This window comes from Devosia indica (assembly GCF_003056405.1).
GTDB classification, from domain to species: Bacteria; Pseudomonadota; Alphaproteobacteria; order Rhizobiales; family Devosiaceae; genus Devosia; species Devosia indica.
The window spans coordinates 222853-279186 of sequence record NZ_PYVZ01000004.1; the positions used below are offsets into that span (position 1 = coordinate 222853).

The window sequence follows — 56334 nt, forward strand, 5'->3', positions numbered from 1 at the left end:
CGCTGACCGCGGCGGCGACGGCGCCCATTTTTGCCTATGTATTCAATGGTGAGCGGTTGGCACTGGTGGTGACCGGGTTGGCGCTGCTGTTGTTCTTCCAGCACCGGGAGAATATCGCCAGGCTGCTCAAAGGCACCGAGCCCACCATCGGCGGCGACAAGAAGGTGCGCTGATGCAGGCCGGGCGGATGACCAGAGAGTTGACGCCCGCCCAACGTATCGCCTGGCTGCGGTTGATCCGCACCGAAAATGTCGGGCCGGTGACCTTCCGGCAGTTACTCAACCGGTTCGGCTCCGCGGAGGCGGCGCTGGAGGCCCTTCCCGATATCAGCGCCAAGGCAGGACGGCCGATGCAGGCGATCAGTCCTGCGCGGGCCGAAGACGAGATTGCGGGACTCGACCGCTATGGTGCCCGCCTTGTGGCTCAGGGCGAGCCGGGATATCCGGAACATTTGCTGCAGATCTCAGGCGCCCCGCCATTGTTGACCCTTGCCGGGGGCGAGCGGCTCGATTGGCACCGCACGGTGGGCATTGTCGGGGCGCGGAACGCGTCAAGTGCAGGGGTGAAAATGACCCGCAAGCTGGCGGGCGATCTCGGTGCGAGCGGCTATTGCGTTGTTTCCGGTCTGGCGCGGGGGATCGATACCGCCGCGCATCGGGCCAGTCTTGAAACCGGCACCATTGCCGTGCTCGCAGGGGGCTTTGATCGCATCTATCCCGAGGAGAACATTCCGCTTGCGCACGACATTCTCGACAATGGCGGAGCCTTGCTGACAGAAATGCCGCTGGGCTGGGAGCCACGATCGCGTGACTTCCCGAGACGTAACCGTCTGGTTTCGGGGTTATCGCTTGGCGTGGTGGTGGTCGAGGCGGCCAAGCGCTCGGGCTCGCTGATTACCGCCCGGCTGGCCCTCGAACAGAATCGCGATGTCTTTGCGGTGCCCGGTTCGCCGCTGGACCCTCGGGCCGAGGGTGGTAACCTACTGATCCAGCAGGGCGCGCGACTTGTCACCAGCGCAGCAGACATCATCGAGGTGGTGAGCAGTGCCGACCCGGCCCGCCACGCCCTGTTCGAGCCGGAATGGCGACCGGACGAAGCCACCGAGCAGAGTGAGCCGGCGCCGGATGACCGGAGCAAACTACTGCAGGCGCTGAGCACGACGCCGGTGGACGTCGACGAGCTGATTGCCCAGACCGGTATCGCGCCGCAGGCCATGCAGATCCTGCTGCTCGAACTCGATATTGGTGGACAGATCGAGTGGTCCAGCGGGCAATTGGTGGCGCTGCGCTACAGCTAGAGAAAGATGGGTTCTTCGTGCAGCGAAATGCCGAAGCGGGACTGAACGGTTTGCTTGATGTGGCTGGCAAGGGCGGCAATGTCTGCCTGCTGTGCGCCGCCATGATTGACGAGAACCAGCGCGTGGCGCTCGGAGATGCCCGCCGGGCCCAGGCGGTATCCCTTGAGACCGGATTTCTCGATCAGCCAGCCGGCCGAGAGTTTTGCCTTACCATCAGGCTGCGGATAGCAGGGTGCGGATGGAAATTCACTTAGGACCGGGTCGGCTTCAGTCGCCGTGACAATCGGGTTCTGGAAGAAGGAACCGGCATTGGGCGTTTCTCGCCAATCGGGGAGCTTGCTGGTGCGTAGTGCGATAACGCGATCCATCACCGCTCGAGGGCCGATTTCCGCCGAACCGGCAAGATCAGACAGGCCGGCGAACCCCAGATTGGGTGTCCAGGTCGCGGGTAGCGTGAAGCGGACGGCAAGAACGACGTATCGGTTCGGATGATGTTTGAACATGCTGTCGCGATAGCCGAAAGCGCACTCGCCCTTGCCAAATGTCAACGTGGCACCAGAAGCCCGGTCATAGGCGGTCAGTGAGTGGAAGATATCGGCCAGTTCGGCCCCATAGGCGCCAATATTCTGCACCGGTGCGGCACCGACCGTGCCTGGAATAAGCGCCAGGTTCTCCAGGCCACCCAGGCCCTGGTCCACCGTCCAGCTCACGAAATCGTGCCAGGTTTCGCCTGCGGCGGCTTCGATCAGGGTATCTTCGCTGGTCTGATCGATGATCGATCGGCCACGCAGCGTAAGCATGGCCGTGATTCCATCGAATTCGGGCGCCAGCACGACATTGCTGCCACCGCCAAGGATGCGCACTGGCAGGTTTCGCGCGGCGGCATGGTCGAAGAGGGCCGGCAATAGATCGTGCTGATCAATCTTCACCCCGAAGCGCGAGCGGGCCCGCAGCGCCAGGGTGTTGTGGGCGGTCAGGTCAAAGTCGGGAATCAGGGCGGCAGCGATGTCGGTCATTGGCCGCATAGACATCACTTTTGCTGTCCCTCAAGCAAGAGAGAATGCAGCCCCGGCATGGATGCGCGGGGCCGTATTGAGTGGATCAGCGGCCACCTTCGATCTTGCGGTGGCGCTGATTGACACCTCCGACACCGTAAGGGTAGTCGGCCATGTCAGGCTTGCTGGCGGCGTTCAGTCGATCCACTTCCTCTGCCGTCAGGACCAGGTCTGCGGCACCCAGATTGTCGTTAAGCTGCTGCTCGGTGCGGACACCCAGGATCACCGAGGTCACCGCAGGCTGTGCGGCCGTCCAGGCCAGGGCAACCTGCGCCATACTAACACCGCGGGCCTTGGCGATATCTTCGACGGCCCCGATGATCTCCCAGGTGCGCGATTGCGCATTGCGGGCCTCATAGGCCTCCATGCCCCGCTTGGGGTTTTCACCCAGCCGGCTGACGCCCGTTGGCATCTGGTCGCGCTTGTACTTGCCCGAGAGCCAGCCGCCGCCGAGGGGCGACCAGGGTAGCAGCCCCATATTGGCGTCCCGGCAGGCCGGGACAATTTCGTGCTCGATGTCGCGAACGAGCAGATTGTATTGCGGCTGGAGGGTCACGGGTGGCGCAAGGCCCTGCAGTTTGGCGATCCAGACGGCCTTGGTGAGCTGCCAGCCAAGGAAGTTCGAAAAGCCGTAATAGGCGATCTTGCCCGCGCTGGTGGCGTCGTCGAGAAAGCGCAGGGTCTCCTCGATCGGCGTCAGGGCGTCCCAGGCGTGCATCTGGTAGAGGTCGATCTGCTCGACCCCGAGCCGACGCAGCGAGGCTTCAAGGGCCTCGGACAGGTGCTTGCGCGACAGCCCGATATGGTTGGGGCCATCGCCCATGGGGAAGCGGCCCTTGGTCGCGATGACCAGGTCCCGGAGTTTTTTCGTCTTGAGCCAGCGCCCAACGATTTCCTCCGAGGTGCCGGCCGAATAGACATCGGCAGTATCGAGGAAATTGCCGCCGGCCTCGACATAGCGGTCCATCAGCGCATGGGCCGTGGCTTCGTCGGATTCAGCGCCAAAGGTCATGGTGCCGAGGCAAAGATGAGAGACGACGGCCCCACTATTTCCAAGCTTGCGATAGTCCATTGTCTGCTCCTCCTTGTACGATGTCGGCACAGCACCCTCGCCGGCGGAAGCCTTGGCGGTTCTTGGCAGTGCTGATGGTGTGGTGCTGAGCGCAGAACGCGCCCAGACAAGTGTGCATGCGTATGCGGAGGAGGGCAAGCCCTTGCGGGCACTGAGGTCCTTTTTGCCCGTCCGGGGTCAGCCGGCCAGTTTGCGCATGAGTGCTTCGAGCGGGCCGGCCGTAAAGTGCCGCGACCAGAGCCATGAGAAGACTGTTGCGATCAACATGAACGCCAGGGTCGCCAGCAGCGCAGATTCGATCGTGCCCGCCCCCAACAGGCCCATGGCCTCGAGCGTACCCATGCCGAGGAGAATATGGGCAATGTAGAGAGTCAGTGTCTGCCGGCCTGCCGGAAGCAGGACGCTGAACGACTTGCTCAGCAATCGGCTTTCGAATGCGAGCAGGCAGAGGCCGATGACAGCCATGGCGGTGCCGCAGCCGCCCATGACGAAAAACGGTCCGGGGGGAACAGGTTTCAGGCCGCTCAATGGTCCGAGAAATGTGCTGGTCAGTTGTGAGAAACCGACAGAGGCAGCAAGCAGAGCCAGACCGCAAAATACCAGTGCGGCCTGGGTGCGCCGTTCCCGAAGTGGAAGTTTTGCGATGGCCATGCCGCAGGCGAAGAAGGCGAACCAAGGCACGACCGGGTGCCAGCCATTGAACATCAGATTGCGCAGGAATCCCGGCACGGTCCAGAGATCGGTATAGGCAAGACTGGTCCAGTCCCAGCCCGTGTCATAGTCAAAAAGAACTGTAAGCCCGATAAATTCCAGCGGCAGCGCTATGACTATGACTGGCAGCCAAAACAGCGGGAGCCGCAGAACCACAGCGCCGAGCAGAAAGTAGGCCGCGTAGAAATGCAGGATGTCGGCCTCGAAAATCAACAGGTTGATCAGGCCCAGGATGAAGAGGAAAGTGGCGCGCTTCAATATCGCGGCGGTCGGGTGTTGCCGACCTGCGAAGGCAAGGGTGAACCCGAGCCCCGCGAGTACCACAAAGGTTGCGGCGGCGCGGCCCTCAAGTAGCCCGACGAGTTGGTTGAGCAGGGATGGACCTTCTTCTACGCCAAGGGCCAGGCGAAAATTGACTGCGACCATGCCGGCCAGCGCGAGATAGCGTGCCAGATCGAGACCGTGCAAACGCGCCGATGGACTGGACAAGGATGATTGAACCACGGGTCGACCTCCATTATGCTAGAATCAGAACGAACGTTCGTTCAGTTTTCTTGTAGCAGTGTTTGGCGATCGGGCAAGAGGCGGAAGATGAGAAAAGGAACGGCCGAACGGCGGCTACAGATTTTGGAAGCAGCGGTCCACTGCTTCATCAAGCAAGGCTACCACCAGACAGGCATGCGCGATGTTGCGGCCCAGGCTCGGGTCAGCTTGGGAAATGTTTACAATCACTTTGCCGGCAAGGAAGAGATCCTGGCCACTATCGCCGGCCTCGAGGCTGAAGAGCTGGCGGTGTTTGTCAGCCAGTTGCGCGGTGAAGGCGACCCCACTCTACGGTTGGAGCGCTTTGTTGCAGACTACGCTGCCTATTCCGGCCAAGCGGACAATGCGTTGCTGAGCCTCGAGATTGTTGCCGCTGCTGCTCGGGAACCGAAGATGGCGGCGCTGTTCCTGGGCAATCGGCAGAAGCTGGTGGAAGCGCTGGCAGCCCTGGTGGGAGAGTTCAGGCAAAGCGCCGATGGTCTTGCGGCGCAGGAAGAGGTGGCCCGTCTGCTGCTTGACACCATGGAGGGGCAGGCGATCCGCATGGTCATCGAGGGTAGAAAGCCAAACGAGACGGAGATGTCGACACTGCAGCATTTCGCCCTGGCCGCGGTCAGTGGGGCTGCCATCACCGACTAGCCTTCTCAGCGTGCCCGTTGACACCGGCATCCGCCTTCACCATGTTGCGCGCTCTTTGAGTTGGCAGTTGCGGAAAGCTATTCCATGAAGGTCGTCGTCGTTGAAAGTCCGGCTAAAGCCAAGACAATCAACAAATATTTGGGCAAGGACTACGAGGTCCTGGCCAGCTTCGGCCATATCCGTGACCTGCCGGCGAAGGACGGTTCGGTGCGACCGGACGAGGATTTTGCCATGTCGTGGGTCGTTGACACGGCGGCAAAGAAGCGCATCGCCGACATCGCCTCGGCGCTCAAGGGAGCCGACGGGCTGATCCTAGCGACTGACCCGGATCGCGAAGGCGAGGCCATTTCCTGGCACATTCTGGACGTCCTGCGCGCCAAAAAGGCGCTCAAGAAGGACACGCCGGTGCAGCGTGTGGTGTTCAACGCGATCACCAAGGACGCCGTTACCGCCGCGATGGCCGCGCCCCGTGACATCGATATGCCTCTGGTTGACGCCTATTTGGCGCGCCGTGCCCTCGATTACCTGGTTGGTTTCACGCTGTCGCCGATCCTCTGGCGCAAGCTGCCGGGGTCGCGTTCGGCCGGGCGCGTGCAGTCGGTTGCGTTGCGGCTGGTTTCGGACCGCGAGCGAGAGATCGAGAAGTTCAAGGCGGATGAATATTGGTCAGTCGAGGCGCATCTGGCACAGGGTGGCAAGAATTTCCTGGCGCGGCTGTTCGCGGTTGACGGCAAAAAGACCGACAAGCTCGACGTCAAGACAGGCGACGATGCCGCCGCGCTCAAGACGCTGATCGAGGCCGGCCAGTTCAATGTGGCCAATGTCGAGAAGAAGCCGACCAAGCGCAATCCCTATGCACCGTTCACCACCTCGAGCCTGCAGCAGGACGCGTCTTCGCGGCTCGGCCTGTCGCCGAACCGGACAATGCAGATTGCCCAGCGCCTCTACGAGGACGGGCTGATCACCTATATGCGTACCGATGCGGTGCAGATGGCGCCCGAGGGCATTGCCATGGCGCGCTCGGTGATCGGAAAGTACTTCGGGCCGGAATATTTGCCTGAAAAGGCCCGCATCTATCAGTCCAAGGCCAAGAATGCGCAGGAAGCGCACGAAGCCATCCGCCCCACAGACATGTTCAAGCGGCCCGAGAGCCTTAATCTCGACGCCGATCAGGCCAAGCTCTACGGCTTGATCTGGAAGCGTACGCTTGCCAGCCAGATGGCGTCGGCGGAAATCGACCGCACCTCGGTGGATATCGCCGTCAATGTGCCGGGCCGGGCCGTGACTCTGCGTGCGACCGGTTCTGTCGTCAAATTCCCAGGCTTTCTGACCCTTTACGGGGTGGAGGCCAAGACCGACAATGACAGCGACGGTGATGAGGAAGGCCGCGAATTGCCGCCCCTGGCGGTCGGCGACAAGCCTGAACTGAAAAAGGTCGAAATCGAGCAGCATTTCACCCAGCCGCCAGCGCGTTACACCGAAGCGAGCCTGATTAAAAAGATGGAGGAGCTGGGCATTGGCCGGCCCTCTACCTATGCGGCGACCCTGACCACGCTCAAGGATCGCGACTACGTCAAGCTCGAGGGCAAGGCGCTGCACCCCGAGGATCGCGGACGCATCGTGACTTCGTTCCTTGAAAGCTTCTTTTCCCGCTACGTCGAGTACGATTTTACGGCTCATCTTGAGGAACAGCTCGATCAGGTCTCAGCCGGCGAGCTCGACTACAAGGTGTTGCTGCGTGATTTCTGGAAGGACTTCACGGTTGCGACCGAGGAGATCAAGGATCTGCGCGTGTCCGAAGTGCTGGACGCGCTCAATGACATGCTGGCGGATCACATCTTCCCGGCCAAGGACGATGGTTCGGACCCGCGCAAATGTCCCACTTGCGGTACTGGCACGTTGTCACTGAAGCTTGGCAAGTTCGGCGCCTTTATTGGCTGCTCAAACTACCCGGACTGCAAGCACACCATGCAGCTTTCGGACGCGGCCACCGGCCAGTCTTCCGAGGCGGTTGCTGGCGACGGTGTGCTGGGTACAGACCCGGAAAGCGGCGAGGAAGTGTTCCTCAAGTCCGGCCGTTTTGGTCCCTATGTGCAATTGGGTGATGGCAAGGAGCCCAAGCGTTCCTCACTGCCCAAGGGGTGGGATGCTGCCAGTATGACGCTGGAGAAGGCGCTGCAATTGCTTGCCCTGCCGCGCGAGGTTGGTCTGCATCCTGAGACGGGTCTGCCCATTTCGGCGGGCCTTGGTCGTTATGGACCGTTCCTGCTGCATGATGGCAAGTATGCCAATCTTCCAGATGTGGAAGAGGTGTTTACCGTTGGACTCAATCGCGCCGTCGACCTGATCGCCCAGAAGGCGGCCAGTGGCGGACGCGGCGGGCGCGGCGCGGCTGTTGCAGCTATCCAGACCTTCGAGCATGATGGTGGGCCGATCACTGTGCGGGCAGGTCGCTATGGGCCCTATGTCAATCAGGGCAAGATCAACGCGACACTGCCCAAGGACCTCAAGCCTGAAGACGTCACGGTGGAGCAGGCCATCGCATTGATTGCTGCGCGTGCCGAGGCGACTGGCGGCAAGAAGCGAACGCCTGCCAAGAAGGCGGCCGCCAAGAAGCCAGCGGCGAAAAAGGCCCCGGCCAAGAAATCCGCGGCAAAGAAGCCTGCCGCAAAGAAGATCGCGAAGTCTGAAGACGTACCGTTCTGAGGGCTCAACAGCCTGGCAGTGTCGCTCTCGCTCGCCCGGGGGTGACGCTGCAGGTGCTCAGCCAATGGTGCGCTTGAGCACACCCAGCCAGTTCTCCAGGGCGATCTTGCGGACCAGCTTCTCGCCATAGCCTTTATCGAGCAAGGCCTGGAGCAGCTTGGGGACGCCGGTGACGTCGCCGATTTCGGCGGGCATCATAGCGCCATCAAAGTCGCTCCCCAGTGCAACCCCGTCTTCGCCCAAGGCCTCGACCAGGGCATCGACGTGGCGAACCATGAGGTCGATGGGCGTGTCCTGCAGGAAGCGCCCATCGGGCCGCAAGAAGCCGGTGGCGAAATTGAGGCCCACGAGCCCGCCGCTCTCGCGGATCGCGGCAAGCTGCCAATCGGTCAGATTGCGTGTGCATGGACAGATGGCGTGGACATTGGAGTGCGTAGCCACGAGCGGCTTGGTTGAGATGGCCGCGACATCGCGAAAACCGGCGGCGTTGAGGTGACTGAGGTCAATGAGGACGCCACGCTGATCGCACAGGCGCACCAGCTCCTTGCCCGCATCGCTCAGTCCAGGACCGATATCGGGATCGGCATTGTGGCGGAATGGGACGCCGGTGCCAAAGGCATTGGCGCGGCTCCAGGTGATGCCGATGGACCGCAGACCTGCGCCATGGAGGACCTCAAAGGCGCGGAAATTGGTGTCGATGGCCTCGGCGCCTTCGATGTGGAAGATGGCTGCCAGCTTGCCCTGCGCCATTGCGGCGCGCAGATCGGCGACCGTGCGGCAGACTTTCAGCGCGCCGGCGCGCTCGAGCTGGAAGAGCAATGCGGCCATGCCGAAGGTGGATTGCTGGGCGTCGGCGAGGTCGAGTTGCGGGGGCAATTCGCCCTTGGCGTAGTCCGGCGCGGCGGCAATCTGGGCGATATGGGCCTTGAGTGGCGGGGGAAACATGGCGAAGAAGCCGCCGGCCATGCCGGCTGCCTGGGCGCGGGGCAGGTCGATATGCCCCTCCTGGACCCCCTGGATGAACATGTCCAGCTTGTCGGTGCGGGCATGATCGAACAGGCGCAGCAGGGTATCGTTGTGACCGTCAAAAAAGGGAATGGTCACGCTGCGCCCTCATGCACGAACACGCTCTCGCCCCCGACCATGGTGCGCATGATCTTGCCCTGCATGCGGGCATCCTCGAAGCTGGTATTGCGCGAGCGCGAGCGGAAGCTTTTCTCGGTGACCTGCCAGGGGTAGTCGAGATCGATCAGGATCAGATCGGCCGGGAGACCCCGAGCAATGCGTCCGGCGTCGAGACCAAGGATTTCAGCAGGACGGCAGGTCATGGCGCGCAAAATGGTCATCAGCTCGACATCACCGGAGTGGACCAGCCGCAGAGCAGCAGACAGCAAGGTCTCGAGCCCGATTGCACCATTGGAGGCTTCGGCGAAGGGCTGGCGCTTGACTTCGGTGTCCTGGGGGTCGTGGTCCGAGTGGATGGTGTCGATGGTGCCGTTGCGCAACGCCTCGATCATGGCCTGCCGGTCATCCTCGCTGCGCAGGGGCGGGGTCAGCTTGAAATAGGTGCGGTAGCGGCCGATGTCGTTCTCGTTCAGGCACAGATGATTGATCGAGATACCAGCGGTAACCTTGTCGTTGCGGGTCTTGGCAGTCTGGAGCAGCTCGGCCGATCCGGCGGTTGAAATCTGGGCCGCGTGATAGCGTACCCCTGTCAATGCAGCCAGTTGCAGGTCACGCGAGAGCGGGATTGTCTCGGCTTCGCGCGGGATGCCCCTTAACCCCAGGACCGTAGCGAACAGGCCCTCATTCATAACGCCATCACCCACCAGTTCGGCGTCGGCGAGATGATGCACGAAGGGCATGTCGAAATTAGCGGCGTAGCCCATGGCGCTGCGGAGCAGTGAGGACGACTGGATGGACTGGGCGCCATCGGTCAGGCAGACCGCCCCGGCATCCTTGAGCAGGCCGAACTCGGTTATTTCCTTGCCCAGGAGCCCTTTGGTGATGGCTGCGGCGGGCAGGATGCGCGCCGGTGATTGGGCCTGGGCGCGGCGGATGAGAAAGTCGACCAAGGCGCCGTCATCCACGGCGGGCGTGGTATCGGGCATCATCACGAAACTTGTGACACCCCCGGCGACCGCTGCAGCGCCGGCAGAGGCGAGGGTTTCGCGATATTCCTTGCCGGGTTCCCCGACATAGACGCGCATGTCGATCAGGCCGGGGGCCAGCACCAGCCCACCGGCGTCCAGTACCTCGGCGCCATCGGGCACGCCAACGGGTCCGCCGGTGGCGAGGTCGCTGATGCGGCCGTCTTCGATCAGCACCGCCCCGAGCTGGTCAGCCCCCGAGGCCGGATCGACGATACGGGCATTGTCGATGATGAGGGGGCGCGTCATGGTTGGTTCCTCGCCGGCAGCAGGGCATCGAGCACGGCCATGCGGACCGCAACGCCCATTTCGACCTGATCGGTGATTACCGCCCGCGCGCTGTCGGCAATGGCCGGATCGATCTCGACCCCGCGGTTCATCGGCCCGGGATGCATGACGATGGCGTCAGGCTTGGCGAATGCCAGCTTGGCTTCGTCCAGTCCATAGAAGCGGTAGTATTCGCGCACCGAGGGGATCATCTTGCCATTGGCCCGCTCATGCTGCAGGCGCAGCATCATCACCACGTCGACGCCTTTGAGACCCTCTTCCATGTCTGTGAAGACTTCGGTTGCCAGGTGTTCGATGCCGGCTGGAAGCAAGGTGCGCGGGGCGATGACGCGGGTGCGGACATGCAGGGCGCCGAGCAGGAGCAGGTTCGAGCGGGCGACGCGCGAATTGGCGATGTCTCCGCAAATGGCCACGGTCAGGCCCGCAAGCGTTCCCTTGTGGTTACGGATAGTAAGGGCGTCGAGCAGGGCCTGTGTGGGGTGTTCGTGTGCGCCGTCGCCTGCGTTGACCACCGAACAGCCGACCTTCTGGCTGAGCAGCTCCACGGCGCCGGCGGCCGAATGGCGCACCACCAGCACGTCTGGGCGCATGGCATTGAGCGTGGCGGCCGTGTCGATCAGCGTTTCGCCCTTGGAGACCGATGAGGTCTTAACCGACATGTTGACCACCAGAGCGCCGAGGCGCTTGCCGGCAATCTCGAAGGAGGACTGCGTCCGCGTCGAGGGCTCGAAGAAGAGATTGATCTGGGTTTTTCCCGCAAGGGTCGGGAGCGATTTGCGCTCCTGGCGGGAAATGTCGATCATCCGTTCGGACCGGTCGAGCAGATCGACGATTTCGTGCTGTTTCAGATCAGCAATGGAAATCAGATGGCGCTGCTGGAACGGGGGGAAGTCGCCAGAAGACCGGCTGGCGGCGGGGCTGTGCTGCGGCATGTCGCATCCCTTGCGATTTGCTGCGGTCTAGCCGAGGGGGCAGGGTGGGGCAACCCCACCCATGCCGTTTCGCGCAATTATCCTGCTTTCGACCTCTTGAGCCGCCAATAGGCGAACACAAACAAGAGCCCAATCACCAGCTCGCTTGCCGTGACTGCGATCAGGGCATGTGCCGGTGGACCGTCTGTCATCATGGCCACGAGCCTTGAAAGCCCGAACCCCATGTAGAGCAGAATGCCTGCGCCGATACCAAGATGATGATGCCGGATCTGCAGCGCGCCCAGCCCCTGTATTGCGCCCAAGGCCAGAATGACCAGCGCGGGTGCCTTGAGCTCATTGAGCAGGTTGGTCATGCCATCCACTTCGATTCCGTAGCCGGCATAAAATGCAGCGGGTGAGAATAGGATGGCCAAGGACAGGATCGTTGCGAGAGTGCCGCCAAGAATGAGCAGCACCCGGTGTGCGGTCGGCATGGTCAGGCCGCCTTCTTCCAGGCGCCGCCGGCTGCTGCCTGGCGACAAAACTCGGCAAAGTCCCGTGGTGGGCGACCTAGCGCCCGCATGACGCCATCACCAATAGATTCGTTGCGGCCGTCGAAGACTTCCTGGCACAGGGCGACCAGGAGATCAGCGACGTCCGAACCGGCCTCGGCGCTCACACCGGCATGAAAGTCTTCCGGCGAGATCGGGGCATAGCTGACATCCAGTCCTGATGCCGCGCTGATTTCGGATGCCGCATCGGCAAAGGTCATCAGGCGCGGCCCGGTCAGTTCATAGAGCTGGTTGTTGTGCCGATCATCGAGCAGGGCGCTGGCGGCGATTTCGGCAATGTCGTCGATATCGATGAAGGGTTCGAGGCGCATGGCGGCGGGCAAGGCGACAAGGCCCGCCATGACCCCTGGCTGCAGCATGCCTTCGGAGAAATTCTGGTTAAACCAGGACGCGCGCAACAGGGTGTAGCCCAGCCCGCTCGTGGCAAGAATGTTCTCACAGCGCTCGGCGCCGCTTTCGCCGCGGCCGGACAGCAGAACCATGCGTTTGAGACCTGCCGCCTTGGCCACCGACACCAGGGCTGTGATGTCTTCGTCGGCTCGCGGCGCAGCAAGGTCCGGGTAATAGGAGACGTAGGCAGTCTCGACGCCGCTGAAGTGCTCGGCCCAGTTGCTGCGATCCTGCCAGTCGAAGGGCAGGGGGCTGTGCCGGCCCACGGCGTTTGGCGCGTGTCCGGCCGCTGTCAGATTGGCGACGACGCGCCGCCCGACCTTGCCTGTGGCGCCGATGATGAGGATTGGATTTTGAGACATTGACGTTCTCCCGTTGCGATTGTGTGCAGAGGAGAGATTGTCGTTGGCGCCTGGACTTTCCATCACATATTAGCCAATGATATGTGCAATTCGTCCAACATGATGGTTTGGACGCACAAGGCCGAGCGAGAAGATATGCAAGAAGTCCACTTTCAGCCTCCAGATGCCAGCGACCCGCTGGGTGAAGTGCTGCATATGCTCAAGCTCAATGGTAGTCTCTATTGCCGGGCGGAGCTCTGCTCGCCTTGGGGCGTGGCGATGCCCAGAATGGACAATTCGATGTTGTTCATCGTCATCATGTCGGGCGAGGGCTGGCTGCGCATGCCCGGCCGGGAGAGCATCCTGATCCGCGAGGGGAGCATGGTGGTGCTGCCGCGTGGGCATGCGGTGGATCTGGCCAGCGGGCCAGATCAAGTTGCCAAGCCCCTGTTCGATTATCCGGCCCGCAAGGTCAGCGAACGCTATGAAATGATGGAGATCGACGGGCCTGGTCCGGTTACCCGCGCCATGACCGGTGTGGTCTCGTTCGATGATGTGGCCGCAAGGCGGCTCATTGCGTTGCTGCCCGAGCTATTGGTGGTGGACCGCTGGAATGATGTCGCCGGGGGCTGGCTGCGCAGCACTCTGGACCTGATTGCGCACGAGGCGGCGACGCTCAAACCCGGAGGCGAGGCCGTTATCACGCGGCTGGCGGATATTCTGATCATCCAGGCCATCAGAACCTGGCTGGATGGGGCAGCAGAGGCCCAGCGGGGCTGGTTGGCGGCACTGCGCGACCCAATGCTGGGACGGGCGCTTGTGGCCATGCATGGCACACCGGAGCACGACTGGACGCTGGATGGGCTGGCCCGGCTGGCGGGCATGTCGCGCTCGGGCTTTGCGGCCCGCTTTGCCGATATGGTCGGGCAGCCGGCGATGCGCTATCTGACCGACTGGCGGATGCACCGGGCCCGACTGGCCCTGTTGGAAAGCCGCGCCGCGGTCAGCCAGGTCGCGCGTAGTGCGGGCTACCAGTCAGAGGCTGCGTTTGGCCGTGCCTTCAAGCAGTTTTTCGGAGAATCGCCGGGCAGTCTGCGGCGCGCCGGTTAGCGTGGACGCAATCGATCCAGTGCGCCTTGCAGAATGTAGCTGGCTGCGAGCTTGTCGACGACCTCGGCGCGGCGGTCGCGGCGGAGATCGGCTTCGATCATCATCCGCGTGACGGCCGAGGTTGACAGCCGCTCATCCCAGAAGGCAATGGGCAGGTTGATTTTGGGCGCCAGATTGCGGGCGAAGGCGCGCGTCGATTGCACGCGCGGCCCCTCGCTGCCATCCATGTTGAGAGGGAGGCCCAGTATGACCGCGACCACCTGGTTCTGCCCGATGAGTTCGATAATGCGCTCGGCGTCCTGGGTAAACTTTGTCCGCTTGATGGTTTCGAGCGGGGTGGCCGAGTAGCGCATGCCGTCGGAAATGGCGACGCCGATGGTCTTGGTACCAAGATCAAGACCCATGATCTTGCCGCGGTCAGGAATGGCGGAGAGGGGATTGTCTTCGGTCACGTGAGGCTCGCTGGACAGGGCTGGATTGTCCTATAGGCTCCCAGGCCTCTCTTGGCGACGGAAAATGCCCGATGAAGCTCACCTGGTTTGGAAACAGTACCTTTCGCATTCATATCGGGGGGCAGATCGCGATCATCGATGCGGACAATGCACCGGATGGTGTCGAAAGCCGGGAATTGACGAGCGGCGCCGATTTGCTGATCCCCGATTTTGGCCGCGGGCTCTCCCCGATTGAACCGTCGATCTGGACCCCGCGCAAGCCGGTCCGGTTATTGGACGCGCTGGACGGAACAGAGGGTCATGTCGAAGCGCACAGCGCCGGAGAGGGCTGCATTGTTGTCGATGCCCCCGATGAGGCCCCGCTGATGCTGTTGCTCGATCGTGATGCGCCGCCGTTCGGTCGTTGGACCGAGCAAGCCGTGGTGGTCCTGCTAGGAACGCGCCTGCGGGAACGTACGGAAAGGCTGCAGGACGCGGCGCGGCCGAAGCTGGTCGCTCTGGCCGGAGAGGGCTGGGAAATCGAAGCGACCTTCGAATATCTGGTCGGGCAACGCTCCGGCATCAGTCTTATTGCGCTTGAACCGGCGCTGGCTGTGGAAGCCTGATCCGGCGCATAAGGCATTTTCATTGTCATTTGCTGCGGCGCGTTGCTAATAACGCGGCAACACGCCTTTTCTGCCGGAGTTTCTTGCATGTCTGTCGACGCCGCCACCGTCAAGCGTATCGGGCGCCTTGCGCGCATTCGTATCGAAGAAGAGGAAGTTGCAGCTTATCAGACCGAGCTGAATGCGATTCTCGGTTTCGTGGAGCAGCTGGGCGAGGTTGATGTCGCGGGTGTAGAGGCCATGACCTCGGTGACCCCGATGACCCTGCGCCGCCGGGAGGACGTGGTTTCCGATGGCAATTATCCCGAGAAGATCGTCGGCAACGCCCCGCTGACGGAAGACAATTTCTTCATGGTCCCCAAGGTGGTGGAATAGATGGCGGTCACGATCGCCATAGAGACGCCGCTGCAGGACGATGTGCGCGCGCTTGTGGCGCAGCTCAACGATCACCTGTTGCCGCTTTCGCCGCTCGAGTTCCAGTTCAAGATGACGGTCGAGCAGATGGCTGACAGCGCCACCACGCTGTTTGTCGCCCGCAATGCGGCAGGCAAGGCGGTCGGCATGGGCGCGCTCAAGGTGCATGGTCCCGAGCTGGGCGAGGTCAAGCGCATGTTCACCCTGCCCGAAGTGCGCGGGCAGCGCGTTGGCCGGCAATTGCTGGAGCGGATCGTGGACCTGGCGCGCGAGCGCAAATTGCCAGTCGTGATGCTGGAAACAGGCACCGGCGAAGGCATGGCCGAGGCACATCGGCTTTATACACGCTACGGGTTTACCCCGCGCGGTCCGTTTCTGGACTATCCCGACAGCGAATGGTCGGCCTTTTTTGAACTGAACCTGGCGGCTGCGGCGCGCGTGGCCTGATGGCCCTCGCCGAGACGAAATAGAGAGAATTGTTTTGACTGATCTCACCCGACTGAGCCTCGCCGACGCCCGCAAGGGCCTCAAGGACAAGAGCTTTACCGCGCTTGAGCTGACCGACGCCTATATCGGCGCCATTGAAGCGGCCAATCCGAGCCTGAACGCCTATGTCGCCACCACGCCCGAGCAGGCGCGCGATATGGCCAGGGCCAGTGACACCAGGCTGAGCCAGGGGCAGGGCGGGGCGCTTGAAGGCATTCCGCTTGGCATCAAGGACCTGTTTGCCACCAAGGGCGTGCACACCCAGGCAGCCAGCCACATCCTGGATGGCTTCAAGCCCGAATATGAATCCACCGTGACAGCCAATCTCTGGCGCGATGGCGCGGTGATGCTGGGCAAGCTCAATATGGACGAGTTCGCCATGGGGTCGTCCAACGAGACTTCATACTATGGTCCCGTGATCAGCCCGTTCCGCGCAGAGGGCAGCAATGCCAATCTGGTGCCGGGCGGCTCGTCCGGCGGGTCCGCCGCGGCGGTTGCGGCCTGGCTCTGCGCCGGAGCGACGGCAACAGACACAGGCGGCTCGATCCGCCAGCCGGCGGCCTTTACCGGCACTGTTGGCATAAAGCCGACCTATGGCCGGTGCTCGCGCTGGGGCACGGTGGCGTTCGCATCCTCGCTCGATCAGGCCGGCCCGATTGCCCGCACTGTTGAAGACGCTGCGATCCTGATGACCTCGATGTCGGGATTTGACGCCAAGGATTCGACCAGCGTGGACATTCCGGTTCCTGACTTCGCCGCCGCCGTTGAGCGCGGGGTAAAGGGTCTCACCATCGGTGTTCCGAAGGAGTACCGCATGGACGGTATGCCGGCGGAAATCGAAAAGCTCTGGGCGGAGGGACTGGAGTGGCTCAAGGCCGAGGGGGCGACGGTCAAGGATATTTCGCTGCCGCACACCAAATATGCCCTGCCGGCCTATTACATCGTGGCGCCTGCGGAGGCGTCCTCGAACCTGGCGCGCTATGATGGCGTTAAATACGGGCTGCGTGTATCTGGGAAAGATATCACGGACATGTATGAGCTTACCCGCGCCAAGGGGTTCGGTCGCGAGGTGAAGCGCCGCATCATGATTGGTACATACGTGCTGTCTGCCGGTTATTTTGATGCCTATTACGTCAAGGCGCAGAAGGTCCGGACGCTGATCAAAAAGGACTTTGAAGACGCGTTCAATGCTGGCGTCGACGCGATCCTGACCCCGGCGACGCCGTCGGCGGCCTTCGGCATTGGCGACGAGGCTTTGGCGAGCGATCCGGTCGCGATGTACCTGAACGACATTTTCACCGTCACGGTGAACATGGCCGGTCTTCCGGGTATTGCGGTACCGGCCGGCAAGGACGGGCAGGGGCTGCCGCTGGGCCTGCAACTGATTGGCAAGCCGTTCGACGAAGAGACGCTGTTTGCGGCAGCTCGCGTCATCGAAAAAAGCGCCGGCGGGGACTTTGCGCCCAAGCAGTGGTGGTAGCAGCTTACCTGTTACGCAAGCGGCGGTGCTTGATTGCGCCGCCGTTCCGCATTATTTGCCGCTCATGCACAAATTGAAACTGGTGGAGACGCACCCGCTAGCTGCGTCAGGGCCAACAGGAAACCAGCCAATGGCCATAGATATCTTCACTTCGCTCGACTGGTCCGAGCCACCCAAGGATATGAGCAAGCCGCTGCAGGCCCTGTGGTGGCTCAAGAAGGGCGAGTTGCGGGTGGGCCCGGAATGGGAGCGTGCGCACAATATTGTCCAGTCCATGGAAGGCGTTCAGGCCTTTGACTGGGTGCATGCGCTGATGCACTGGATCGAAGCCGATATGGGCAATGCCGATTATTGGTATCGCCGCGCCGGCAAGCGCCGGGCTACCGCGAGCGTTTCCCAGGAATGGGAACATATCGCGGCAGCGCTGAGCGAGGTGACAAGACACTGAAATGGTCATCTCTCCCCGGCGGGGAGAGATGCTAGTTAGCGATTATCCACCTGGCTGCGCACCAGTTCCAGCCCGCGCCGGGTGATCCGGTAGGGTTGGCCGGCTTGCGATCTGATCGCCTTCTTCGCCTTGAGCTTGTTGAAGATGCGCGGTGTCAAACCGCTTATCAGCCAGCCGTCGCGGTTGAAGAACTCGAATTCGATGATCTTGCCGCGTTCGTTCTTGATGGCAGCGATATGGCCGCCCTGCGCAAGTGCATGCAGCACGCGCTGTTCGTCTCGTGAAATATCCATTGGGAAGTCTGAAGCCTGGACTAGCGAGCATTCTTGCTCGCGAACAAACTTGGCCGCGCTGACCCGAAGGCCGGCGACGTCCGGTTCATTCATGCCCCGTCGCGAAAGGACGGGGTCTCAGGCAATCTCAGACTGGCTAGACATCTGGCGGTAATATTGCAGGACCGCAACCTGCGCCATATTGCAGATGCCGGACGGGTTGAAATCCAGCAGCGGGCGGTGCAAACCAGCAACACCACATGAACTTCGGGAGCCCGTCGTGACCGCTGCCAAACTGCCTGCTGAGTGCGAAACCAAGGACGATGTGCGGGCCGAGATCGATCGTATCGACCAGGCACTGCTCAATCTTTTCGCGGAGCGGCATGGCTATGTCACGCGCATGGCCGAAATCAAGACGGACCCGCATGAGGCCTTTGACCCGGCGCGCATCGAGGCCGTTATCGGCAAGGTTCGTCGCCTCAGTTTGGACCTTGATCTGGACGAAGATCAGGCCGAACTTATCTGGCGGACCCTGATCAACTGGAACATCAATTACGAGAAGGGCATCATAGCGGCACGCAAGCGCGCCAAATAGGAGGCGAAGATGACGGGCATTGTGTTGCGCAAAGCGGAAATGACGGATGCCCCACGCCTGGCCGATATCGCCTTTCGCGCCTGGGAAGACGGCATTTATCCCATTCTGACCGACAGGCCCGGCCTCAAGGATGCGGAGAGACGCCGACTTTCCTATGCCGTGGCCCAAGGCTGGCGGCACAGCATTGTTGCCGAGATCGACACAGTCGTTGTCGGCTGGTGCTCCCGCGTGCCGGGGCGTAGCTACATCCCCTACCTGTTCGTCATGCCCGAAATGCAGGGGCATGGCATAGGGTCGGTGTTGCTCCACCGCATGGAGATGATGCTCGAATTGTACGGGGCGGAGCGGGTGCATCTGGAAACGCCGGCTGACCACGTTCGGGCCGTGCGCTTTTATGAGCGGCAAGGCTATCGCATCCTGGCCCTGCGGCCTGATGGACGCGATGGGCATTCCCCCTTCATGAGCGTCCATATGGAGAAACGTTTGCAGCCCTATGACGGGGAGATCGAGGAGGATTGAGACGGACTGACCTTATTATCGGGCCGGCCTCTCCGGATCTCGCCGAATCTTTGGGAATGATAGGTTTTGCGGCCTGGGAGCAAAGCGCCTTCGGACAGGATGATGCCGGTCGCGCGGACAGGCAGAAGCTGCTCGACGAGTTTGTCTCGTTCTGCCATGACAAGCCGCAAACCATGCTTATTGCTGCCACCGGCCAGGAAATTCTCGGGTGGGGTGCGCGCGAGGAGATGGACAATATCGTCTCCGATCTCTGGGTTGCCCCCATTGCTCAGGGACAAGGGGTTGGTGCGGCCTTGCTTGACGCGCTCGAAGGCGCTATCGCCAAGCAGGGCTTTGAGTTTTCTGAGCTCGAAACCTATGCCGGCAATGCCGGGGCGGTGCGCTTTTATGAACGCTCTGGGTATGAACCCATCTGGCGTGGCATGAAGTTTTCCGCCAGCCTGAATTATGAACTGGACAAGGTCCGCTTCCGCAAGTTCTTGCGCGAAGCGGTATAGGACTGCCCGAAACATGACCCTCGTTGATACCCGCACCCCCGACAAGAAACGCCTGATTTCCGGTTCGACCGGCGACTGGGAGGTCATCATCGGCATGGAAGTGCATGCGCAGGTGACCAGTGAGAGCAAGCTGTTCTCAGGGTCGTCGACGGCTTTCGGCAATCCGCCCAATGCCAATGTCAGCTTTGTCGATGCGGCCATGCCGGGCATGCTGCCCGTGATCAACGAAGAATGCGTGCGCCAGGCGGTCCGGACCGGCCTTGGTCTGAAAGCCCAGATCAACAAGCGGTCGGTGTTTGACCGGAAGAACTATTTCTATCCCGATTTGCCGCAGGGCTATCAGATTTCCCAGTTCAAGGACCCGATCGTTGGCGAGGGCAAGGTCTTGCTCGACGTCGATGGCGAACAGATCGAAATCGGCATCGAGCGTCTGCATCTGGAGCAGGACGCGGGCAAGTCGATCCATGACCAGCACCCGAATATGAGCTTTGTCGATCTCAATCGTTCGGGCGTGGCGCTAATGGAAATCGTCTCCAAGCCCGATCTGCGCTCCTCGGAAGAGGCCAAGGCGTATCTGGGCAAGCTGCGCACTATCCTGCGTTATCTGGGCACCTGCGACGGCAATATGGAGCAGGGCTCCATGCGTGCCGACGTCAATGTCTCCGTGCGCCGGCCGGGCGGCGAATTTGGAACGCGCTGCGAAATCAAGAACGTCAACTCGATCCGCTTCGCCGGTCAGGCCATTGAGTATGAAGCGCGCCGCCAGATTGATATTCTGGAGGATGGAGGCGAGATCGACCAGGAAACCCGCCTGTTTGATCCCAAGTTGGGCGAAACCCGGTCGATGCGCTCAAAGGAAGAAGCGCATGACTATCGCTATTTCCCCGATCCTGATCTGCTGCCGCTTGAATTCGACGATGCCTTTATCAGCGACCTGGCCCAGCACCTGCCGGAACTGCCGGACGAAAAGCAGGCGCGCTTCATCTCTGATTATGGCGTGACGGCCTATGACGCCATGGTGCTGACGCTCGATCGCGAGACGGCCGACTATTATGAGGCCTGTGTGGCCCATGGCGGCAAGAAGCGTGACGGCAAGGCCGTAGCCAATATTCTCAACGCGGACGTGGCCGCCTTCGCCAACAGCCAGGGGCTGGCGATTTGGGAAACCCATCTGCAGCCGGCGCAAATTGCCGGGCTGGTGGACCTGATTGCCAGCGGCACCATCTCCTCCAAGGGCGGCAAGGATGTGTTGCAGATCCTGATTGCCGAGGAACCCGAGGGTGACCCGGCCGAGATCGTCGAGCGCCGCGGGCTCAAGCAGGTGACCGACCTGGGGGCGATCGAGAAGATCGTCGACGAGATCATCGCCGCCAATCCCGAGCAGGTCGAAAAGGTTAAGGCCAAGCCGACTATGATCGGCTGGTTCGTCGGTCAGGCGATGAAGGCTTCAGGCGGCAAGGCCAACCCGCAAGCCCTCAACGAGCTGATGAAACAGAAACTCGGCATCGAGTAAGGCTGACAAGCTGAGAACAACTGGGCCCGGTTCCGGCAATTGCCGGGGCCGGGCTTTTTGTCGCCTCTATATTTCGGGGTGCGGTGTTGGCGTCGGATCTTCCAAAGGTTGATCCGGCGGCGGAACTTCGTCTGGTTCTGGCGGCACCGGATCGGCGGGCTGGGGCTGAGGTGGCTCTGGTTGCGGCTCTATTTCCGGGATCGGCCGCGGGTCAATATCGGGTGTGGGGTCTGGCATATGCGCCTCCTGCCCGACTAACGCAGGCTGGGCAGGGCGGTTCCATGTCTGATCAGACCGGCACGCGGCGCCAGATCTGGCGAATGCGACCATCGATGAAGAGCAGGCCAAAGAAGATCACCAGCATGCCAAGGATCTGAATGGGCAGGATGGTTTCATCGAGCACCGTGACGCCGATTATCAGGGCCGATATCGGCGCGATGAAAGTTGTCGTGGCAAAATTGGTCGCGCCGACGCGGGGCAGGATGCGGTACATGATCTGGAAGGTGAAAGCGGTGGACAGCAGCCCGATGGCAATCGCCGCGCCCCAGGTTTCCCCGCGGGTGATCATGGGCATGCCTTCAGTCAAGAAAGCAACGGGAACCGCCACCACGGCAGCACCGGTCAGGGCGATTGAGGCGAAGGCGGTCGGCTCGATGTGCTTGTAGCTGCGGGTAATGTTGAGCGAGAGGCCGTAGCACAGGGTCGCGCCGAGGCAAGCGGCCACGGCCCAGAGCTGGGAAGTTCCGCCTTCCGAGAGGGCCGGGGAGACCAGAATTGCGGCACCTATGAAGCCAATGGCGACGCCAGTGAACTTGATCGGCGTGCCTTTTTCGCCCCCGATCCAGAAATGCGAGATGATCGCTGTAGCCATCGGCGTCATGGCGTTGATGATGGCGGCAACGCCGCTGGCCATTTCCGCCTGTGCCAGGGGAAAGAGCGCAAAGGGAACGGCATAGGCAATGACGCCGAGGCCACCGAGTTGCAGCCAGAGGCCGGGATGGCGCGGAACCGGCTTGCGCAGTGCAAACAGTACGGCCCAGCAACCGAGCGCACCAATGCCGACGCGGAAAGAGGTGACCCAGACCGGTCCAAGTTCGCGGATCAACACGGCATTGAAAATGAAGGAACATCCCCAGATGGCACCGAGGAAAATGATCCAGAACCAATCGCGCAAGCTCATCGTGCCTGTCCCCTTAGCAAGGCCGGCACGCTACGCCTCACGAGAACAAAGGTCGAACCGATTTTGACGATGGACGTCATCAATAACTGTGATGGGCAGCGTCAGAGCTTTGCCTGGCCACTGGCCAGCAGGCGCAGCGCCTCGGGGTAGATGCGGTGTTCTTCAACCAGAAGCCGCTCGGCCAGTGTATCAGGCGTGTCTCCAGCAAAGACCGGTATGCGCGCCTGGAGTATGGCCGGGCCTTCATCCAGCCCAGGGGTGACGAAATGAACGGTGCAGCCATGCTCGCTCACCCCATCGGCGAGGGCGCGTTCATGTGTGTGCAGGCCCTTGTACGCCGGCAACAGGGACGGGTGGATGTTGACCATCCGGCCCAGCCAGCGATTGACGAAGTCCTCCCCCAGAATACGCATGAAACCGGCGAGGCAAACATAGTCGACCTCCCAGCTCTCAAGGATCTGGGTCATGGTGTCTTCGAACATGTCCCGGCTGGGAAATTTGCTCTGTGCAAGCGATGCCGTAGCGATCCCGGCGGCAGCAGCGGTTTCCAGACCTGCGGCAGCGGCTCGATTGGACAGAACGCCGACGATCTCGGCTGGGTAGTCGGGCGCTTTGGCGGCCTCGATCAGCGCGGCCATGTTGGAGCCGCGGCCGGAGATCAGGATGGCGACGCGCTTGCGGGTCACAGCGCGAGCTTGCCCCGGAAGGTGACGGGCTCGCTGCTGCGCGCTGTGAGCTGGCCGACAACAGCAGCGATTTCGCCCGAAGCGCTCAGGCTATCGAGAAGACGGTTCGCGTCTTCGGCGGCAACGGCCACCAGCATGCCGACGCCGCAATTGAAGGTGCGCAGCATTTCGCTTTCGCTCATCCCCCCGACCTGGCTCAGCCAGCCGAAGACAGGGGGCGGGGTGATGGCGCCAAGGTCGATATCGGCGGCCAGGGCATCCGGAAGAACACGGGGGATATTATCGATGAAGCCGCCACCCGTGATATGGGCCAGCGCCTTGATGCCTATGCCGTCGCGCAATGCGGACAGCAGCGGCTTGACGTAGATGCGGGTGGGCTCAAGCAGCGCTTCGGCGAGGGTCTTGCCGGTGACGAAGGGCGCAGGAGCATCCCAGGCGAGGCCGGAGAGGTCGACAATCTTGCGCACGAGCGAATAGCCGTTCGAGTGCACGCCCGAGGATGCCATGGCCACCAGAACGTCTCCGGCGGCAAGGTCCTTGCGCGGCAGCAGGCCGTCGCGCTCGGCGGCGCCGACAGCAAAGCCTGCCAGGTCGTAATCATTGCCATGATACATGCCAGGCATTTCGGCGGTCTCGCCGCCGATCAAGGCGCAACCGGCGAGGCGGCAGCCATGGGCGATGCCTTCGACAATGGCTTTGCCCTGATCGACATCGAGCTTGCCGGTGGCCAGATAGTCGAGAAAGAACAGCGGTTCGGCACCCTGCACGACAAGGTCGTTGACGCACATGGCGACCAGATCCTGGCCGATGGTGTCGTGCTTGCCGGTATCAATAGCTATCTTGAGCTTGGTGCCAACCCCGTCATTGGCCGCCACCAGCACCGGATCGACAAAGCCGGCCGCCTTGAGATCGAACAGGCCGCCAAAGCCGCCGATCTCGCCGTCGGCTCCGGGACGCCGGGTGGAGCGGACTGCTGGCTTGATGGCTTCGACCAGTGCGTTTCCAGCATCGATGTCGACGCCAGCCTGCTTGTACGACAGGCCGTTTGATGGCAGGTTTTGTGGGTCGGACATGAGCCTTCTTGCCATGCTGGGGATTGCGGGCGCAATTGCGTGCGCGCGAACCGGATTGGTTGATCTTTTCGGTGCTGGCCGTTAGACGGCCTGATAGCTTTTCGATTACCCAGACGCAAGGGCCAGCCGGCACCATGGCACTCAGAAATCAAGTGGTCATCTGGATCGGGCTGCTGGTCGCCCTGATTGTCTCCTTGTGGATTTTCCGCGGAATCCTGTTGCCCTTTGTCGTGGGGGCGGCACTTGCCTATCTGCTGAACCCCCTGGTCAACCAGTTGCAGAAGTGGCGGTTCAATCGTGTCTGGGCGACGGTGGTGGTGCTGTTCAGCGTGCTGACAGTGGTCATAAGCCTGTTCTTCATGTTCGTGCCACTGATCGGCCAACAGATTATTGGCCTGATCCAGCGATTGCCGGGCTATGTCGGTGACCTGCAGGAGCTGGCCGTGGCCTGGGCCCCCGAGATCAATGAATGGCTTGGGCCTGAACGGGCCGCTGACCTGCAGTCCAGTCTCAACGACCTGGCGCGACAGGCTCTTGGTTTCATTGCGACCTTGCCCGCGGAATTGGTCAATATTGGCCTGACCGGCGCTGCGGTGGTCGGATTTACCGTGCTGGCGCCGGTTGTGGCGTTCTATCTGCTGCTCGATTGGGAAGGCATGGTGCGCGGGATCGACGATCTGCTGCCCAAGCAGCACAAGGGCGAAGTGAAGGGGATTCTGCGCGAAATCGACAAGTCCATGGCGGGGGTGATCCGCGGTCAGGGTAGTGTCTTGCTGCTCGATGCGGCGTTCTATGCCACTGCGTTGAGCGTGATTGGCCTGAATTACGGTCTGGCCGTTGGTTTGATCGCGGGGCTGTTCAGTTTTGTTCCCTTTGTCGGATTTGCCCTGGGCCTGGGACTCTCCGTCGGCATTGCCCTGGTACAATATGCGCCCAATTGGTGGATGATCGTGCTGGTGGCTGGGGTCTACTTCTTCTGGCAGTTCATTGAAGGCAATGTGCTCTATCCCAAGCTGGTGGGCTCCTCGATCAACATCAATCCGGTCTGGATGATGTTTGCCTTGTTGGGCCTGGGCGCCATTTTCGGATTTGTGGGGCTGTTGCTGGCCGTGCCGATGGCGGCAATCGCGTCAGTTCTGGTCCGTTACGGGGTGCGCAAATACAAGGAAAGCTCGCTCTATCTCGGTGTGAGGCGGCGTGCGCCCGGTGACGATGCTGCATCCTGATCATGGACCGCGGCAATTGCCGCTCGATCTGGGACATGAACCCTCCCATTCCGAGGACGATTTCCTGGTTGGAGCGGGCAATGCAATGGCGCATGCCCGCATCCTTGCCTGGCCGCATTGGCCTGATGGTGTGACCCTGCTGATCGGCCCGGCGGCGTCGGGCAAGTCGCATCTGGCCCGGATCTTTTGCGAACGCAGCAAGGCCGTGGTGGTGACACCTGCCACGATTGCCCAGATTGCCTCGGAGGTGGGGCAGGAAGCGCTGCTGGTCGAGGATGTCGATCGGCTAGGCTATGACGAGCACCATCTGTTTCATCTGCTCAATCAAGCAATGCGCGGCTCCAGAACGCTGCTGCTGACCGCGCGCGAAGAGGTTGCGCACTGGCCGCTGCGGACCGATGATGTGCGCTCCCGGGTTCGTCGCGCCGCTGTATTCCGGCTCGAAGTCAGTGACGACATTGAGTTGTCACAGATGTTCGTGAAATTGTTCGGGGATCGGCAAATCAAAGTCGACCCCAAGGTGATCGGCTATGTCGTGCCGCGCATGGAGCGCAGTTCCGAAGAAGCCGCTACCCTTGTCGAGCTTATGGACAAGCTGGCCCTTGCCAAAGGGTCGGCTATTACTCGCACAATAGCGTCGGAAGCCCTGGCGCTGCGTCAACAGGCGCACGGGCTGGACCGGCAACAGGATTGGGACGCTGAGACCGATGAATGAAATAAGCGAAATTCCCGAGGCCGAGGGTTCGGTGCCGGATGTCGAGGCGCTTCGCACCAGCCCGGCGCGTTTCGTCAATCGCGAGGTCAGTTGGCTCCAATTCAACATGCGGGTTCTGGAAGAGGCCGGCAACGAGGCCCATCCGCTGCTCGAGCGGCTGCGTTTCGTCTCGATCTCGGCAAACAATTTGGACGAATTCTACATGGTGCGCGTGGCAGGCCTGAAAGGGCAGATCCGTGCGGGCATGACCAAGCAGAGCGCCGATGGATTGTCCCCGGCCGAGCAGCTTGAAGAGATCGCGACGCTTACCCAGCACCTGCAACTCGAACAGCAGGATCATTGGAAAGAGCTGCGTGAAGAACTGTTTGCGCAGAATGTGGTGATCCACGAGGCCGATGATCTGACCAATGACCAGATCGCCTATCTGCAAAAACTGTTCCGCGAGGAGATTTTCCCGGTCCTCACGCCGATCGCGGTCGACCCGGCGCATCCCTTCCCGTTCATCCCCAATCTTGGCCTTGCCCTGGCCTTCGAATTGAGGCGCCCCAATAGCGATCAGCCACTCACTGCCCTGGTCCGCATTCCGAGCAATCTAGACCGGTTCATCAACCTGCCAAGCGGACTGGTTTCCGAAGGGCGATCTGAAGTTGTGACCATCGACACCTTGGTCAAGCTGTTCTTTCACAAGATGTTTCCGGGCCATGAGGTGATTGGCTCCGGCACCTTCCGGGTCATTCGCGACAGCGAAATAGAAATTGATGACGAGGCTGCCGATCTGGTGGTCGAGTTCGAGAGTGCGCTGCGCCAGCGCCGCCGTGGTCAGGTCATTCGCCTGGAGATCGAGCGTTCAATGCCGCGCGCGCTCAAGCGGCAGATCGGTGAGCAGCTTGGTGTCAAGGAAGCCGATGTGTTTGAGGTGCATGGCTTTCTGGGTCTGGCCGATGCGCGCAAGATCTGCGACGTGGATCGCCCGGACCTGAAGTTTACGCCTTATCTGGCGCGCTTTCCGGAGCGTATTCGCGATTACAACGGCGACAATTTTGCTGCCATTCGCGCCAAGGACATCCTGGTGCACCATCCGTTCGAGAGTTTCGATGTGGTCGCGCAATTCCTGATGCAGGCGGCGCGGGATCCCGACGTCGTTGCGATCAAGCAGACGCTCTACCGCACGTCGTCGGACAGTCCCATCGTCAAGGCCCTGGTTCTGGCGGCCGAGGCTGGCAAGTCGGTGACATGCCTGGTCGAGCTCAAGGCGCGGTTCGATGAAGAGGCCAATATTCGCTGGGCGCGCGACCTGGAGCGGGCAGGGGCCCAGGTGGTGTTCGGATTTGTCGAGCTCAAGACGCACGCCAAACTGAGCCAGGTTGTCCGGCGCGAAAAGGGCAAGCTGGTCAGCTACTGCCATATTGGCACGGGCAATTATCACCCAATTACGGCCAAGATTTATACGGATCTGAGCTATTTCACGATCGATCCGGCGATCACGCGCGATGTGGCACGGGTGTTCAACTTCATTACCGGCTATGCGCGGCCGACCGAGCTGGAAACCATCGCCGTTTCACCGGTCAATCTACGTCAGACGCTGATTGACAATATTGCCCATGAGATCGATTTGGCCCGCAACGGCCAGCCGGCCTCGATTCTGTTGAAGATGAACTCGCTGGTTGATCCGCAGGTGATCGACGCGCTCTACGACGCCAGCCAGGCGGGCGTGAAGGTGGACCTGATCGTGCGCGGTATTTGCTGCCTGAGGCCCGGAATCCCCGGGTTCTCGGACAATATCCGGGTCAAGTCGGTGGTCGGACGATTCCTTGAGCACAGTCGCATCTATTGCTTTGGCAATGGCGAGACCATGCCGTCACCAAGGGCCAAGGTCTATATTTCCTCGGCCGACATCATGGGACGCAATCTGGACGGCCGGGTGGAAACTCTGGTGCCAATCCTGAATGAAACGGTGCACAAGCAGATTCTGGATCGCATTCTGGTTGCCTATCTCAAGGACAACCAGCAGAGCTGGGAAGTGCTTCCCGATGGGAGCTCACATCGTATAAGGGTGGGCGAGGGCGAAGAACCCTTCAACGCCCACGACTACTTCATGACCAATCCTTCCCTGTCCGGCCGTGGCAGTGCGGGCGAGGCGGAGAGCGACGAGGATTAAATTGACTCAGTTCTGGGGCGTCGATGCCGATCCCACCGCACAAGGGCGCATCAAAGGCGCCCGGCCGGTAGCAGTCCTCGACATCGGCTCCAACTCGGTTCGCCTTGTGGTCTATGAGCGCCATGCGCGCGCGCTGACGCCGCTGTACAACGAAAAGTCCGCCTGCGCCCTTGGGCGCGGGATTGCGCAGAGCAAACGCCTTGCCGATGCCAATATGGACAAGGCCCTGGAAGCCATGAAACGCTTTGCGCTGGTGGCACGCATGATGCGGGTGGGCAAGGTCTATATCCTGGCAACGTCGGCGGTGCGCGATGCGGCCAACCGCGATTCGTTCGTCTCAGCCGTCGAAGCCATCATGGAAGCGCCGGTGCGCGTGCTCAGCGGCCAGGAAGAGGCCCACTATGCGGCCCTTGGCGTGGTGGCAGGCATCCCTGGCTTTGCCGGGGTGGTCGGCGATCTTGGCGGCGGCAGCCTTGAGCTTTCGGACATCGCCAACGGGCATGACACCAATGGCGAGAGTTTCGAGCTGGGTGTCATTCGCCTGCAGGATGATGCCGACGGATCGCCGAAGAAGGCGGCGGCCCTGGTGCAGGCCAGACTTGAAGGATCAATTCTCAAGGCGGCCCAAGATGGCGCGCAGTTCGCCGCAATTGGCGGTACGTGGCGTTCGTTGGCCAAGCTGCACCAAGCCATGTGCGATTACCCGTTGCATATGGTGCAGGACTATGTGGTTTCTGCCGATGAGATGATCCGGTTCTGCGAAGAGATCGTGGCTGCCGATGCCCTCAAGGGCTATCCGGGGGCGAGCAGTGTCAGCAGCTCACGCCGCGAATTGGTGCCGTTCGGCGCGGCAGTGCTGGCCGAGATCCTCAAGGCCGGGAAATTCAGCAGCGTCGTGTTTTCAGCGCTTGGCGTGCGCGAAGGCTATCTCTACGGCATGCTCGATCAGCGCGAGCAGGAAATCGATCCACTCATTCAGGGTGCCGAGGAGCTGTCGGTGTTGCGGTCGCGGTCTCCGGCGCACGCCAATGATCTGGTCGAGTTCACCGCCCAGTATTTCACTGCCATAGGCGCCGAAGAAACGCCTGAAGAAGCGCGCCTGCGGGTGGTGTCGTGTCTTCTTGCCGATATCGGTTGGCGATCGCATCCCGATTACCGGGGGCCGCAAAGTGTGGATGCGGTGGCCTATGGCTCGTTGACCGGGGTGGACCATCCCGGCCGCTCGTTCCTGGCCCAGACCCTGGCAATCCGGTATGATGGGCTGAAATCCAAGGCCGCACAGGTTTTGGTGCCGCTGGGGTCCGACGCCCTGACGGCGCGGGCGCGCCTGATCGGGTCGATGATGCGCGTGGCTTATCCGATGACGGCAGCGATGCCGGGCGTCTTGCCGCGCACGCGGTTCAGCCTGGATGATGACACGCTGGTCCTCAACCTGCCGGCGGACTTCGCCTTTCTTAATGGCGATCACCTGCGGAACCGGCTTCGTCAATTTGCCGAAGGGGCCGGGCATGCCAAATGGCGCGTGGATGTGGGGTAGGACGTCGGGGCGCTATTCGGCTGCCTCGGTCTGAGTTACAGCAAATTCAATGATGCCCTTGCGGGTCGCCACAAGGCCAATGCGGCCATGCTTGATGGCCAGTGCCTTTTCGCCAAACAGCTTTCGGCGCCAGCCCTTGAGCGCGGGGACATCGGCTTCATCATCGAGCACGAGCGCGTCGATTTCATCAGATGTGGCGATGATGCGGGCGGCGACGCCATGCTGCTCGGCTACGGCCTTCAGCAGCACCCGCACGAGATCGCCGATGGCGCCCTTGGGGGAGGGGCCGCGGTAACGTTCGGGCAGGCTGGGCAGGGCCGATTTGGGCATGGCATCGACCTGCTTGAGCAGGGCCATGATCTCTCCGGCTGCGGCGCTGCGGCCAAAGCCGCGCGGGACGGCGCGCAGCTTTTCGAAGGCATCGGGGGTCAGGGGCCGCTGGGTGGCCAGTTCACCCAGCACGTCATCCTTAAGAATGCGGCTGCGGGGCTGGTCGGTATCCTGGGCCTTTTGCTCGCGCCACTGCGCCAGCAGCTTGATGGCAGCAAGATCGCGCGGGCGATTGAATTTCATCTTGAGGCGGTTCCAGGCCTGTTCGGGCTGGACGACATAGGTGTCGATGCTGCGCAGGGTGGTCATTTCGTCTTCGACCCAATCCCAGCGTCTCGTCGCTTCGACCTGCTTGCGCAGTTCGCGATAGATGTCGCGCAGCCAGGTGACGTCGGCGATGGCATAAGTGCGCTGCTTCTCCGAAAGCGGGCGGGCGGACCAGTCGGTAAAGCGCGAGGACTTGTCCAGCTCTACCTTGCAGATGGACCGGACCAGGCTGTCATAGGAGGCACTATCGCCAAAGCCGCAAACGCTGGCGGCAACCTGGGTGTCGAAGATGTTGTGTGGCACGGCGCCCGTCAGCTTGACGAATATCTCCACGTCCTGCCGCGCGGCGTGGAAGACCTTGGTGACATTGGGATTGGCCAAGAGCTCGAAGAATGGCGCCAGCTTGATATCGGGCGCCAGCGGGTCGATCAGCACCGCCTCATCATCGGTGGCAACCTGGATCAGGCACAGACGGGGCCAATAGGTCGTTTCGCGCAGGAATTCCGTATCAACCGTCACAAATTCAAACTTGGAGGCGCGCTCGCAAAATTCGGCCAGCGCTTCTGTGGAAACTATCAGGTCCATACGTACTACCGTCTCAAATTCGTCACTATTCTTCCTAGCAGGTGCGCTTGGTTAGCTCCACCTTGGATTTTTCTCGCGGTAAAGAGGCGTAGCGCGAAAGGTTCTCCCGCCTTGACAAGCGGGGCGCGCCATGCGCTTTTCCCGCCCGAGATTCCGGCCTTTATTCAGCAATTCCGAGACCTGACATGACCCTTCATCGTTACCGTTCCCACACCTGTGGTGCTCTCACGGCAGACGATGCCGGCAATAATGTGCGCCTGTCCGGCTGGGTGCATCGCGTGCGCGACCATGGCGGGTTGCTGTTTATCGATCTGCGCGACCATTACGGCATCACGCAATGCGTGATCGATCCGGATTCGGCAGCATTCGGCACGGCCGAAACCGTGCGTTCGGAATGGGTGCTGCGGATTGATGGCGAGGTGAAGCGGCGCGATGCGGCGGCGGTCAATCCCAACATTCCCACCGGCACGATCGAAGTGTTCATTCGCGAGATTGAAGTGCTGTCTGCCGCCAAGGAGCTGCCGCTGCCGGTCTTCGGCGAGGCCGAGTATCCCGAAGACATCCGTCTGCGCTACCGCTTCCTCGACCTGCGCCGCGAGACATTGCATGCCAATATCGTCAAGCGCACGAAGATCATTTCGGCCATGCGCGCGGGCATGGGCGAGGCGGGCTTTACCGAATTTTCGACGCCAATCCTGACCGCCTCCTCACCGGAGGGTGCGCGCGACTTTCTGGTGCCCAGCCGCATTCATCCGGGCAAGTTCTTTGCGCTGCCGCAGGCGCCGCAGCAGTACAAGCAGCTTCTGATGGTGGCCGGCTTCGACCGCTATTTCCAGGTGGCGCCGTGTTTCCGAGACGAAGACCCGCGTGCTGACCGCCTGCCGGGCGAGTTTTACCAGCTCGACCTGGAAATGAGCTTTGTGACCCAGGAAGATATCTGGAACACGGTCGAACCGGTGATGACCGAGGTGTTCGAGAAGTTCGCCGACGGCAAGCCGGTGACCAAGGGCTGGCCGCGCATTCCCTATGCCGAGGCCATCCGGAAATATGGTTCGGACAAGCCGGATCTGCGCAACCCGATTGAAATCCAGCCCGTCACCGAGCACTTTGCCGGTTCCGGTTTCAAGGTATTTGCCAACCAGATCGAAACCGATCCCAAGGTCGAAGTCTGGGCGATTCCGGCCAAGAACAAGGCCGGTGCCGAGCCGATCGGACGGGCCTTCTGTGACCGCATGAACGCCTGGGCGCAGGGCGAAGGCCAGCCGGGGCTTGGCTATATCTTCTTCAAGGAAGGGCAGGGCTCTGGCCCCATCGCCAAGAATATCGGAGAGGAACGCACTGCCGCGCTCAAGGCGCAGCTCGGGCTAGAGGACGGCGATGCCGTCTTCTTCGTCGCGGGCCGACCGGAGAAGTTCTACAAGTTTGCCGGTGAGGCGCGGACCAAGGTTGCAACGGATCTGGACGTTGTCGACAAGGACCGGTTTGCGCTGTGCTGGATTGTCGACTTCCCCTTTTACGAGTGGGACGAGGAAGAAAAGCGCGTGGACTTTGCGCATAATCCATTCTCGATGCCGCAGGGCGGCCTTGAGGCCCTCAATAGCGAGGACCCGCTCTCGCTCACGGCGTACCAGTACGATGCGGTCTGCAACGGGTTCGAGATTGCCTCTGGGTCGATCCGTAACCAGGAGCCGGACACGATGGTCAAGGCGTTCGAGCTGACCGGGAAGTCCCGTGAAGAGGTTGAAGAGCAGTTCGGCGGTCTTTACCGGGCCTTCCAGTATGGGGCGCCGCCGCATGGCGGGGCGGCCTTCGGCATCGACCGTATTGTCATGCTTCTGTGCGGGGTGCAGAACCTGCGAGAGATCACGGCATTCCCGATGAACCAGCAGGCCGAAGACCTGCTGATGGGCGCGCCGAGTGCCGCTGAACCCAAGCAGCTTCGTGAATTGAGCCTTCGCCTTAACGTGCAAAGCTGATTGCACGCAGCGTCTGCTGACGGATTGCAGGGGTGGCCCAAGGCCGCCCCTTTTTTTTGCCTGCAACATGGTTAGCGCGAATTAACCAGCATTAATGATCCGTTAAATCCTTACTTGCTAGCTAGGTAGGCAAGATTTTCCGGGTTCGGATTCGCAGTGTGAAGTCGAAGTTCTCCCATGTCCTGATGCTATTGGGCGCCGTGCTGGCGTTTGTGCCCATTATTGCGGTGGACTACCTGCTGGATGCCTATGTCCAGTATCGGGAAAAAGCCGAGGCGCAGCGGTATGTTGAGTCCATCAGCTCACACATAAATTCAAGTGCGATGGATGGCGTGGCAGCGCTTCGCCAGGTTATTGCGGCCAGTCCTTCGCTATGTACGGCAACCTTCGTGACCAATGCGCAGGAAGCCATTGAAGGCGGCCTCAATCTCAAGCAGTTCCTCGTCGAGAACCTCGACGGTGTGCAGTATTGCGACGCCTATGGCCGCGTGGTGGACTATTCGCCACTGTCCCAGCCCTTGCCGGTGCCTGGACTCACCGAGACGATGGCGGTGGTCAAGCTGGGTGAGATGGACATGCCGGCGCTCAAGCTTTCCCAGACCTTTGGAGAAACCCGGCGGGTTTCCACATTCGTACCGCTATTGGGGCAATCGGAGAGCGCACTGAATGACACGCTGCCGGACGCGGCGATGATGCGTGTCACGCTGACCAACGGCCTTTCCATAGTCACGCTGGGCGACCCGACGGGTTTTGACCGGCGCCAGTCCAGCGCGGACTATATTAGTGCCCAGGGCTATGCGGGCCAGTTCCCGATCAAGGTAGAATATGCGCTGCCCTTCGCCATGGCGCGGTCGGGTTATGCCGATCTCGACGTGGCATTCACATTCATCGCCTGCCTTGCAAGCGCGGTATTCCTGATTCTCAATCTGAGCTATGTGCGCCGATCGCGCGTGCCCGCTTTCGATCTGGAACGCGCCATCGAGCGCAACGAGATCAAGCCCTATTATCAACCGGTCATCAATCTACGCACCGGCGAACTGGTGGGCTGCGAGGTGTTGTGCCGTTGGGAGAAGCGCAATGGGCAGGTGATACCGCCCGGCGCCTTCATCGACTATGCCGAGGTAACGGGCCTGGCCATCCCGATGACTGTCTCCCTGATGCAGCAGGTGCGGAACGATCTGGGCGATCTCTCCCGGACACTGCCGAACATGAAGATCTCGATCAATCTGTTCGAGGGCCATTTCCGCGATGTCGGCATTGTCGAGGATGTGCAGGCGATTTTCGGGCAGTCGCCCATCAGCTTCCGGCAATTGGTGTTCGAAATTACCGAGCGGCGCCCGCTGACCAATTCGATGACCACGACCAGCGTGATCTCCGGCCTGCATGCCCTGGGCGCGCGGCTGGCTATGGATGACGCAGGGACCGGGCACTCCAACCTGGCCTATCTGGCGACACTGGGCGTCGATGTCATCAAGATTGACCGCATCTTTGTGGACATGATCAAGCCGGGAACCACCCAGGTTCCGGTTCTGGATGGGCTGATCGCCATGGCCAAGGACCTTGATTGCGAGATCGTGGCCGAAGGCGTGGAAACCGAGGAACAGGCGCTCTATCTGCGATCGCGCGGGGTGCTGCATGCGCAGGGCTATATCTTTGCGCCGGCGTTGAAAGTTGGCGCGTTCAAGGAATTGGCGCTGGCACTCAATTCGGCGTCCAATCCTCAGCCGCGGCTGGAAGTGGTGGCGTCGGCGGCGGCCTGATCGTCGGAGCAGTCCCGCGTCAATCAACCCCAAGCTGTCGTATCTCTGTCAGCACAACGCTGAAGCTTCCACGTCCGCCGCATTTTTGCCGCCGACTCGACGCCTTGGGCTTTTCCAGCCTTTTCAATCCTTGTGATTGATGGCACCAACGCGGCCAATGGGCTTGCCGGGAGAGAGTTTCGTGACCACAGACATCAATGAGCAACGCAAGGCACTTCGTGATGCGGCGCTGCATTTCCATGAGTTTCCCAAGCCCGGCAAACTGGAGATCCAGCCGCTCAAACCCCTAGGCAATCAGCGCGACCTGGCGTTGGCCTATTCTCCGGGCGTGGCGGCGCCCTGCGAAGAGATCGCTCAGACGCCCGAGGCCGTGGCGCGCTACACCTCGCGGCAGAACCTGGTGGCTGTCATCTCCAATGGTACGGCGGTGCTGGGGTTGGGCAATATCGGTGCGCTTGCGTCCAAGCCGGTGATGGAAGGCAAGGCGGTTCTGTTCAAGAAGTTCGCCGGCATCGATGTGTTCGATCTCGAAATCGACGAAACTGATCCGAAAAAGTTCACCGACGCCGTCGCGCCGCTCTGGCCCACCTTTGGCGGGATCAATCTTGAAGATATCCGCGCCCCGGACTGCTTCGAGATCGAGGAGGCGCTGCGCGAGCGGATGCCAATCCCGGTTTTCCATGATGACCAGCACGGCACGGCAATCATTGTCGGCGCCGCGGTCCTGAACGGGCTGGAATTGGCTGGCAAGTCGATCGAGACCGTCAAAATCTGCACATCGGGGGCAGGGGCGGCAGCCATTGCCTGTCTCAACGTGCTGGTGGCGCTCGGCGCCAAGCATGAGAACATCTGGGTGGCCGACAAGGACGGCCTGGTCACTCACAAGCGCAACGACATCAATGACAAGTGGCGCGGACAGTTCCGACGCACCAGTGATGCGACGACGCTGGCCGAGGTGATCGAAGGGGCCGATGTGTTCCTGGGGCTTTCGGCAGCGGGGGCGCTCAAACCGGAAATGCTCGCCAAGATGGGGCCCAAACCGCTGATCCTTGCCTTGGCCAACCCCAATCCGGAAATCATGCCCGAACTGGCCAAGGAGACGCGGCCCGACGCCATGGTCTGTACGGGGCGATCTGACTATCCCAACCAGGTCAACAATGTTCTGTGCTTCCCCTTTATCTTCCGTGGCGCGCTTGATGTGCATGCGACCACGATCAATGAGGAGATGAAACTTGCTGCGGTGCGGGCGATTGCCAAGCTGGCCCGCGAGCCTGGGCTGGAGGTGTCACCCTCCGGCGCGCCGGCTGTCTATGGACCCGAACACATCATTCCCAACCCATTCGACCAGCGGCTGATCCTGCGCATTGCACCGGCGGTGGCGCGAGCGGCGATGGATTCGGGCGTCGCCAAGAAGCCGATTGAGGATTGGGACGCTTATTACGACGGCCTCAACCGCTTCGTGTTCCGCTCGGGCCTGGTGATGAAGCCGATCTTCGACCGTGCGCAGGGGCAGGGCAAGCGCATTGCCTTTGCCGATGGGGAAGACGAACGCGTCTTGCGCGCCGCGCAAGTGCTGCTCGAGGAGGGTATTGCCCGCCCGATCCTGATCGGTCGTCCGGCAGTGCTGGAGGCGCGCATCGAGCGGTTCGGTCTAAGCATCGAGCCGGGCAGGGACTTCGAGGTCATCAACCCCGAAGACGATCCGCGCTATCGCGACTATGTGAGCCTGTTCCATTCACTGGTCGGCCGCACCGGCGTGACGCCGGATACGGCCCGCACTATCGTGCGCACCAACACAACCGTCATCGGCGCCCTGGCGCTGAAGCGAGGCGAGGCAGACGCCATGTTGTGCGGGTTGCAGGGGCGTTTCATCAAGCATGTGCGGGACATCAAGTCGGTCCTGGGGATGCAGGCAGGGGTGACAGAGGCTTCGGCGCTCTCCATGCTGATCATGCCGCGCGGGGCCTTTTTCCTCACTGACACTTATGTCAACCAGAACCCCAGCGCCGACGAGATCGTCTCGATCACCTTGCAGGCCCGCGACCATCTCAAGCGCTTCAATATCGAAGCCAAGGCCGCTTTGCTCAGCTATTCGAATTTTGGATCGCGCGACGGCGACAGCGCTTACAAGATGCGCGAGGCCTATGCCAAGCTCAAGGCTATCGCGCCGGACCTGATCGTCGAGGGCGAAATGCAGGGCGACCTGGCGCTCAATGAGGGGCTGCGTGAACGCTACATCCCGGACACCATCCTCAAGGGTGAAGCCAATCTGCTGGTTTTCCCGGACCTTGATGCAGCCAATCTTTCGATGACGCTGCTCAAGGAAATGAATAATGGCCTGGCGGTCGGACCGATCCTAATGGGCATGCAGTCCCCGGCGCATATCCTGGCGCCGTCAGTGACCAGCCGCGGCATTGTCAATATGGCCGCCATCGCCGCCAATGAAGCCCTTGGAGAAACAGCATGATCCGGCACACCGTCAGCTTTACCCTCAAGCACCCGGCTGGGTCCGATGCTGAGCGTGTTTTCCTGGAGGCGGCGCTCGTGCTTGCCGCCATTCCGGGCGTGCAGCAGTTCGAGCGTCTCCGGCAGGTTAGCGCAAAGACCGACTTTGCCTTCGGCTTCTCGATGGAATTTGCGGATCAGGCCGCCTATGACGCCTATAACGCGCATCCCGATCACGTGGCGTTCGTGCGCGACCGCTGGGTGCCAGAAGTCGAGCGCTTTCAGGAACTCGACTACATTGCACTCTGAGCCGGGACAATGTTAAGTGCGGCCATCCGCAGTCGGCAGCCGAGGACAATCCATGAACCAGATAGCTGTGTTCAGCGGTAGCGCTCACCCCGAACTTGCGAACGAGATTTGTGCCGAACTTGGCGTGCCGCTCAATCCCACACAGATCAAGCGCTTCTCCAATGATTGCCTGGAAGTGCAATTGCAGGCCAATTGCCGCGAGCAGGATGTGTTCCTGGTCCAGACGCTGAGCGCACCGGTCCAGGACCATTTGACCGAGCTTTTGTTGATGCTGGACGCCGCGCGCGGCGCCTCGGCGGCGCGGATTACGGCCGTTATTCCGCATTATGCCTATGCCCGCTCGGACAAGAAGGATGCGCCGCGCATTTCCATTGGCGGCCGCCTGGTTGCCGATCTGCTCAAGACCGCCGGCGCTGACCGTGTCCTGACAATGACGCTGCATTCACCGCAGGTGCATGGCTTCTTCAGCGTGCCGGTTGATCATCTGCACGCGCTGCACGAGCTGGCGCGCCACTTTCGCCGCTATGATCTGTCGAACACCGTGGTCGTGTCGCCCGATCTGGGCAATGCCAAGACTGCTGCGGCCTTTGCCCGCTCTTTGGGACGCCCGGTTGCAGCCGGGGCGAAGGAACGCATATCGGACACGCAAGTGCGGATTTCAGCGATAATCGGGGATGTGCGGGGCCGCGACGTCATTGTTCTTGACGATGAAGTGGCCAGTGGCGGCTCCATTCTGGAACTGCTCAAGCATTTGCGCGGCAGCGGTGCACGAACTGTCCGAATTGCCTGTACGCATGGCATCTTTGCCGATGGCGCGGTGGCGCGGCTTGCTGCCGAAGCCGATGTAGCGGAAATCGTATGCACCAATACCCTGCCCAATGCGCTGCTGCAGCCGCACCAGAAACTGACGGTGTTATCAGTTGCGCCAGCCCTGGCCGAAGCGATGCGCCGGATCAACAATGGGGATTCGGTCAGTGCGCTGTTCGGCGAGGGTGGGCACGCTCAGCGCGTCGCGGCCGAATAGGAAACCGGGCATTAATCCCTTGTCAGGCATGGTTGGCCAACTTCAACTGGTCCATCCATGCCCACCCGTCTCAAACGTCCCGCATTCTGGCGCCCGCTGGCCTTGACCGTGACCCTGCTGGGGTTTCAGGGTTATCTGGGCTATTCTGCGATCTCGGGTCAGTTCGGCATCGAGAATCGGGAAGATATTCTGGCCGATATCGAAATTCTGCAGGATCGCAGCGCCGCTTTGCAGGCGGAAATTGACGCCTATCGGCACCGGGTTTCCCTGATGAATCCGCGCCATCTGGATCCCGACATCATCACCGAAAGGGCCCGCGCCATGCTGAACATGGCCCATGCCGATGATATTCTGGTGATGGTCAACCCGGAGACGGGTCAACCAATTTCTGGTCAATTTGTAGAATTAATCGATGATGAGTTAATCTCGATTATCCAAGCGGATTCAACGTTGTAAGCTGAATTGTTCGTCGCCCTGCAGGCAATGTTATTGCTTGGGCGCTTGCAGTATGATGCGCGAAGTGGCCTGATTGGCCAAAGCGGCAAGTTCCCCGACCCAAGCGGAGTGTAGAATGGCGCGCAAGGCGACGGCCACCAAGGCCAAGACGCAGCCCAATGTCCCCCAGTTCACCCAGGAACAGGAGCTCGAAGCGTTTCGCGAAATGCTGCTGATCCGGCGGTTCGAGGAAAAGGCCGGCCAGATGTATGGCATGGGTCTGATCGGCGGCTTCTGCCACCTCTATATCGGCCAGGAAGCGGTGGTCACGGGCATCACGATGGCCTCTGAAAAGGGCAAGGATGCCCAGATCACCGGTTATCGCGACCACGGCCACATGCTGGTCATGGGGCTGGACCCCAAGGGCGTGATGGCCGAATTGACCGGACGTCAGGGTGGCCTGTCGAAAGGCAAGGGCGGCTCGATGCATATGTTCTCGAATGAACACCGCTTTTATGGCGGCAATGGCATTGTCGGTGCGCAGGCGTCGCTGGGCACAGGCCTGGCCTTTGCCAGCAAGTACACGGGCGACGGCTCGGTCTCGATCACCTATTTCGGTGACGGCGCGGCGAACCAGGGCCAGGTCTATGAGAGCTTCAACATGGCCAAGCTCTGGAACCTGCCGGTCGTCTACATCATCGAGAACAACAAGTACGCCATGGGCACTTCGACCGAGCGTTCCTCGGCGACGACAGATTTCTCGATGCGTGGCGCCTCGTTCAACATTCCGGGCGAGCAGGTCGACGGCATGGATGTGCGCATGGTCTATGATGCTGCCCAGCGGGCCATCGAACATGCCCGCTCCGGCAAGGGCCCCTATATCCTTGAAATGCTGACCTATCGCTATCGCGGTCACTCCATGTCCGACCCGGCCAAGTACCGGTCCAAGGACGAGGTGACCAAGTACCGTCAGGAGCGCGATCCGATCGAACAGGTGCGGGCGCGTCTGCTCGAAGGCGGCTCGATCACCGAGGAAGAGCTCAAGAAGATCGAAACCGATATTCGCGCTGTTGTCACCGAAGCAGCAGACTTTGCGACAAATGATCCGGAGCCGGATGCGTCCGAGCTGTGGACCGACATCACCATCAAGGCCTAAGGCACGATGACCATCCTGCTTGGCGTCATTCTGCTGTTTGCGGTGCTGTCGGCGGTCATGGCCGCCGTACAGGCACTGGCAATCAGCAAGCTGGCGCCGGCCGATGCATGGCGTGGCTGGCTGTTTGGCTGGTGGCGCTTTGCCGAGGTCGAGCGCCGCGCGGGCCTAGCCGGTGAGGCGCACGCCGGCATCTATAAGCGCGCCGTGATCGCGACGATTGCCTTTGTTCTGCTTGGGCTGCTCCTGAGCGGCTGGATGGTCAATCAGCGCCCCGGTGGCGCAGCCGACATCGCATATAAGAAATTGAACGGTTGGCGGATCGACGCCGCAACCGCAAACCCCCATTCCTCTATCCGCCCGTTGGCCTCCATGCCCGGCGCGATCCTTGTGGAGAGCTGATATGCCCCAAATCCTCATGCCCGCCTTGTCGCCGACTATGGAAGAAGGCAAGCTTGCCAAATGGGTCGTCAAGGTTGGCGATCAGGTCAAATCCGGCGACGTGCTGGCCGAGATCGAAACCGACAAGGCGACCATGGAGGTCGAGTCGGTCGATGAAGGCACGGTCAGCGAGATTCTCGTCGAAGAAGGCACCGAGGGCGTCAAGGTCAACACCCCGATTGCCGTGGTGCTGGCCGAGGGCGAAAGCGCCAGCGAAGCGGCTGCTCCCGTGGCCGAAACAGCGCCTGAGCCGGCCGAAGCGCCTGTTGCTGCAGCAGAGAAGGCCGCTGAGACGGCGCCTGCTGCTGCGGCCGTGCCGGCCGCGCCCAAGTTCGAGCCGCAGGCCGATCCAGATCTGCCCGAAGGGGTGGAAATGGTCGAGATGACCGTGCGCCAGGCGCTGAACGAGGCGATGGCCGAGGAACTGCGTCGCGACAAGGACGTCTTTATCATGGGTGAGGAGGTCGCTGAATATCAGGGCGCCTACAAGATCACCCAGGGGCTGTTGCAGGAATTCGGCAAGGAGCGGGTGATCGACACCCCGATCACCGAGCATGGTTTTGCGGGTCTGGCTGTCGGCGCGGCCTTCGCCGGTTTGAAGCCTGTCGTTGAGTTCATGACCTGGAACTTTGCCATGCAGGCGATCGACCAGATCATCAACTCGGCCGCCAAGCAGCTCTATATGTCTGGCGGGCAGGTCAAGGCTCCCATGGTGTTCCGCGGCCCGAACGGCGCGGCGGCGCGCGTGGGTGCGCAGCACAGCCAGGATTATTCGGCATGGTACAGCCATGTTCCAGGCCTGACCGTCATCGCGCCCTATAGCGCGGCCGATGCCAAGGGCCTGCTCAAGGCGGCAATCCGTTCGCCCAATCCGGTGGTCTTTCTCGAGAACGAAATTCTCTACGGCTCGACCGGCCTTGTGCCGCAGGTCGAAGATTTCGTGCTGCCGATCGGCAAGGCGCGCATTGCCCGCAAGGGCGCCGATGTCACCGTGGTCTCGTTCTCGATGGGCATGCGCTATGCGACCCAGGCAACCGAGAAGCTGGTGGCCGCAGGCGTCGATGTCGAACTGATCGACCTGCGCACCCTGCGTCCACTGGACAGCGATACCGTTATCGAGTCGGTCAAGAAGACAGGGCGCCTGGTGACTGTGGAAGAAGGCTGGCCGCAGGGCGGCATCGGTGCCGAGCTGTCGGCCCGCGTCATGGAAGAGGCTTTCGACTATCTCGATGCCCCGGTGATGCGCGTGACCGGCAAGGATGTGCCCATGCCCTATGCTGCCAATCTCGAAAAGCTGGCGCTGCCGAATGTGGATGAAGTGATCGCGGCGGTGAATGCCGTGACCTATCGCTCGTAAGGAGAACCGGGATGCCAATCGATATTACCATGCCGGCGCTCTCTCCGACGATGGAAGAGGGCAAGCTTGCCAAGTGGCACGTCAAGGAAGGCGACAGCGTTTCCTCTGGTGACGTGATCGCCGAGATCGAGACCGACAAGGCCACGATGGAAGTCGAGGCCGTTGACGAAGGCAAGATCGGCAAGATCCTTGTCGAAGAAGGCACCGACAACGTGAAGGTCAATGCCGTCATCGCCGTGCTGCTGCAGGAAGGTGAGGACGCAAGCGCCATTGATGCTGCTGCCCCCGCGCCCAAGGCAGAAACGCCGAAGGCCGAGGCTCCCAAGGCCGAAGAACCCAAGGCCGAAGCTGCGGCTGCGCCGGCACCGGCGGCTAAAGCCGAGGCGCCCAAGGCAGCCCCCGCACCTGCCAAAGCCGGGGGCGAGCGCGTGTTCGCCTCTCCATTGGCAAAGCGTCTCGCCAAGGAAGCGGGCATTGAAATTGCTGCCATTTCGGGCACGGGACCCAAGGGTCGGGTGATCAAGGCCGACGTGGAAGCCGCCAAGTCCGGCAAGACACCGCTCAAGGCCGCTGCGTCTGCAACTTCTGCCGCGCCTGCTGGTGCGGCGATGGCTGGCGGGCTCAGCAAGGCCCAGGTTCTGGCGCTCTACGAGGAAGGCACCTACGAGCTGGTGCCGGCTGATGGCATGCGGAAGACCATTGCAGCGCGCCTGACCGAGTCCAAGCAGACCGTGCCGCACTTCTACCTGACGGTGGATTGCAAGATCGACGCGCTGCTGGCCGCCCGCGAGCAGATCAATGCCACTGCGCCCAAGAACAAGGACGGCAAGCCGGAATTCAAGCTTTCGGTCAATGACTTTGTCATGAAGGCCTGGGCCATAGCGCTGCAGCGCGTGCCGACGGCCAATGCCACCTGGGCCGGAGATTCGATCCTTTATCACAAGCGCAGCGACGTGGCGGTGGCCGTGGCCGTTCCGGGTGGCCTGTTCACCCCGGTGGTCAAGAGCTGCGATACCAAGAGCCTGCGCGAAATCTCCGAGGCCGTGAAGGATCTGGCGACCCGCGCGCGCAACAAGAAGCTGATGCCGCATGAATATCAGGGCGGCGCCTCTTCGGTGTCCAATCTGGGCATGTTCGGCATCAAGGACTTTGCTGCCGTCATCAACCCGCCGCATGGCACGATCCTGGCGGTCGGCGTGGGTGAAGAACGCGTCTATCCGGACAAGGGCGAGATCAAGATCGGCCAGTTCATGACCTGCACGCTGTCCTGCGATCACCGCTCGGTCGATGGCGCACTGGGTGCTGAAGTGCTGGGCGTGTTCAAGGGGCTGATCGAAAATCCGGTGATGATGCTGGCATGACCGCCAGGAAGCCAACTTCAGCGGCCCCCGAAGCAGAAACGCGGCTTTATGCTGCCGCGGTCGCTGCGACGGAAGGCTGCGAGTTGAAAGGCGCGACTATGCCCTACACGTCGATCAACGGTAATATGTACTCATTTCTCGACAAGAATGGTGTCGTTGCCATTCGGCTGGGCGAAGCCGAGCGCGTGGAACTGGGTCAGATTGGCGGTGAGCCATATGTGCACGAGAGCGGCGCGGCAATGAAAGAGTACATGTCTTTGCCGAGCAGTATCCTTGCCGATGGGAAAAGCGCGGCGGGTTGGCTCACCAGAAGTCTGGCCTTTGCAGCCACCTTGAAGCCCAAGGCAACGGCACGGAGCAAAAAGGCATGAAGACCATTCTCGCCTATGGCGATAGCCTTACATATGGCGCCGATCCAGGTGGCGGGCCACGGCATGAATATGAGGATCGCTGGCCGACCACGCTCGAACAGGGTCTTGGCGGTAAGGCCCGGGTTATCGCCGAGGGTCTTGGCGGTCGCGCGACGGCATATGACGACTGGACGGCAGCGGCGGACCGCAATGGAGCGCGCATCCTGCCCACGCTGCTTGCCAGCCATGCGCCGCTTGACCTGGTCATCATTTTTCTCGGCACCAATGACTTGAAGCCATTCGTGGCGGGTACGGCAGCCTATGCCGCTCGTGGCGCGCGGCGATTGATCGAAATGACGCGCGGCCACTTCGCCAGTGTTGGCGAGCCGGTGCCGCAGATCATTCTGGTATCGCCGCCGCATGTGGTGGAGACGACCAATGAGAACATGCTGAGCAATTTCGGCGGTCTGGGTCACCTGCTTCGCGAGTCGCAGGATTTCGCGCGGCACTATCGTCGTCATGCCGAGGAAACTGGTGTGCACTTTTTCGACGCTGCCAGTGTTGCCAAGGCCGATCCGCGTGACGGCGTGCATCTCGATCAGGCCAATACTCGTGCTATCGGCGAGGGCCTCGTGCCGCTCGTCAAACAGGTTCTGGGTCTCTGACCCTGTCTTATTCTGGAGGCCCAAATGGCTGACCAATACGATCTTCTCGTCATCGGCGCCGGTCCCGGCGGTTATGTTGCTGCCATTCGCGGCGCGCAACTGGGCATGAAGGTGGCCATCGTCGAGCGCGAGCACATGGCCGGCATCTGTTCCAACTGGGGCTGTATCCCGACCAAGGCGCTGCTGCGCTCGGCCGAAATCTACGGCCATATGGGGCACGCCAAGGATTATGGCCTGAGCGCCGAAAAGTTCGGCTTCGATCTCGACGGTATCGTCAAACGTTCGCGCGCCATTGCCGCGCAGATGAACAATGGCGTGCAGTTCCTGATGAAGAAAAACAAGATCGACATCATCTGGGGCGAAGCGACCATTACCAAGCCGGGTGAAATCAAGGTCGCGGCATCCAAGAAGCCGGTGGTGCAGCCGCAGGGCCCGGTGCCCAAGAATGCGCTGGGCGAGGGGACCTACAAGGCCAAGCACATCATAGTTGCTACTGGTGCCCGTCCGCGGGTGCTGCCCGGTATTGAGCCGGATGGCGACAAGATCTGGACCTATTTTGAGGCGCTGAAACCCGCCGAGATGCCCAAGAGCCTCGTGGTGATGGGCTCGGGTGCCATCGGGATCGAGTTCGCGTCCTTCTATCGTTCGCTGGGCGCCGAGGTGACGGTGATCGAACTGCTGCCACAAATCCTGCCGGTGGAGGACGCCGAGATTTCCGGTCTGGCCCGCAAGCGGCTGGAAAAGCGTGGTATCAAGTTCCTGACGGAAGCCAAGGTCGCCAAGGTCGAAAAGACCAAGGATGGCATTGTTGCTCATGTCGAGACCAAGGACGGCAAGACCCAGCAGGTCGCCGGTGACAAGCTGATCTCGGCGGTCGGGGTACAGTGCAATATCGAAGGGCTGGGCCTCGAAACCGTGGGCGTCAAGACTGAGCGCGGCGCCATTGTCATCGACGGTTATGGCAAGACCAATGTGGACGGCATCTGGGCTATTGGCGACGTCGCCGGGCCGCCGATGCTAGCGCACAAGGCAGAGCATGAGGCGGTCATCACGGTCGAGAAGATCGCCGGCTTGAAGGTGCATGGTCTCGACAAGAGCAAGGTTCCGGGTTGCACCTATTGCGAGCCACAGGTGGCCAGTGTGGGGCTGACCGAAGCCAAGGCCAAGGAGGCCGGACGCGAGATCAAGGTCGGGCGCTTCCCGTTTGTGGGGAACGGCAAGGCGATTGCCCTGGGGGAACCGGACGGACTGGTGAAGACTATTTTCGACGCCAAGACCGGGGAACTTCTGGGCGCCCATATGGTTGGAGCCGAGGTCACCGAGCTGATCCAGGGTTTTGTCGTTGCGATGAACCTCGAAACCACCGAGGAAGAGCTGATCCACACCATTTTCCCGCATCCGACGCTGAGCGAAACGATGAAGGAAAGCGTGCTCGACGCTTATGATCGCGCGCTGAATATCTGATCGCTGCGCGCGGCCTTCGGGCCGATGCGAACTGGAAACCAGAGGAGTTATCCACATGGTCAAGGCAATCCAGATCGGGCTGGGACACTGGGGTTTCAGTTGGTCGAAAGACGTTATCCCCAATGTTCCCACTGTCGAGATGGTGGGCTATGTGGATACCAATCCCGAGGCCACCGAGCGGGTACAGACCGAGCTGGGCATCGATCCCAAGCTGTGCTTCCATAGCCTGGAAGATGCCGCGCACCATACTGATGCGACGCTGGCGCTTTGTACTCTGCGGACCGAAGCGCACTATCCGGTCGTCAAGCGCTGTCTGGAGCTGGGCTATAACGTGCTGGTGGAGAAGCCTTTCACCACCACCATTGCCCAAGGCAAGGAACTGGTTGCGCTGGCCAAGGCACAGGGCAAGGTGCTGATGGTGAGCCAGAACTATCGCCACCAGCCGGCGCCCATCGCCGCCGCGGATCTGATCGCCGAGGGTAAGTTTGGTGCGCTCAACATGGTCTCGATTGATTTCCGGCGGCATGGGCCGAGCCAAGGCTATCGCTATTGGGACATGCCCGATCCGCTCTTGGCAGACATGTCGATCCACCATTTTGATCTGATGCGCTTTGTACTCGGCGACGAGCCAGTGCGGCTCTCATGCCGGACCTGGAACCCGCCGGGTAGTCCTTTCCGCTTTGACCCGAGCGGGGTGGCGACCATCGAATTCTCCAAGGGCACGGTTGTGTCCTATCGCGCGAGCTGGATGAATTCGGGTCCGGTGACGCCCTGGGCCGGCGAATGGGTGATGGATGGCGCCGAGGGGCAGATTGCCTGGAGCTCGCGCGACCATTTCCGCGACAAGGCGGGCCCCGATGTTCTGACCCTGTTGCCGCTCGATGGCAAGCCGGAGAAGGTCAAGCTGACGCCGGTCAAGTTCGCAGATCGCATGGGCACACTCAATGCGATGGCCAAGGTGCTCGACACCGGCGAGATGCCGCGCGGGTTCAGCTCGGGAGCGGACAATCTGGGCTCGCTCGCGCTGGTGCAGGGGACGATCCTTTCAGCGTCGCGCGGCGGGGACTGGGTCGACATCAAGGAAGTCATGGGCTAGTCGCCCACGCATGGCTGCCAATCACCCATAAGGCCGGGTTGAACCGGCTCTTCAAGGGAGCGATATAGGGGCTAATCCCCAGTCAGGACTGACATGGTCACGCTCATCGATAATTCGGCTGCAAAGCCACGCCACCCGGAAAAGGCCAATCGGCCGGACAGCGTCGTGTTGCGCAAGCCCGACTGGATCCGCGTCAAGGCGCCGGGCTCGCAAGTCTACAAGGAAACCCAGCAAATCGTGCGCGAGAACAATCTCGTGACGGTTTGCGAGGAAGCCGGCTGCCCCAATATCGGGGAATGCTGGAGCAAGAAACACGCGACCATGATGATCATGGGCGAGATCTGCACCCGCGCCTGCGCCTTCTGCAATGTGCGCACCGGCCTGCCGACTGCGCTCGACCCGAATGAGCCGGAAAACGTCGCCATCGCCGTCGAGAAGCTCGGGCTCGAGCATGTCGTGATCACCTCGGTGGATCGCGACGATCTCGCCGATGGCGGCGCACAGCATTTTGCCGATGTGATCCTGGCGATCCGCGCCCGCAACCCAAACACGACGATTGAGATCCTGACGCCGGACTTCCTGCGTAAGGATGGGGCGCTTGAGATCGTGGTGGCTGCCAAGCCGGATGTATTCAACCACAACCTGGAAACCGTGCCCTCGAAATATCTCAAGGTGCGGCCCGGCGCGCGCTATTTCCACTCGATCCGGCTGTTGCAGCGGGTCAAGGAACTGGATCCCACCATCTTCACCAAGTCCGGCATCATGGTCGGGCTGGGCGAGGAGCGAAACGAAGTCCTGCAATTGATGGACGATCTGCGCTCGGCCGATGTCGATTTCCTGACTATCGGGCAATATCTGCAGCCGACCAAGAAGCACTACCCGCTGCAGCGCTTCGTGACGCCGGATGAGTTCAAGTCCTTTGCCACTGTCGCGACCTCCAAGGGGTTCCTGCTGGTCTCGTCGAGTCCGCTGACGCGCTCGTCGCATCATGCCGGGGAAGATTTCGCGCGCCTCAAGGCGAACCGTCTGGCCAAGCTCGGGCACTAGGCATGAAGCGGTTTTTTGAGCGGCATGTGCCGCATCTGCCCGAGCGGATGTTCAATATTGTCTCGGACCTTGAGGACTATCCGCGCTTCGTGCCCAATTGCCAGGCGATGCAGGTGCGTCCCGATCCGGCGGCCGGCGGCAAGGATATCCGGCTGGCTCGCATGACCATCTCTTTCGGGCCGATCACTCAGGCCTATACCAGCCGGGTGAGCCTGGATTCAGTGGCCCGAACGATCTGTGCCAAGGCCGTGGACGGTCCGTTTGCCTATCTCGACAGCGTCTGGAGCTTCGAGCCTGAAGGGCAGGGGACGCGGGTGCGGTTCGAAATTGATTTCAAGATTTCCAATCCGCTGATCGCTGCGGTGGCCGAGCCGGCGTTTGCCGCCAAGCAGGAAGAGATCATGCGCGCCTTCTGTGACGAAGCCGACAGGCGGTTTGGTGCCTAGACAGACACCAGACCCTGCCTTTGTTGTCAGGCCAAGTCGATATGCCCAATCGACCGGCGGGCAATTTCATCCCGGCTTTCCTCGTAGCCGGCGTCAGCATAGCGCATGACGCCGAGTGCTGTGTCGTTGGTGAGTGCATGGGAGAGCCGTTCCGCTCCCGCCTCAGTGCCATCAGCAACGACAGTAACACCGGCCGAGGTCATATAGCCGGAATAGCCACCACCGCCAGAATGGACGACAACCAGGTCGGCCATTGATGAGCACAGCAGCATGGCGTCGAGGATGGGCCAGTCGGCAATGGCGTCCGAGCCATCCTTCATGCGCTCGGTCATGATGTTGGGATGCGCCATGGCCCCTGCGTCAAGATGGTCGCGGCTGAAGGTGATCGGGCCGGCAAGTTCGCCCTTCTCGACCATTTCATTGACCGCTAGCGCCAGTTCGGTGCGCTCGCCATGGCCCAGCCATGCGATACGCGATGGCAGCCCCTCAAACGGCACATGGCGCCTGGCAAGCTGGATCCAGTTGGTGACGATGCGGTTATCCGGGAACATCTGGAGCAGGCGGTCGTCGATCTTGCGAATGTCCTCGGGATCACCGGATTGCGCCATCCAGCGGAAGGGGCCGATGGCGCGGGCGAACAGCGGGCGCAGATAGGCCTCGGTGAAGATACGGATATCAAAGGCGTTTTCAACGCCGCCGTCCTTTGCATGGGTCCGAATGAGATTGCCATTGTCGAAGACTTCGGCGCCGCGCGCCTGAAAGTCGAGCATGGCGCGGACGTGATCGACGATGGAGGCCCGGCTGGCCGCCATCAGTTCGGCCGGATTGGACTTGCGCAGGCCCCGCACCTGTTCGAGCGAATAGCCCTTGGGCACATAGCCATAGACCAGGTCATGGGCCGAGGTCTGGTCGGTGACGATATCGGGTGTGATGCCGCGTCGCGCAATCTCGGGATAGATGTCGGCGGCATTGCCAACAAGGCCGATGGAGGTCGCGCGTTTTTCGCGGACGGCCGTGGCGATCATCTCGAGGGCCGTGTCGAGATCGGGGGCAATCTCTTCGAGATAACCGATTTCCTTGCGCTTGGCCGCGCGCTCGGGGTCGATATCGACGCAGAGGATGGCGGCGCCCGCCATGCGCCCGGCCAGCGGCTGGGCCCCACCCATACCGCCGAGGCCCGCGGTCAGGATGAAGCGCCCCGCCAGATCGCCATGGAAGCGGTTCTCGGCAATGCGCATGAAGATTTCATAGGTGCCCTGGATAACGCCCTGGCTGCCGATATACTGCCATGCGCCGGCGGTCAGTCCGCCCCAGCAGATCAGGCCCTTGCGCTCCAGCTCGTAAAACACCTCGGCCTTGGCCCACTGACCCACGATGTTGCAATTGGCCATGATGACCAGAGGCGCCCTGGCGTGGGTCTTGAGGAGGCCGATCGGCTTGCCCGACTGGATGATGAGCGTTTGATCCTCGTCCATGGTCTTGAGCGCATGGACGATGGCGTCGTGGCTGGCCCAGTTGCGGGCCGCCTTGCCGAGCGCGGCATAGACGACGAGATTGTCCGGGTCTTCGCCGACGCTCAGGACATTTTCAAGCAGGCGCAGCAGCGCTTCCTGGCGCCAGCCGCGGGCGCGGAGTTCGTTGCCGCCGGGTATGGGGAAGCGTGGATGGCGGGGGTTGGGGGTCGGCATTTATCAGCCCTCCCTGGACAGGGCGTAGGACGCCAGATCTATGCCCATGGTCTTTTCGACATGCGGATAGACGGATGGGTCGAGCACGCTGGATGACAGTGGAATGATGGATTTGGAGACATGCAGCACAAAGATTTGCATGCCCTCCTCAAGCTGGCCGACGCTGAGCGGCTCGCCGTCTCGCGAAAGCGTGGTGATGACGTCCGGGAAAGTGGCCTGCCGGACGCCGTCTCGGGTGTCGACGGCCATATATTCGTTCATGACATGCAGGACGGCGCCGGTTTCAAGCGTGACAGTTCCGACGTCGAAGGCCTCGTTGGTATAGGTCACCGCCTTTTTGGTGATCTTGCCTTCAACCAGGATCGCCCCGCCGGTGGTCTTGACGATGGCATCGATGATGGCGCTGCCGCCCTTGCCCTCGGCTGCGATGATGGCTTCGCCGAGCTTGAGCGCCAGGGAAATGCCGCCAAGAGCCGCGTGCTGGCGGACATAGCTGGCGCGGACAGGATTGCGGCAGGACGCTATGAAGCCACCGGACATGTCCGAGGCGGTGCGCAGGATCGGGGACACCTTGGCGGTGGCACCGCGGGTGACCAGCTCGATATAGCGGTTTTCCTCGCGATTGCCGCCCACGGCGGTCTGGATCATCGGTTCGGGCGAACCGGCCAAGCCAATCGAGCCCATATCGCCCGTGGGGTGCGCGCGGATATCGCCCACGGCATCGACCACTTTCAGGCCCAGCGCGGCCGAAGGCAGCCAGCCATTGAGCGTCGAGGACTTGCCATTCTGGCCGACCATCAGGCCGGCCAGTTTCTCGCCCAGCGCGTCCTGGAGCAGTTGCACTGCCTTGATGTAATCGACACCGCGCATTTCCCACGGTGTGGTCGAGGCCGGCGCGCCGATGGCGGCGGCTGTGGCCACCCAGTCGGTGTCGTTCAACTCCTCGACCGATACGAGTTCCGGTTTGCCGATGGAGACTGCCGCATAGCCCAGCATGCGCCCGTGATCGGCCCAGCCACCTCCGCCTGCCGCATAGACAGAGCCGCCTTTGACGGCCGCTTCCACGTCTTTGTCGGTAAGGATGCGTCCCATTATGCTGTCTCCTGCAGGTCTTTATCGAGCTGCCGCACTGCGTCGAGCAGCACGGCAGCGCCAAGCGCGATGTCCTCGGCCTTGGCGGATTCTTCAGGGGTATGGCTGCGGCCCTCGACACAAGGCACGAAGATCATCGCCGCCTTGGTGACCCGCGCCATCCAGGCGGTGTCGTGTCCGGCGCCGGAAGCCATGCGGCGATGCCGTGCGCCGATAGCGTCGCAGGCGGCATCGAGTGCGGCCAGGATGTCTTTATCGCAGGGCGTCGGCATATTGTCCGAGATAATGCGTGGCTCTGGCACGGTCACGCCGGTCTGTGCGGCAATGCCGGCAACGCCTTCACGCAATTGGGCGAGGAAATGCTCCATGTCGGCGCGGCGCTCGGCGCGCGCATCGATCAGCATGGTGACGCGCGAGGGCACCACATTGGCGGCATTGGGCTCCATGCGGAACTCGCCGACCGTGGCCGCGAAGTGGAATTCACCGGCGGCCAGGTCGGTGGCAAAGCGCTCCACCGCCAAGGCAATCCAGGCGGCTGCCGACAGGGCGTCCTTGCGACTGCCCATGGGGGTGGTGCCGGCGTGATCGGCGCGCCCCTCGACGGCTATCTCTATGCGGGAAATGCCTGCAATGGCGGTGACCACCCCGATGTCGAGGTTCTCGTTTTCGAGCACGGGACCCTGTTCAATATGCAGCTCAAGGAAAGCAGCAATATCGTTGCGCGTCGTCGTGTCTATGGCATTACCTCCGACTTCGGCGATTGCGCTGGCAAGGGTAACGCCCTCGATCTGTCGGCCCAGCCAGTCTTCGGGGCGGGTTCCGGTGATGCCGCGGCTGCCGACGCAGGAGACGCCGAAAATCGAGACCTCTTCGGCGAGGAAATCGATGATCTCCAGATCGTGGTCTAGTTCTATGTTCTTGTCCGCAAGGGCGCGGGCGACTTCAAGGGCGGCGGACACTCCGGCGATACCGTCATAGCGGCCACCATCGGGCACGGTATCGGAATGCGAGCCCAGCATGATGGTGCCGAGGCCGGGTTTGTTGCCCTTTCGGGAGCCGATGAGGTTGCCGACGGCGTCGATGTGAGTGGTGAGGCCGGCGGCCTGGAAGCGCTGCGCCAGCCAGTCGCGGCCCTTGAGAAACATGGGGGTGAAGGCGCGGCGGGTATATGGGCGGTCGGGCTCGGTGATTTTGGCCAAAGCCGAGATGTCCTCGTCGATGCGCGCGGCGCTGGTGGGCAGGTTGCGGGTCATGCGCGCGCCTCGGGACGGACGAAGCGACCTGTGCCTGGTTCGGACAAAACATCTGTTCCGTCAAAGACTTGCTGGCCACGAAGCCAGGTGCCGGCGACGGTCCAGGGCAGTTCGATGCCGTTATACGGGCTCCAGCCGACGACGTTATGGCCGCTGCGGGCGGCGTCATAGACCTGCGGGCGATCGACCAGAACGGTGATATCGGCGTCCTTGCCGGGCGCCAGCGCGCCCTTGACGTGGTCGAGGCGGAAGTGGCGGGCGGGGTTTTCCGCCATCAGTTTGGCCGCCCAGGTCAGCGGCACGCCATGGTCCAGGGCCCCCTTGATGAACAGCGGCACCATGACTTCGAGGCCGGGCACGCCGGAGGCGTTGGCGAGCATGTCCGGATTGGTCTTGCGGTCCTCGGACCAGCTGACGTGATCGGTCGAGATCAGAGTGACATTGCCGGCCGCGACATGCTGCCAAAGCTTTTCGACTTCGGCGCGCGGACGGATCGGCGGATTGATCTTGGCCTTGCCGCCGAGCCGGGCGACGTCGTTTTCCTCGTCCAGCGTCAGATAGTGAATGCAGCATTCGATGGTGGCGGCGTAGCCCTGTTCGCGATAGGTGCGGGCGATCTCGTAGCCGCGGGCGAGCGAGCAATGCACCACATGGGCGGGGCAGCCGGTCTGCGCGCCGGTCTCGTAGATCTGCAGCGAGGCCAGCAGTTCGGTCAGCGGCGGGCGGCTGAGGCCATGCGCGCGATAATCGGTGATGCCGGCCGCCTTGACCCTGGCCATGGCCGCACGGACCATTTCGTCGTCCTCGTTGTGAACGCCGGCTGTCAGGCCGGTTTTGGCGACGGCAGCAAAGCATTCTTCCAACAGGGCAGGGGGGATGCGAGGGAAGCGGATCGGATCGGTGCCGAAAGTCGAGAACTTGAAGGCGGCAACGCCGGCTTCAGCCTGTTCGGCTATGCGGGCGGCTCCCTCCTCCGGATTGATCGTGCCATAGAGGGCGAAGTCGACACGCGCCTGCGAGCTGGCATGTTCGATCTTGATGCGGACCGCGTCGGCGGAGCAAACAAGATTGCCTTCATCATAGGGCATATCGACGATGGTAGTGACGCCGCCGGCCGCCGCCGAGCGCGTGGACCAGATGAAGTCTTCCTGATCCTTCTGGCTGAGCGAGTGGGTCTGGGCATCGATGGCGCCGGGCAGGATCATGGCGTTGCCGAGATCGTGACGTTCCTTCGCGTCAGGACCTGCGCCCTCGCCGACCAAAGCGATCTTGCCATCGCGCACGGCAATATGGCCACGCGCGATGACGCGGTCCGGTAGGACGATGGTGCCGGTGAGGCTGAGGTCGAAGTCGGACATGGTCTGTAGTCTTTCCGTAATCAGGCGTTGGCGCGCGCGCCCTGGCCAGTGCGGCGGGTCAGCGCCCGCTCGATGGCCGAGAGGCCGTCGTAAATCAGCACGGCGAGCGCACCCACAATGAGCCCGCCCTGCAGCACGAAGGCGGTATTGCTGGACAGGAGCCCAGCGATGATGACTTCGCCGAGCGTGCGCGCCGCAACGGTGGACCCGATGGTGGCCGTGGCCAGCGAAATCACAGTGGAGAGACGCACGCCGGCAAGAATGACCGGCAGCGCCAGAGGCAGCTCGACGCGAACAAGGCGTTGCCCGCCGGTCATGCCCATGCCCCGCGCCGCTTCGGTCACTGTGGGCGGCAGCCCGGTGAGGCCGGTCAGGGTGTTTTCGAAGATCGGCAGGAGACCATAGAGAAACAGGGCCACAAGCGTCGGGGCAGTGCCGAAACCGAGCATGGGCACGGCCAGGGCCAGCACGGCGACGGGCGGGAAGGTCTGCCCGACATTGGCGAGGCTGCGCGACAGCGGCAGGAATTCGGCGCCGAAGGGACGCGTCACGAGGATGGCGAGGCCAACTGCGACGGTGGTGGCCAGAGCTGTCGCGATGGCAACGATCAGAAGGTGATTGAGTGTCAGGTCGAGCAGGCTGCCCTGATTGTAGATGACCGGCTGATTGTTCTTGGTCAGCGGCTCGAAGACGAAGGCAAAGCTTTCCGGGCTGACCAGGAAACCCACCAGCAAGGCCAAGACGAGGAGGCGGATGACGAGGCCAATGCTCATGACGGCCTCGCGGCGCACCTGGCCAGGTCGTTTCGGCTGATGCGACCAATCAGCTTGCCGTCCTCGATAACCGGCAAGGCTTCCCGCCCCGACCAGAGGCATTCGGCATAGGCCTCACGGAGGCTGGCGCCAGCAGAGATCGGATCGCCCGCCGCTTCGCCAGGTTCGACCAGGGAAAGCACCTTCGCCAGCGAGAGCATACGGAAGGGCCGGTCGCCTCCAATGAGCTCGGCGACGAAATCGGTCGCCGGATTGGCGATGATTTCCTGGGGGGTGGCGTATTGCAGCAATTTTCCACCATCCATGACCGCAATGCGACTGCCCAGGTGGATGGCCTCTTCCATGTCATGGGTCACCAGCACAACGGTGGTGTTGAACCGCTTCTGGATGGCGAGCAGGTCATCCTGGGCCTTGGAGCGAATGACCGGGTCGAGCGCGCCAAAAGGTTCGTCCATCAGGAGAATGTTGGGCTCGGCGGCCAAGGCGCGGGCCACGCCGACGCGCTGCTGCTGTCCGCCGGACAATTCATTGGGCATGCGATCACGGAACTGGGCCGGATCGAGCTGGAACAGTGACAGCAGCTCGTCGACCCGTTTGGTGATGCGGGACTTTTCCCAGCCGAGCAGATGGGGAACGGTGCCGATGTTCTGTCCCACTGTACGGTGGGGAAACAGGCCGTGGCCCTGAATGGCGTAGCCGATGCGGCGGCGCAGCTCATAGGCGGGAACGTCGCGCGTATCCTGCCCGTCGATCAGCACTTTGCCCGCGGTTGGCTCGACCAGCCGGTTGACCATGCGCATCAAGGTGGTCTTGCCCGACCCCGAGGTGCCGACGATGGCGCAGAGTTCGCCGGCTCCGATGGTCAGGGAGACCCTGTCGACCACCGTCGTCTCACCATAGACTTTGGTCAGCTCCTGGATTTCGATCATTGGGCACGCTCCCTGGTGCTGACCATTTCAACAAAGGCATCGAGGACCACTGCGGCGGCAAAGGCCAGGGCCACGGTGGGGACGGCGCCGAGCAGCACCAGATCCATGGCGGTCTGGCCGATGCCCTGGAACACGAAGACGCCAAAGCCGCCGCCACCGATCAGAGCAGCGATGGTGGCCAGGCCAATATTCTGGACCAGCACGATGCGGATGCCGGTGAGGATGACGGGGAAGGCCAGGGGCAGTTCTACCGAAAACAGGCGCTGCCGATTGGTCATGCCCATGCCGCGCGCCGCGTCATTGGCGGCCTCGGGCACGTTGACCAGGCCCACCACGGTGTTCGAAACGATGGGCAGCAGCGAATAGGCAAACAGAGCGACCATTGCCGGGGCAATGCCGATGCCCGAGATGCCGATGGCCGAGGCGCCCGGCACATTGGCCGCGACCCAGGCCAGCGGGGCGATCAGCAGCCCGAACAGCGCGATCGAGGGGATGGTCTGGACGATATTGAGGGTATTGAGGACGGCGGCGCGCAGTGGTTTGACGCGATAGAGCAGAATGCCCAGTGGCACGCCGGCAAGGATGGCGATAGCGACCGAGCCGAAGGCCAGAAGCAAATGGGTACGGGCCTCGGCCCAGAAGGCCGGCGCGCGATTGGCGAATTCCTTGAGGATCGACAGATCGTTCCAGGCGCCGCTCCAGAGCAGTGCTGCCATCGCCACCCCGACCAATGCGAGGATAGTGATGCGCTGCCATGGACCGAATTTGAGCCGCGTGAGGGCGTCTGTGACCAGCAGCGCGAAAGCGAAGGTCAGAAGCCAGAACCCGGCGCCGGGCGAGACCCGCGCAAAGGTGTTGTCAGGGGGCGTCAGAAACGTCGCCGACTGGCCGATCAGGACGAAGAGCGTGGCCAGCACCAGGAAGCCGACACCGAGCTTGGCGAGAGGATTGACGCGCAGCAGCATGGTCGCGACGCCGATCAGCAGGACAAGACCGAGCAGGACCGCCGAGGGAGAGCTAAGGGCGGATGGGATCAGCAGCCCCTCGCCCAGGACAATGCGATTGGCGCGGAAAACCGCAAAGGGCAGA

Annotated in this window: 55 protein-coding genes (2 of these 55 cut by a window edge); 34 read left to right on the forward strand and 21 right to left on the reverse strand. The window is 61.8% G+C overall.

Annotated features, from left to right (window positions below):
* Together plsY and dprA are read left to right on the forward strand one after the other, a co-directional pair.
* Nucleotides 1–173 carry the final stretch of a glycerol-3-phosphate 1-O-acyltransferase PlsY gene (gene plsY, locus DDE76_RS05985; protein ID WP_104894311.1) on the forward strand. Its footprint begins 436 nt before the window's first position, so 173 of the gene's 609 nt are visible here — the last part of the coding sequence; its start codon lies off the left edge, out of view; the stop codon is at nt 171–173.
* 14 nt (nt 174–187) lie between these two features.
* A complete protein-coding gene (gene dprA / locus DDE76_RS05990) occupies nt 188–1297 on the forward strand; it encodes a DNA-processing protein DprA (protein ID WP_104895032.1) in 1110 nt (369 codons plus the stop codon).
* Here dprA and murB read toward each other — a convergent pair.
* From murB to DDE76_RS06005, 3 genes are all read right to left on the reverse strand, one after another.
* Nucleotides 1294–2328 carry a UDP-N-acetylmuramate dehydrogenase gene (gene murB, locus DDE76_RS05995; RefSeq protein ID WP_198650850.1) on the reverse strand — a complete coding sequence of 345 codons (1035 nt, stop codon included), beginning with the start codon at nt 2326–2328 and terminating at the stop codon, nt 1294–1296. The genes dprA and murB overlap by 4 nt on opposite strands.
* 70 nt (nt 2329–2398) lie before the next feature.
* Nucleotides 2399–3424, reverse strand: coding sequence for an aldo/keto reductase (locus tag DDE76_RS06000; protein WP_104894312.1), 1026 nt, complete (start codon nt 3422–3424; stop codon nt 2399–2401).
* A 177-nt stretch (nt 3425–3601) separates the two neighbouring features.
* Nucleotides 3602–4639, reverse strand: a complete 1038-nt coding sequence (locus tag DDE76_RS06005; RefSeq protein WP_198650851.1) for a DUF418 domain-containing protein — start codon at nt 4637–4639, stop codon at nt 3602–3604.
* Between the two features lie 87 nt (nt 4640–4726).
* On the opposite strand from DDE76_RS06005, the gene DDE76_RS06010 reads away from it, so the two are divergent.
* Together DDE76_RS06010 and topA are read left to right on the forward strand one after the other, a co-directional pair.
* Complete coding sequence (locus DDE76_RS06010) at nt 4727–5317, forward strand: TetR/AcrR family transcriptional regulator (RefSeq protein WP_157955680.1); 591 nt, start codon at nt 4727–4729, stop codon at nt 5315–5317.
* Nucleotides 5318–5401: 84 nt separating this feature from the next.
* On the forward strand, nt 5402–8023 hold the full coding sequence (gene topA, locus DDE76_RS06015; RefSeq protein WP_104895035.1) for a type I DNA topoisomerase: 2622 nt from the start codon (nt 5402–5404) through the stop codon (nt 8021–8023).
* A gap of 57 nt (nt 8024–8080) precedes the next feature.
* On the opposite strand, the gene DDE76_RS06020 is transcribed toward topA, so the two are convergent.
* The 5 genes from DDE76_RS06020 to DDE76_RS06040 all read right to left on the reverse strand — a co-directional run bounded on the left by DDE76_RS06020 (nt 8081) and on the right by DDE76_RS06040 (nt 12696).
* Nucleotides 8081–9127 (reverse strand): dipeptidase, encoded by a 1047-nt coding sequence (locus DDE76_RS06020; RefSeq protein WP_104894314.1) that lies wholly within the window; start codon nt 9125–9127, stop codon nt 8081–8083.
* Nucleotides 9124–10422: a dihydroorotase gene (pyrC, locus tag DDE76_RS06025; protein WP_104894315.1), complete on the reverse strand. Its 1299-nt coding sequence runs from the start codon at nt 10420–10422 to the stop codon at nt 9124–9126. The genes DDE76_RS06020 and pyrC overlap by 4 nt, the downstream gene beginning before the upstream one ends.
* On the reverse strand, nt 10419–11393 hold the full coding sequence (locus tag DDE76_RS06030) for an aspartate carbamoyltransferase catalytic subunit (RefSeq protein WP_104894316.1): 975 nt from the start codon (nt 11391–11393) through the stop codon (nt 10419–10421). Before DDE76_RS06030 ends, pyrC begins: the two co-directional genes overlap by 4 nt.
* A gap of 77 nt (nt 11394–11470) precedes the next feature.
* Complete coding sequence (locus tag DDE76_RS06035) at nt 11471–11866, reverse strand: DUF4345 domain-containing protein (RefSeq protein ID WP_157955681.1); 396 nt, start codon at nt 11864–11866, stop codon at nt 11471–11473.
* A gap of 2 nt (nt 11867–11868) precedes the next feature.
* The gene (locus DDE76_RS06040; RefSeq protein WP_104894318.1) at nt 11869–12696 is read right to left on the reverse strand and encodes a Rossmann-fold NAD(P)-binding domain-containing protein; all 828 of its coding nucleotides are present in this window, start codon (nt 12694–12696) and stop codon (nt 11869–11871) included.
* A 135-nt stretch (nt 12697–12831) separates the two neighbouring features.
* Between DDE76_RS06040 and DDE76_RS06045 the strand changes: the two genes are divergently transcribed.
* Nucleotides 12832–13785, forward strand: a complete 954-nt coding sequence (locus tag DDE76_RS06045) for an AraC family transcriptional regulator (RefSeq protein ID WP_104895036.1) — start codon at nt 12832–12834, stop codon at nt 13783–13785.
* Here DDE76_RS06045 and ruvX read toward each other — a convergent pair.
* Entirely contained in the window at nt 13782–14255 is a 474-nt protein-coding gene (gene ruvX / locus DDE76_RS06050; protein WP_104894319.1) for a Holliday junction resolvase RuvX, read from the reverse strand. The genes DDE76_RS06045 and ruvX overlap by 4 nt on opposite strands.
* A gap of 53 nt (nt 14256–14308) precedes the next feature.
* On the opposite strand from ruvX, the gene DDE76_RS06055 reads away from it, so the two are divergent.
* From DDE76_RS06055 to DDE76_RS06075, 5 genes are all read left to right on the forward strand, one after another.
* Nucleotides 14309–14842 (forward strand): hypothetical protein, encoded by a 534-nt coding sequence (locus DDE76_RS06055; protein WP_104894320.1) that lies wholly within the window; start codon nt 14309–14311, stop codon nt 14840–14842.
* Between the two features lie 87 nt (nt 14843–14929).
* Nucleotides 14930–15217, forward strand: a complete 288-nt coding sequence (gene gatC, locus DDE76_RS06060; RefSeq protein ID WP_104894321.1) for an Asp-tRNA(Asn)/Glu-tRNA(Gln) amidotransferase subunit GatC — start codon at nt 14930–14932, stop codon at nt 15215–15217.
* Entirely contained in the window at nt 15218–15703 is a 486-nt protein-coding gene (locus DDE76_RS06065) for a GNAT family N-acetyltransferase (RefSeq protein ID WP_104894322.1), read from the forward strand. It abuts the gene before it with no gap.
* A gap of 34 nt (nt 15704–15737) precedes the next feature.
* Nucleotides 15738–17222 carry an Asp-tRNA(Asn)/Glu-tRNA(Gln) amidotransferase subunit GatA gene (gene gatA, locus DDE76_RS06070; protein WP_104894323.1) on the forward strand — a complete coding sequence of 495 codons (1485 nt, stop codon included), beginning with the start codon at nt 15738–15740 and terminating at the stop codon, nt 17220–17222.
* A gap of 130 nt (nt 17223–17352) precedes the next feature.
* A complete protein-coding gene (locus DDE76_RS06075; RefSeq protein ID WP_104894324.1) occupies nt 17353–17670 on the forward strand; it encodes a hypothetical protein in 318 nt (105 codons plus the stop codon).
* 35 nt (nt 17671–17705) lie between these two features.
* Here the strand turns inward: DDE76_RS06075 and DDE76_RS06080 are convergent, their stop codons facing one another.
* Complete coding sequence (locus DDE76_RS06080) at nt 17706–17963, reverse strand: YjhX family toxin (protein WP_104895037.1); 258 nt, start codon at nt 17961–17963, stop codon at nt 17706–17708.
* A gap of 259 nt (nt 17964–18222) precedes the next feature.
* Between DDE76_RS06080 and DDE76_RS06085 the strand changes: the two genes are divergently transcribed.
* From DDE76_RS06085 to gatB, 4 genes are read left to right on the forward strand one after another with little or no spacing between them, the layout of a single operon-like run.
* Nucleotides 18223–18537: a chorismate mutase gene (locus tag DDE76_RS06085; protein WP_104894325.1), complete on the forward strand. Its 315-nt coding sequence runs from the start codon at nt 18223–18225 to the stop codon at nt 18535–18537.
* 9 nt (nt 18538–18546) lie between these two features.
* Nucleotides 18547–19056: a GNAT family N-acetyltransferase gene (locus DDE76_RS06090; RefSeq protein WP_104894326.1), complete on the forward strand. Its 510-nt coding sequence runs from the start codon at nt 18547–18549 to the stop codon at nt 19054–19056.
* A 56-nt stretch (nt 19057–19112) separates the two neighbouring features.
* Nucleotides 19113–19553 carry a GNAT family N-acetyltransferase gene (locus tag DDE76_RS06095; RefSeq protein WP_104894327.1) on the forward strand — a complete coding sequence of 147 codons (441 nt, stop codon included), beginning with the start codon at nt 19113–19115 and terminating at the stop codon, nt 19551–19553.
* Between the two features lie 13 nt (nt 19554–19566).
* Nucleotides 19567–21066, forward strand: coding sequence for an Asp-tRNA(Asn)/Glu-tRNA(Gln) amidotransferase subunit GatB (gatB, locus tag DDE76_RS06100; protein ID WP_104894328.1), 1500 nt, complete (start codon nt 19567–19569; stop codon nt 21064–21066).
* 289 nt (nt 21067–21355) lie between these two features.
* Here gatB and DDE76_RS06105 read toward each other — a convergent pair whose 3' ends face one another.
* The 3 genes from DDE76_RS06105 to purM form a co-directional block, all read right to left on the reverse strand.
* Entirely contained in the window at nt 21356–22246 is an 891-nt protein-coding gene (locus tag DDE76_RS06105; RefSeq protein ID WP_104894329.1) for a DMT family transporter, read from the reverse strand.
* A gap of 101 nt (nt 22247–22347) precedes the next feature.
* On the reverse strand, nt 22348–22884 hold the full coding sequence (gene purN, locus DDE76_RS06110; protein ID WP_245891822.1) for a phosphoribosylglycinamide formyltransferase: 537 nt from the start codon (nt 22882–22884) through the stop codon (nt 22348–22350).
* Nucleotides 22885–22928: 44 nt separating this feature from the next.
* The gene (purM, locus tag DDE76_RS06115; RefSeq protein ID WP_104894331.1) at nt 22929–24005 is read right to left on the reverse strand and encodes a phosphoribosylformylglycinamidine cyclo-ligase; all 1077 of its coding nucleotides are present in this window, start codon (nt 24003–24005) and stop codon (nt 22929–22931) included.
* A 134-nt stretch (nt 24006–24139) separates the two neighbouring features.
* On the opposite strand from purM, the gene DDE76_RS06120 reads away from it, so the two are divergent.
* The 4 genes from DDE76_RS06120 to DDE76_RS06135 are packed head-to-tail and all read left to right on the forward strand — an operon-like array spanning nt 24140 to nt 29641.
* Nucleotides 24140–25231 carry an AI-2E family transporter gene (locus DDE76_RS06120; RefSeq protein WP_157955682.1) on the forward strand — a complete coding sequence of 364 codons (1092 nt, stop codon included), beginning with the start codon at nt 24140–24142 and terminating at the stop codon, nt 25229–25231.
* Nucleotides 25203–25946, forward strand: coding sequence for a P-loop NTPase family protein (locus tag DDE76_RS06125; protein ID WP_157955683.1), 744 nt, complete (start codon nt 25203–25205; stop codon nt 25944–25946). Before DDE76_RS06120 ends, DDE76_RS06125 begins: the two co-directional genes overlap by 29 nt.
* Complete coding sequence (locus DDE76_RS06130) at nt 25939–28104, forward strand: RNA degradosome polyphosphate kinase (protein ID WP_104894334.1); 2166 nt, start codon at nt 25939–25941, stop codon at nt 28102–28104. Before DDE76_RS06125 ends, DDE76_RS06130 begins: the two co-directional genes overlap by 8 nt.
* A 1-nt stretch (nt 28105) precedes the next feature.
* Complete coding sequence (locus DDE76_RS06135; RefSeq protein ID WP_157955684.1) at nt 28106–29641, forward strand: Ppx/GppA family phosphatase; 1536 nt, start codon at nt 28106–28108, stop codon at nt 29639–29641.
* Between the two features lie 12 nt (nt 29642–29653).
* Here DDE76_RS06135 and rnd read toward each other — a convergent pair whose 3' ends face one another.
* Complete coding sequence (gene rnd, locus DDE76_RS06140; RefSeq protein WP_104894336.1) at nt 29654–30823, reverse strand: ribonuclease D; 1170 nt, start codon at nt 30821–30823, stop codon at nt 29654–29656.
* 185 nt (nt 30824–31008) lie between these two features.
* On the opposite strand from rnd, the gene aspS reads away from it, so the two are divergent.
* From aspS to DDE76_RS06220, 16 genes are all read left to right on the forward strand, one after another.
* Complete coding sequence (gene aspS, locus DDE76_RS06145; protein ID WP_104894337.1) at nt 31009–32799, forward strand: aspartate--tRNA ligase; 1791 nt, start codon at nt 31009–31011, stop codon at nt 32797–32799.
* Nucleotides 32800–32957: 158 nt separating this feature from the next.
* On the forward strand, nt 32958–34559 hold the full coding sequence (locus tag DDE76_RS06150; RefSeq protein ID WP_104894338.1) for an EAL domain-containing protein: 1602 nt from the start codon (nt 32958–32960) through the stop codon (nt 34557–34559).
* 157 nt (nt 34560–34716) lie between these two features.
* Nucleotides 34717–37026, forward strand: a complete 2310-nt coding sequence (locus DDE76_RS06155; protein ID WP_157955685.1) for an NADP-dependent malic enzyme — start codon at nt 34717–34719, stop codon at nt 37024–37026.
* Entirely contained in the window at nt 37023–37313 is a 291-nt protein-coding gene (locus tag DDE76_RS06160) for a Dabb family protein (RefSeq protein WP_104894339.1), read from the forward strand. The genes DDE76_RS06155 and DDE76_RS06160 overlap by 4 nt, the downstream gene beginning before the upstream one ends.
* 52 nt (nt 37314–37365) lie before the next feature.
* Entirely contained in the window at nt 37366–38337 is a 972-nt protein-coding gene (locus DDE76_RS06165; protein WP_104894340.1) for a ribose-phosphate diphosphokinase, read from the forward strand.
* 57 nt (nt 38338–38394) lie between these two features.
* Nucleotides 38395–38793 carry an FtsB family cell division protein gene (locus DDE76_RS06170; RefSeq protein ID WP_104894341.1) on the forward strand — a complete coding sequence of 133 codons (399 nt, stop codon included), beginning with the start codon at nt 38395–38397 and terminating at the stop codon, nt 38791–38793.
* Nucleotides 38794–38908: 115 nt separating this feature from the next.
* Nucleotides 38909–39928, forward strand: a complete 1020-nt coding sequence (gene pdhA / locus DDE76_RS06175; protein ID WP_104894342.1) for a pyruvate dehydrogenase (acetyl-transferring) E1 component subunit alpha — start codon at nt 38909–38911, stop codon at nt 39926–39928.
* Nucleotides 39929–39934: 6 nt separating this feature from the next.
* On the forward strand, nt 39935–40327 hold the full coding sequence (locus DDE76_RS06180) for a hypothetical protein (protein ID WP_104894343.1): 393 nt from the start codon (nt 39935–39937) through the stop codon (nt 40325–40327).
* Between the two features lies 1 nt (nt 40328).
* A complete protein-coding gene (locus tag DDE76_RS06185; protein WP_104894344.1) occupies nt 40329–41723 on the forward strand; it encodes a pyruvate dehydrogenase complex E1 component subunit beta in 1395 nt (464 codons plus the stop codon).
* A gap of 11 nt (nt 41724–41734) precedes the next feature.
* Nucleotides 41735–43084, forward strand: coding sequence for a pyruvate dehydrogenase complex dihydrolipoamide acetyltransferase (locus DDE76_RS06190; protein WP_104894345.1), 1350 nt, complete (start codon nt 41735–41737; stop codon nt 43082–43084).
* Complete coding sequence (locus DDE76_RS06195) at nt 43081–43455, forward strand: hypothetical protein (RefSeq protein ID WP_104894346.1); 375 nt, start codon at nt 43081–43083, stop codon at nt 43453–43455. Before DDE76_RS06190 ends, DDE76_RS06195 begins: the two co-directional genes overlap by 4 nt.
* On the forward strand, nt 43452–44099 hold the full coding sequence (locus tag DDE76_RS06200) for an SGNH/GDSL hydrolase family protein (protein WP_104894347.1): 648 nt from the start codon (nt 43452–43454) through the stop codon (nt 44097–44099). Before DDE76_RS06195 ends, DDE76_RS06200 begins: the two co-directional genes overlap by 4 nt.
* Nucleotides 44100–44123: 24 nt before the next feature.
* Complete coding sequence (lpdA, locus tag DDE76_RS06205) at nt 44124–45563, forward strand: dihydrolipoyl dehydrogenase (RefSeq protein ID WP_104894348.1); 1440 nt, start codon at nt 44124–44126, stop codon at nt 45561–45563.
* Nucleotides 45564–45618: 55 nt separating this feature from the next.
* Nucleotides 45619–46659, forward strand: coding sequence for a Gfo/Idh/MocA family protein (locus DDE76_RS06210; protein ID WP_104894349.1), 1041 nt, complete (start codon nt 45619–45621; stop codon nt 46657–46659).
* A 93-nt stretch (nt 46660–46752) separates the two neighbouring features.
* Nucleotides 46753–47706 (forward strand): lipoyl synthase, encoded by a 954-nt coding sequence (gene lipA / locus DDE76_RS06215; RefSeq protein WP_104894350.1) that lies wholly within the window; start codon nt 46753–46755, stop codon nt 47704–47706.
* 2 nt (nt 47707–47708) lie between these two features.
* Nucleotides 47709–48152 (forward strand): type II toxin-antitoxin system RatA family toxin, encoded by a 444-nt coding sequence (locus tag DDE76_RS06220; RefSeq protein WP_104894351.1) that lies wholly within the window; start codon nt 47709–47711, stop codon nt 48150–48152.
* A 26-nt stretch (nt 48153–48178) separates the two neighbouring features.
* Here DDE76_RS06220 and DDE76_RS06225 read toward each other — a convergent pair whose 3' ends face one another.
* The 7 genes in view from DDE76_RS06225 to DDE76_RS06255 are tightly spaced (at most 20 nt apart) and all read right to left on the reverse strand, a layout consistent with a single transcriptional unit that may run on beyond the window.
* A complete protein-coding gene (locus DDE76_RS06225; protein ID WP_104894352.1) occupies nt 48179–49840 on the reverse strand; it encodes a thiourocanate hydratase in 1662 nt (553 codons plus the stop codon).
* Between the two features lie 3 nt (nt 49841–49843).
* Entirely contained in the window at nt 49844–50932 is a 1089-nt protein-coding gene (locus tag DDE76_RS06230; RefSeq protein WP_104894353.1) for a thiohydantoin desulfurase, read from the reverse strand.
* Complete coding sequence (locus DDE76_RS06235) at nt 50932–52185, reverse strand: Zn-dependent hydrolase (RefSeq protein ID WP_104894354.1); 1254 nt, start codon at nt 52183–52185, stop codon at nt 50932–50934. The genes DDE76_RS06230 and DDE76_RS06235 overlap by 1 nt, the downstream gene beginning before the upstream one ends.
* A complete protein-coding gene (locus DDE76_RS06240) occupies nt 52182–53543 on the reverse strand; it encodes a dihydroorotase (protein ID WP_104894355.1) in 1362 nt (453 codons plus the stop codon). The genes DDE76_RS06235 and DDE76_RS06240 overlap by 4 nt, the downstream gene beginning before the upstream one ends.
* Before the next feature lie 20 nt (nt 53544–53563).
* Complete coding sequence (locus tag DDE76_RS06245) at nt 53564–54316, reverse strand: ABC transporter permease (RefSeq protein ID WP_104895039.1); 753 nt, start codon at nt 54314–54316, stop codon at nt 53564–53566.
* Nucleotides 54313–55245, reverse strand: a complete 933-nt coding sequence (locus tag DDE76_RS06250; protein WP_104894356.1) for an ABC transporter ATP-binding protein — start codon at nt 55243–55245, stop codon at nt 54313–54315. Before DDE76_RS06250 ends, DDE76_RS06245 begins: the two co-directional genes overlap by 4 nt.
* Nucleotides 55242–56334: the 3' portion of an ABC transporter permease gene (locus tag DDE76_RS06255; RefSeq protein WP_104894357.1), read on the reverse strand. Its footprint extends 98 nt past the window's final position; the window shows 1093 of its 1191 coding nt (coding positions 99–1191); the start codon falls outside the window, past its right edge; its stop codon occupies nt 55242–55244. The genes DDE76_RS06250 and DDE76_RS06255 overlap by 4 nt, the downstream gene beginning before the upstream one ends.

What these genes read in the sequence shown, in the direction of transcription:
- DDE76_RS06170 (WP_104894341.1), top strand. Translation starts at nt 38,395, where the DNA reads ATGCCCACCCGTCTCAAACGTCCCGCATTCTGGCGCCCGCTGGCCTTG.
- pdhA (WP_104894342.1), top strand. Translation starts at nt 38,909, where the DNA reads ATGGCGCGCAAGGCGACGGCCACCAAGGCCAAGACGCAGCCCAATGTC.
- lipA (WP_104894350.1), top strand. Translation starts at nt 46,753, where the DNA reads ATGGTCACGCTCATCGATAATTCGGCTGCAAAGCCACGCCACCCGGAA.
- DDE76_RS06165 (WP_104894340.1), top strand. Translation starts at nt 37,366, where the DNA reads ATGAACCAGATAGCTGTGTTCAGCGGTAGCGCTCACCCCGAACTTGCG.
- DDE76_RS06210 (WP_104894349.1), top strand. Translation starts at nt 45,619, where the DNA reads ATGGTCAAGGCAATCCAGATCGGGCTGGGACACTGGGGTTTCAGTTGG.
- DDE76_RS06230 (WP_104894353.1), bottom strand. Translation starts at nt 50,932, where the DNA reads ATGGGACGCATCCTTACCGACAAAGACGTGGAAGCGGCCGTCAAAGGC.
- DDE76_RS06180 (WP_104894343.1), top strand. Translation starts at nt 39,935, where the DNA reads ATGACCATCCTGCTTGGCGTCATTCTGCTGTTTGCGGTGCTGTCGGCG.
- DDE76_RS06000 (WP_104894312.1), bottom strand. Translation starts at nt 3,424, where the DNA reads ATGGACTATCGCAAGCTTGGAAATAGTGGGGCCGTCGTCTCTCATCTT.
- DDE76_RS06090 (WP_104894326.1), top strand. Translation starts at nt 18,547, where the DNA reads ATGACGGGCATTGTGTTGCGCAAAGCGGAAATGACGGATGCCCCACGC.
- DDE76_RS06095 (WP_104894327.1), top strand. Translation starts at nt 19,113, where the DNA reads ATGATAGGTTTTGCGGCCTGGGAGCAAAGCGCCTTCGGACAGGATGAT.
- DDE76_RS06075 (WP_104894324.1), top strand. Translation starts at nt 17,353, where the DNA reads ATGGCCATAGATATCTTCACTTCGCTCGACTGGTCCGAGCCACCCAAG.
- DDE76_RS06045 (WP_104895036.1), top strand. Translation starts at nt 12,832, where the DNA reads ATGCAAGAAGTCCACTTTCAGCCTCCAGATGCCAGCGACCCGCTGGGT.
- aspS (WP_104894337.1), top strand. Translation starts at nt 31,009, where the DNA reads ATGACCCTTCATCGTTACCGTTCCCACACCTGTGGTGCTCTCACGGCA.
- DDE76_RS06080 (WP_104895037.1), bottom strand. Translation starts at nt 17,963, where the DNA reads ATGGATATTTCACGAGACGAACAGCGCGTGCTGCATGCACTTGCGCAG.
- DDE76_RS06235 (WP_104894354.1), bottom strand. Translation starts at nt 52,185, where the DNA reads ATGACCCGCAACCTGCCCACCAGCGCCGCGCGCATCGACGAGGACATC.
- DDE76_RS06200 (WP_104894347.1), top strand. Translation starts at nt 43,452, where the DNA reads ATGAAGACCATTCTCGCCTATGGCGATAGCCTTACATATGGCGCCGAT.
- DDE76_RS06065 (WP_104894322.1), top strand. Translation starts at nt 15,218, where the DNA reads ATGGCGGTCACGATCGCCATAGAGACGCCGCTGCAGGACGATGTGCGC.
- DDE76_RS06220 (WP_104894351.1), top strand. Translation starts at nt 47,709, where the DNA reads ATGAAGCGGTTTTTTGAGCGGCATGTGCCGCATCTGCCCGAGCGGATG.
- DDE76_RS06185 (WP_104894344.1), top strand. Translation starts at nt 40,329, where the DNA reads ATGCCCCAAATCCTCATGCCCGCCTTGTCGCCGACTATGGAAGAAGGC.
- DDE76_RS06105 (WP_104894329.1), bottom strand. Translation starts at nt 22,246, where the DNA reads ATGAGCTTGCGCGATTGGTTCTGGATCATTTTCCTCGGTGCCATCTGG.
- DDE76_RS06160 (WP_104894339.1), top strand. Translation starts at nt 37,023, where the DNA reads ATGATCCGGCACACCGTCAGCTTTACCCTCAAGCACCCGGCTGGGTCC.
- DDE76_RS06155 (WP_157955685.1), top strand. Translation starts at nt 34,717, where the DNA reads ATGGGCTTGCCGGGAGAGAGTTTCGTGACCACAGACATCAATGAGCAA.
- topA (WP_104895035.1), top strand. Translation starts at nt 5,402, where the DNA reads ATGAAGGTCGTCGTCGTTGAAAGTCCGGCTAAAGCCAAGACAATCAAC.
- DDE76_RS06010 (WP_157955680.1), top strand. Translation starts at nt 4,727, where the DNA reads ATGAGAAAAGGAACGGCCGAACGGCGGCTACAGATTTTGGAAGCAGCG.
- lpdA (WP_104894348.1), top strand. Translation starts at nt 44,124, where the DNA reads ATGGCTGACCAATACGATCTTCTCGTCATCGGCGCCGGTCCCGGCGGT.
- dprA (WP_104895032.1), top strand. Translation starts at nt 188, where the DNA reads ATGACCAGAGAGTTGACGCCCGCCCAACGTATCGCCTGGCTGCGGTTG.
- DDE76_RS06120 (WP_157955682.1), top strand. Translation starts at nt 24,140, where the DNA reads ATGGCACTCAGAAATCAAGTGGTCATCTGGATCGGGCTGCTGGTCGCC.
- DDE76_RS06040 (WP_104894318.1), bottom strand. Translation starts at nt 12,696, where the DNA reads ATGTCTCAAAATCCAATCCTCATCATCGGCGCCACAGGCAAGGTCGGG.
- DDE76_RS06190 (WP_104894345.1), top strand. Translation starts at nt 41,735, where the DNA reads ATGCCAATCGATATTACCATGCCGGCGCTCTCTCCGACGATGGAAGAG.
- pyrC (WP_104894315.1), bottom strand. Translation starts at nt 10,422, where the DNA reads ATGACGCGCCCCCTCATCATCGACAATGCCCGTATCGTCGATCCGGCC.
- DDE76_RS06240 (WP_104894355.1), bottom strand. Translation starts at nt 53,543, where the DNA reads ATGTCCGACTTCGACCTCAGCCTCACCGGCACCATCGTCCTACCGGAC.
- murB (WP_198650850.1), bottom strand. Translation starts at nt 2,328, where the DNA reads ATGTCTATGCGGCCAATGACCGACATCGCTGCCGCCCTGATTCCCGAC.
- DDE76_RS06225 (WP_104894352.1), bottom strand. Translation starts at nt 49,840, where the DNA reads ATGCCGACCCCCAACCCCCGCCATCCACGCTTCCCCATACCCGGCGGC.
- DDE76_RS06195 (WP_104894346.1), top strand. Translation starts at nt 43,081, where the DNA reads ATGACCGCCAGGAAGCCAACTTCAGCGGCCCCCGAAGCAGAAACGCGG.
- purN (WP_245891822.1), bottom strand. Translation starts at nt 22,884, where the DNA reads ATGGCCGCGCTGATCGAGGCCGCCAAAGCGCCCGACTACCCAGCCGAG.
- rnd (WP_104894336.1), bottom strand. Translation starts at nt 30,823, where the DNA reads ATGGACCTGATAGTTTCCACAGAAGCGCTGGCCGAATTTTGCGAGCGC.
- DDE76_RS06250 (WP_104894356.1), bottom strand. Translation starts at nt 55,245, where the DNA reads ATGATCGAAATCCAGGAGCTGACCAAAGTCTATGGTGAGACGACGGTG.
- DDE76_RS06035 (WP_157955681.1), bottom strand. Translation starts at nt 11,866, where the DNA reads ATGCCGACCGCACACCGGGTGCTGCTCATTCTTGGCGGCACTCTCGCA.
- DDE76_RS06055 (WP_104894320.1), top strand. Translation starts at nt 14,309, where the DNA reads ATGAAGCTCACCTGGTTTGGAAACAGTACCTTTCGCATTCATATCGGG.
- DDE76_RS06130 (WP_104894334.1), top strand. Translation starts at nt 25,939, where the DNA reads ATGAATGAAATAAGCGAAATTCCCGAGGCCGAGGGTTCGGTGCCGGAT.
- gatC (WP_104894321.1), top strand. Translation starts at nt 14,930, where the DNA reads ATGTCTGTCGACGCCGCCACCGTCAAGCGTATCGGGCGCCTTGCGCGC.
- purM (WP_104894331.1), bottom strand. Translation starts at nt 24,005, where the DNA reads ATGTCCGACCCACAAAACCTGCCATCAAACGGCCTGTCGTACAAGCAG.
- DDE76_RS06030 (WP_104894316.1), bottom strand. Translation starts at nt 11,393, where the DNA reads ATGCCGCAGCACAGCCCCGCCGCCAGCCGGTCTTCTGGCGACTTCCCC.
- DDE76_RS06245 (WP_104895039.1), bottom strand. Translation starts at nt 54,316, where the DNA reads ATGAGCATTGGCCTCGTCATCCGCCTCCTCGTCTTGGCCTTGCTGGTG.
- gatB (WP_104894328.1), top strand. Translation starts at nt 19,567, where the DNA reads ATGACCCTCGTTGATACCCGCACCCCCGACAAGAAACGCCTGATTTCC.